The sequence below is a fragment of the Thiothrix fructosivorans genome (assembly GCF_017349355.1).
Classification (GTDB): Bacteria; Pseudomonadota; Gammaproteobacteria; order Thiotrichales; family Thiotrichaceae; genus Thiothrix; species Thiothrix fructosivorans.
In genome coordinates, this window is the sequence record NZ_JAFMPM010000006.1 from 1 (window position 1) to 57,671 (window position 57,671).

The 57,671-nt window shown below is 50.2% G+C and carries 53 protein-coding genes (1 of these 53 running past the window's edge); 23 read left to right on the top strand and 30 right to left on the bottom strand.

The features are described 5' to 3' along the window. From J1836_RS21410 to J1836_RS03235, 6 genes are all read left to right on the top strand, one after another. Nucleotides 1-607 (top strand): hypothetical protein (locus J1836_RS21410; protein ID WP_242632708.1); only part of this gene is annotated, 607 nt, incomplete at its 5' end. A gap of 12 nt (nt 608-619) precedes the next feature. Next, the gene (locus tag J1836_RS21415; RefSeq protein ID WP_242632709.1) at nt 620-937 is read left to right on the top strand and encodes a hypothetical protein; all 318 of its coding nucleotides are present in this window, start codon (nt 620-622) and stop codon (nt 935-937) included. 44 nt (nt 938-981) lie between these two features. Beyond that, a complete protein-coding gene (locus J1836_RS21420; protein ID WP_242632710.1) occupies nt 982-1,449 on the top strand; it encodes a hypothetical protein in 468 nt (155 codons plus the stop codon). Between the two features lie 175 nt (nt 1,450-1,624). Next, the gene (locus J1836_RS03225; RefSeq protein ID WP_207249658.1) at nt 1,625-2,725 is read left to right on the top strand and encodes a tetratricopeptide repeat-containing glycosyltransferase; all 1,101 of its coding nucleotides are present in this window, start codon (nt 1,625-1,627) and stop codon (nt 2,723-2,725) included. Between the two features lie 28 nt (nt 2,726-2,753). After that, nucleotides 2,754-3,950 (top strand): glycosyltransferase, encoded by a 1,197-nt coding sequence (locus tag J1836_RS03230; protein ID WP_207249659.1) that lies wholly within the window; start codon nt 2,754-2,756, stop codon nt 3,948-3,950. 67 nt (nt 3,951-4,017) lie between these two features. Then, nucleotides 4,018-4,317 (top strand): DUF2288 domain-containing protein, encoded by a 300-nt coding sequence (locus tag J1836_RS03235; RefSeq protein WP_207249660.1) that lies wholly within the window; start codon nt 4,018-4,020, stop codon nt 4,315-4,317. Between the two features lie 5 nt (nt 4,318-4,322). Here J1836_RS03235 and J1836_RS03240 read toward each other — a convergent pair whose 3' ends face one another. The 7 genes from J1836_RS03240 to pip all read right to left on the bottom strand — a co-directional run bounded on the left by J1836_RS03240 (nt 4,323) and on the right by pip (nt 10,555). Further along, the gene (locus tag J1836_RS03240) at nt 4,323-5,069 is read right to left on the bottom strand and encodes a rhodanese-like domain-containing protein (protein ID WP_207249661.1); all 747 of its coding nucleotides are present in this window, start codon (nt 5,067-5,069) and stop codon (nt 4,323-4,325) included. Between the two features lie 32 nt (nt 5,070-5,101). Continuing rightward, a complete protein-coding gene (locus tag J1836_RS03245; protein ID WP_207249662.1) occupies nt 5,102-5,785 on the bottom strand; it encodes an acyltransferase in 684 nt (227 codons plus the stop codon). Between the two features lie 20 nt (nt 5,786-5,805). Next, nucleotides 5,806-6,987, bottom strand: coding sequence for an SDR family oxidoreductase (locus tag J1836_RS03250; RefSeq protein WP_207249663.1), 1,182 nt, complete (start codon nt 6,985-6,987; stop codon nt 5,806-5,808). Nucleotides 6,988-7,024: 37 nt separating this feature from the next. Continuing rightward, nucleotides 7,025-7,318, bottom strand: coding sequence for an acyl carrier protein (locus tag J1836_RS03255; RefSeq protein ID WP_207249664.1), 294 nt, complete (start codon nt 7,316-7,318; stop codon nt 7,025-7,027). A gap of 6 nt (nt 7,319-7,324) precedes the next feature. Then, nucleotides 7,325-9,004, bottom strand: a complete 1,680-nt coding sequence (locus J1836_RS03260; protein ID WP_207249665.1) for an HAD-IIIC family phosphatase — start codon at nt 9,002-9,004, stop codon at nt 7,325-7,327. A 160-nt stretch (nt 9,005-9,164) separates the two neighbouring features. Further along, nucleotides 9,165-9,602, bottom strand: a complete 438-nt coding sequence (gene dtd, locus J1836_RS03265) for a D-aminoacyl-tRNA deacylase (protein ID WP_207249666.1) — start codon at nt 9,600-9,602, stop codon at nt 9,165-9,167. Next, on the bottom strand, nt 9,599-10,555 hold the full coding sequence (gene pip / locus J1836_RS03270) for a prolyl aminopeptidase (protein WP_207249667.1): 957 nt from the start codon (nt 10,553-10,555) through the stop codon (nt 9,599-9,601). Before pip ends, dtd begins: the two co-directional genes overlap by 4 nt. Before the next feature lie 72 nt (nt 10,556-10,627). On the opposite strand from pip, the gene J1836_RS03275 reads away from it, so the two are divergent. Further along, nucleotides 10,628-11,242, top strand: coding sequence for a DsbA family protein (locus J1836_RS03275; protein WP_207249668.1), 615 nt, complete (start codon nt 10,628-10,630; stop codon nt 11,240-11,242). Nucleotides 11,243-11,408: 166 nt separating this feature from the next. After that, complete coding sequence (locus J1836_RS03280; protein WP_207249669.1) at nt 11,409-12,140, top strand: restriction endonuclease; 732 nt, start codon at nt 11,409-11,411, stop codon at nt 12,138-12,140. Between the two features lie 224 nt (nt 12,141-12,364). Here J1836_RS03280 and J1836_RS03285 read toward each other — a convergent pair whose 3' ends face one another. Then, nucleotides 12,365-13,921: a PD-(D/E)XK nuclease domain-containing ATP-binding protein gene (locus J1836_RS03285; RefSeq protein ID WP_207249670.1), complete on the bottom strand. Its 1,557-nt coding sequence runs from the start codon at nt 13,919-13,921 to the stop codon at nt 12,365-12,367. Nucleotides 13,922-13,988: 67 nt separating this feature from the next. Between J1836_RS03285 and J1836_RS03290 the strand changes: the two genes are divergently transcribed. From J1836_RS03290 to acs, 7 genes are all read left to right on the top strand, one after another. Next, nucleotides 13,989-14,447, top strand: coding sequence for a GNAT family N-acetyltransferase (locus J1836_RS03290; RefSeq protein ID WP_207249671.1), 459 nt, complete (start codon nt 13,989-13,991; stop codon nt 14,445-14,447). A gap of 95 nt (nt 14,448-14,542) precedes the next feature. Next, the gene (locus tag J1836_RS03295) at nt 14,543-15,667 is read left to right on the top strand and encodes a thiolase family protein (protein WP_207249672.1); all 1,125 of its coding nucleotides are present in this window, start codon (nt 14,543-14,545) and stop codon (nt 15,665-15,667) included. Continuing rightward, nucleotides 15,667-17,958, top strand: a complete 2,292-nt coding sequence (locus J1836_RS03300) for a 3-hydroxyacyl-CoA dehydrogenase/enoyl-CoA hydratase family protein (protein WP_207249673.1) — start codon at nt 15,667-15,669, stop codon at nt 17,956-17,958. Before J1836_RS03295 ends, J1836_RS03300 begins: the two co-directional genes overlap by 1 nt. Before the next feature lie 3 nt (nt 17,959-17,961). Then, nucleotides 17,962-18,786 carry an SDR family oxidoreductase gene (locus J1836_RS03305; RefSeq protein ID WP_207249674.1) on the top strand — a complete coding sequence of 275 codons (825 nt, stop codon included), beginning with the start codon at nt 17,962-17,964 and terminating at the stop codon, nt 18,784-18,786. Beyond that, nucleotides 18,787-20,451, top strand: coding sequence for an AMP-binding protein (locus J1836_RS03310; RefSeq protein WP_207249675.1), 1,665 nt, complete (start codon nt 18,787-18,789; stop codon nt 20,449-20,451). A 79-nt stretch (nt 20,452-20,530) separates the two neighbouring features. Beyond that, nucleotides 20,531-21,271, top strand: coding sequence for a PP-loop family protein (locus J1836_RS03315; RefSeq protein ID WP_207249676.1), 741 nt, complete (start codon nt 20,531-20,533; stop codon nt 21,269-21,271). A gap of 152 nt (nt 21,272-21,423) precedes the next feature. Continuing rightward, complete coding sequence (gene acs, locus J1836_RS03320; RefSeq protein WP_207249677.1) at nt 21,424-23,370, top strand: acetate--CoA ligase; 1,947 nt, start codon at nt 21,424-21,426, stop codon at nt 23,368-23,370. Nucleotides 23,371-23,478: 108 nt separating this feature from the next. Here the strand turns inward: acs and J1836_RS03325 are convergent, their stop codons facing one another. The 8 genes from J1836_RS03325 to J1836_RS03355 all read right to left on the bottom strand — a co-directional run bounded on the left by J1836_RS03325 (nt 23,479) and on the right by J1836_RS03355 (nt 33,476). Then, nucleotides 23,479-24,150, bottom strand: a complete 672-nt coding sequence (locus J1836_RS03325) for a glycoside hydrolase family 16 protein (RefSeq protein WP_207249678.1) — start codon at nt 24,148-24,150, stop codon at nt 23,479-23,481. Then, the gene (locus tag J1836_RS03330; RefSeq protein WP_207249679.1) at nt 24,147-25,391 is read right to left on the bottom strand and encodes an ISL3 family transposase; all 1,245 of its coding nucleotides are present in this window, start codon (nt 25,389-25,391) and stop codon (nt 24,147-24,149) included. The genes J1836_RS03325 and J1836_RS03330 overlap by 4 nt, the downstream gene beginning before the upstream one ends. 40 nt (nt 25,392-25,431) lie before the next feature. Beyond that, nucleotides 25,432-26,061 (bottom strand): hypothetical protein, encoded by a 630-nt coding sequence (locus tag J1836_RS03335; protein ID WP_207249680.1) that lies wholly within the window; start codon nt 26,059-26,061, stop codon nt 25,432-25,434. Next, on the bottom strand, nt 26,016-27,707 hold the full coding sequence (locus J1836_RS21425) for a carbohydrate-binding domain-containing protein (protein WP_278189482.1): 1,692 nt from the start codon (nt 27,705-27,707) through the stop codon (nt 26,016-26,018). The genes J1836_RS03335 and J1836_RS21425 overlap by 46 nt, the downstream gene beginning before the upstream one ends. After that, nucleotides 27,613-29,190, bottom strand: a complete 1,578-nt coding sequence (gene tnpC / locus J1836_RS03340; RefSeq protein WP_242632653.1) for an IS66 family transposase — start codon at nt 29,188-29,190, stop codon at nt 27,613-27,615. The genes J1836_RS21425 and tnpC overlap by 95 nt, the downstream gene beginning before the upstream one ends. A gap of 186 nt (nt 29,191-29,376) precedes the next feature. Next, nucleotides 29,377-31,128 (bottom strand): cellulase family glycosylhydrolase, encoded by a 1,752-nt coding sequence (locus tag J1836_RS03345; protein WP_207249681.1) that lies wholly within the window; start codon nt 31,126-31,128, stop codon nt 29,377-29,379. A gap of 105 nt (nt 31,129-31,233) precedes the next feature. Next, entirely contained in the window at nt 31,234-31,770 is a 537-nt protein-coding gene (locus J1836_RS03350; protein WP_207249682.1) for an Lcl C-terminal domain-containing protein, read from the bottom strand. A 38-nt stretch (nt 31,771-31,808) separates the two neighbouring features. Continuing rightward, the gene (locus J1836_RS03355; RefSeq protein WP_207249683.1) at nt 31,809-33,476 is read right to left on the bottom strand and encodes an Lcl C-terminal domain-containing protein; all 1,668 of its coding nucleotides are present in this window, start codon (nt 33,474-33,476) and stop codon (nt 31,809-31,811) included. Between the two features lie 375 nt (nt 33,477-33,851). Between J1836_RS03355 and J1836_RS03360 the strand changes: the two genes are divergently transcribed. Together J1836_RS03360 and murU are read left to right on the top strand one after the other, a co-directional pair. Beyond that, nucleotides 33,852-34,862 carry an aminoglycoside phosphotransferase family protein gene (locus J1836_RS03360; protein WP_207249684.1) on the top strand — a complete coding sequence of 337 codons (1,011 nt, stop codon included), beginning with the start codon at nt 33,852-33,854 and terminating at the stop codon, nt 34,860-34,862. An 8-nt stretch (nt 34,863-34,870) separates the two neighbouring features. Further along, on the top strand, nt 34,871-35,542 hold the full coding sequence (murU, locus tag J1836_RS03365) for an N-acetylmuramate alpha-1-phosphate uridylyltransferase MurU (protein ID WP_207249685.1): 672 nt from the start codon (nt 34,871-34,873) through the stop codon (nt 35,540-35,542). Here murU and idi read toward each other — a convergent pair. From idi to J1836_RS03390, 5 genes are all read right to left on the bottom strand, one after another. After that, nucleotides 35,525-36,064 (bottom strand): isopentenyl-diphosphate Delta-isomerase, encoded by a 540-nt coding sequence (gene idi, locus J1836_RS03370; protein ID WP_207249686.1) that lies wholly within the window; start codon nt 36,062-36,064, stop codon nt 35,525-35,527. The two genes, murU and idi, sit on opposite strands and share 18 nt — an antisense overlap. 7 nt (nt 36,065-36,071) lie before the next feature. Continuing rightward, the gene (folE2, locus tag J1836_RS03375; protein ID WP_207249687.1) at nt 36,072-37,058 is read right to left on the bottom strand and encodes a GTP cyclohydrolase FolE2; all 987 of its coding nucleotides are present in this window, start codon (nt 37,056-37,058) and stop codon (nt 36,072-36,074) included. Between the two features lie 91 nt (nt 37,059-37,149). Continuing rightward, nucleotides 37,150-37,641, bottom strand: a complete 492-nt coding sequence (gene mreD / locus J1836_RS03380) for a rod shape-determining protein MreD (protein ID WP_207249688.1) — start codon at nt 37,639-37,641, stop codon at nt 37,150-37,152. Then, nucleotides 37,631-38,503, bottom strand: coding sequence for a rod shape-determining protein MreC (mreC, locus tag J1836_RS03385; protein ID WP_278189483.1), 873 nt, complete (start codon nt 38,501-38,503; stop codon nt 37,631-37,633). Before mreC ends, mreD begins: the two co-directional genes overlap by 11 nt. Before the next feature lie 33 nt (nt 38,504-38,536). Continuing rightward, nucleotides 38,537-39,583 (bottom strand): rod shape-determining protein, encoded by a 1,047-nt coding sequence (locus J1836_RS03390; protein ID WP_028489619.1) that lies wholly within the window; start codon nt 39,581-39,583, stop codon nt 38,537-38,539. A gap of 250 nt (nt 39,584-39,833) precedes the next feature. On the opposite strand from J1836_RS03390, the gene hslO reads away from it, so the two are divergent. From hslO to J1836_RS03405, 3 genes are read left to right on the top strand one after another with little or no spacing between them, the layout of a single operon-like run. Beyond that, a complete protein-coding gene (gene hslO / locus J1836_RS03395; protein ID WP_207249690.1) occupies nt 39,834-40,700 on the top strand; it encodes an Hsp33 family molecular chaperone HslO in 867 nt (288 codons plus the stop codon). A 30-nt stretch (nt 40,701-40,730) separates the two neighbouring features. Continuing rightward, nucleotides 40,731-41,315 (top strand): NAD(P)H-dependent oxidoreductase, encoded by a 585-nt coding sequence (locus J1836_RS03400; protein WP_207249691.1) that lies wholly within the window; start codon nt 40,731-40,733, stop codon nt 41,313-41,315. Continuing rightward, a complete protein-coding gene (locus tag J1836_RS03405) occupies nt 41,309-42,079 on the top strand; it encodes an alpha/beta fold hydrolase (protein WP_207249692.1) in 771 nt (256 codons plus the stop codon). Before J1836_RS03400 ends, J1836_RS03405 begins: the two co-directional genes overlap by 7 nt. Here J1836_RS03405 and J1836_RS03410 read toward each other — a convergent pair. The 6 genes from J1836_RS03410 to J1836_RS03435 all read right to left on the bottom strand — a co-directional run bounded on the left by J1836_RS03410 (nt 42,076) and on the right by J1836_RS03435 (nt 51,484). After that, nucleotides 42,076-43,026: a hypothetical protein gene (locus J1836_RS03410; RefSeq protein WP_207249693.1), complete on the bottom strand. Its 951-nt coding sequence runs from the start codon at nt 43,024-43,026 to the stop codon at nt 42,076-42,078. The genes J1836_RS03405 and J1836_RS03410 overlap by 4 nt on opposite strands. Nucleotides 43,027-43,116: 90 nt before the next feature. Further along, entirely contained in the window at nt 43,117-44,115 is a 999-nt protein-coding gene (locus J1836_RS03415) for a hypothetical protein (RefSeq protein WP_207249694.1), read from the bottom strand. A 167-nt stretch (nt 44,116-44,282) separates the two neighbouring features. Continuing rightward, nucleotides 44,283-44,570, bottom strand: a complete 288-nt coding sequence (gene gatC / locus J1836_RS03420; RefSeq protein WP_207249695.1) for an Asp-tRNA(Asn)/Glu-tRNA(Gln) amidotransferase subunit GatC — start codon at nt 44,568-44,570, stop codon at nt 44,283-44,285. A 2-nt stretch (nt 44,571-44,572) separates the two neighbouring features. Then, nucleotides 44,573-46,003 (bottom strand): Asp-tRNA(Asn)/Glu-tRNA(Gln) amidotransferase subunit GatB, encoded by a 1,431-nt coding sequence (gene gatB, locus J1836_RS03425; RefSeq protein ID WP_207249696.1) that lies wholly within the window; start codon nt 46,001-46,003, stop codon nt 44,573-44,575. 12 nt (nt 46,004-46,015) lie between these two features. Then, nucleotides 46,016-47,494, bottom strand: a complete 1,479-nt coding sequence (gene gatA / locus J1836_RS03430) for an Asp-tRNA(Asn)/Glu-tRNA(Gln) amidotransferase subunit GatA (RefSeq protein WP_207249697.1) — start codon at nt 47,492-47,494, stop codon at nt 46,016-46,018. Between the two features lie 126 nt (nt 47,495-47,620). Further along, nucleotides 47,621-51,484, bottom strand: a complete 3,864-nt coding sequence (locus tag J1836_RS03435; protein WP_207249698.1) for a choice-of-anchor L domain-containing protein — start codon at nt 51,482-51,484, stop codon at nt 47,621-47,623. 224 nt (nt 51,485-51,708) lie between these two features. Between J1836_RS03435 and J1836_RS03440 the strand changes: the two genes are divergently transcribed. From J1836_RS03440 to J1836_RS03450, 3 genes are all read left to right on the top strand, one after another. Continuing rightward, nucleotides 51,709-52,839: an MltA domain-containing protein gene (locus J1836_RS03440; RefSeq protein WP_207249699.1), complete on the top strand. Its 1,131-nt coding sequence runs from the start codon at nt 51,709-51,711 to the stop codon at nt 52,837-52,839. Nucleotides 52,840-52,928: 89 nt separating this feature from the next. Continuing rightward, nucleotides 52,929-53,978 (top strand): MltA domain-containing protein, encoded by a 1,050-nt coding sequence (locus J1836_RS03445; protein WP_207249700.1) that lies wholly within the window; start codon nt 52,929-52,931, stop codon nt 53,976-53,978. Nucleotides 53,979-54,072: 94 nt separating this feature from the next. Continuing rightward, a complete protein-coding gene (locus J1836_RS03450; protein WP_207249701.1) occupies nt 54,073-55,308 on the top strand; it encodes a coiled-coil domain-containing protein in 1,236 nt (411 codons plus the stop codon). Between the two features lie 6 nt (nt 55,309-55,314). Here J1836_RS03450 and J1836_RS03455 read toward each other — a convergent pair whose 3' ends face one another. The 3 genes from J1836_RS03455 to J1836_RS03465 all read right to left on the bottom strand — a co-directional run. Continuing rightward, nucleotides 55,315-55,743 carry a type II toxin-antitoxin system VapC family toxin gene (locus J1836_RS03455; RefSeq protein ID WP_207249702.1) on the bottom strand — a complete coding sequence of 143 codons (429 nt, stop codon included), beginning with the start codon at nt 55,741-55,743 and terminating at the stop codon, nt 55,315-55,317. Further along, complete coding sequence (locus J1836_RS03460; RefSeq protein ID WP_207249703.1) at nt 55,734-56,006, bottom strand: type II toxin-antitoxin system Phd/YefM family antitoxin; 273 nt, start codon at nt 56,004-56,006, stop codon at nt 55,734-55,736. The genes J1836_RS03455 and J1836_RS03460 overlap by 10 nt, the downstream gene beginning before the upstream one ends. A gap of 80 nt (nt 56,007-56,086) precedes the next feature. Further along, nucleotides 56,087-57,671: the 3' portion of an ABCB family ABC transporter ATP-binding protein/permease gene (locus J1836_RS03465; RefSeq protein WP_307792570.1), read on the bottom strand. Its footprint extends 200 nt past the window's final position; the window shows 1,585 of its 1,785 coding nt (coding positions 201-1,785); the start codon falls outside the window, past its right edge — the gene reads right to left on this strand; it ends in the stop codon at nt 56,087-56,089.

Sequence of the window (57,671 nt, forward strand, 5' to 3'; positions counted from 1 at the left end):
CCGGGTGCAACTGGTGCTAACGGCGCGAAAGGCGATACCGGTGCAACTGGTGCAACTGGTGCAACTGGTGCAACTGGTGCAACTGGTGCAACTGGTGCAACTGGTGCAACTGGTGCAACTGGTGCTAACGGCGCGAAAGGCGATACCGGTGCAACTGGTGCAACTGGTGCTAACGGCGCGAAAGGCGATACCGGTGCAACTGGTGCAACTGGTGCAACTGGTGCAACTGGTGCTAACGGCGCGAAAGGCGATACCGGTGCAACTGGTGCAACTGGTGCAACTGGTGCAACTGGTGCAACTGGTGCTAACGGCGCGAAAGGCGATACCGGTGCAACTGGTGCAACTGGTGCTAACGGCGCGAAAGGCGATACCGGTGCAACTGGTGCAACTGGTGCAACTGGTGCAACTGGTGCAACTGGTGCAACTGGTGCAACTGGTGCTAACGGCGCGAAAGGCGATACCGGTGCAACTGGTGCAACTGGTGCAACTGGTGCAACTGGTGCTAACGGTTCAAATGGTCAAGGCTTCTTTGACTGGTTCAGCCAAACCATTGGTGACTTTGACCGAAGCGGTACTACTGACCAAAACGACGTTCGTGCATGGTTGAAAGGTGACACTGGTGCAACTGGTGCTACTGGTGCAACTGGTGCAACTGGTGCAACTGGTGCTACTGGTGCTGCTGGTGCTACTGGTGCTACTGGTGCTGCTGGTGCTGCTGGTGCAACTGGTGCAACTGGTGCTACTGGTGCAACTGGTGCTACTGGTGCTACTGGTGCTACTGGTGCTACTGGTGCTGCTGGTGCAACTGGTGCAACTGGTGCAACTGGTGCAACTGGTGCAACTGGTGCAACTGGTGCAACTGGTGGAACAGGTCCACGCGGCCCTGTTACTACTGTCAATTGTGGCTCCGTTATCGGTGACCCTGTATTCACCGTAAATAGCACAACCAACGGTACTAATAATGGTACGACTAGTTACCAATTGGTAGGTCAAGCTAACGCGACTTATAACGTTGTTAGTGATCGTGGTTTCCAGCTCAATGCGCAAATGCATCCAACTAATGGCAATTACATGGGTGCTATTGGTGCTAATGTTGGTACTCACCAAATCAAGTTCGATAGAAGTGGACAGATGACGCTTGATGGTGTTGTCAAAGCCAATGGTACATACGACTTGGGCAATGGTTCTTCTGTTGTGAAAAATGGCAGCGAAGTTCGTATTGTAACGTCTGAATATCAGGTCAGATTGCAATCTAATACTGCTGTTGTCAATATCACGAACATCACTAGCCCTAACACTAATGCTGATGGCGTTTTGCCAAACGGCTTGTTAGGTGGTGCGATGGACGGGACTCAAGGTGACCATGCAACACAAGCACAGGTTGAACAGTACCGTGTAGCTGGGTTGTTTGATACCGCTTTCGCAAACAACAACCAATTCAATGACTAATTGATGAAGTGACCGAGTATCAGCTCGGTCATCAATCAACGTTAGAAAGCCCACCTTTGGTGGGCTTTCTTCTGTAAGAAAATATTGTATTAAATGTAAACTTAATAGTATAGAAAAAAATATCGTTAATTCATTATCCATACCCTAAGTTTTATTTTTCCAAGGAAATCCAATAATGGTCACTAAGAAACCAAACATCTGTTTAAACATGATCGTCAAAAACGAAAGTGCCGTCATCACCCGCTGTCTAGACAGTGTTAAAGATTTAATCGACTACTGGGTCATCAGCGACACCGGCTCGACCGACGGTACACAAGACATTATCCGCAACTATTTCCAACAGCACCACATTGACGGCGAACTGCTGGAACACGAATGGTGTGATTTCGCCCACAACCGCAATCTTGCACTCAAAGCAGCACGCGGCAAAACTGACTACATCCTCATCATGGATGCAGATGACTACCTCATCAAAGCAGACACCTTTCGCCTGCAACCGCTCAAGGCAGATTGCTATGCGCTAAAAACACAGCGCAATGGCATCACCTATTACTGCGACAAACTGATTAAAAGTAGCTTACCTTGGCGTTGGGAAGGCATTTTACATGAACACCTGTATTGCCCAATAAACTACAGTATCGGCAAAATCGTCGACGACTGCGAACTGCAATCCACCGCAGAAGGCGCTAGAAGCCAAAACCCAACTAAATACTGGGATGATGCAATGGTATTGGAAAAAGGCGTACTCGCAGAACCCAACAACACCCGCTACCGTTTTTACCTTGCACAAAGCTATCGCGATGCCGGTTTTCCCGAAAAAGCCCTCGAAAATTACCAAAAACGTGCCGACATGGGTGGCTGGGAAGAAGAGGTTTATTACGCACTCCTAGAAGTTGCTCACCAAAAACAGTGGCTCAACCACCCTACATTCGAGGTGATCGATGCTTACCTAAAAGCCTACCACTACCGCCCACAGCGCTTGGAAGCACTCCATTGTGCGCTCAGACTCTGCCGTATCCATGCACACTTTCACTTAGGCTATCACCTCGGTTGGTCGGCTAGCGGTATCTTGCTTCCCACCGACGATATATTGTTCGTCGACAACAGCGTTTACGCATGGCGATTTCTTGATGAATTATCCATCTGCACGATTTACGCCAATAAACCGCAAGAAGGAGCACTCATGATCGAGTCACTCCTACGCGAAAACCGCGTGCCTGCCGATCAAAAACCTCGGATAGAAGCCAATCTCCATTTTGCCAAAAGCCAGATCTAAGTAAACACAAGCTCATGGGTGGTTATTCATGCAAACTCAAATCAATAGCGTTTGTTGGAACGCAATCGTCAAAAATGAATCTCACATTATCGAACGCTGCATGGCATCGATGGTCAAGGAATTGGATTACTGGGTAGTCGTCGATACCGGCTCTACCGACGGTACTCAGGACATCATCCGTAACTTCATGGCACAACACGGTATCCCCGGTGAATTAATTGAGCGTCCTTGGGTGAATTTTTCCCACAACCGCAGTGAAGCCTTGCAACTCGCCGAGCACAAAGCGGACTACATCCTATTTTGCGATGCGGATATGGCGCTCGAAGTTCAAGACCCTGACTGGAAGCAACACTTAAGCGCCGACGCCTACCTCGTTGATCAACACGCGCATGGTGGGCTATTGGTTTACCCCAATATTCGCTTGGTAAACGGACGGCTGGAAGGCGACCGCCGCTTCCGCTACTGGGGTGCAACCCACGAATACTGCGACTCCATTGAACCCCTTCTGGCGCATCGATCTCGGCTCAATGGCATTTCGATGCTGGATTTTGCCGATGGTGGGGCTAAAAGTGACAAATACGCCCGCGATGCACACCTATTACAAAACCAAATTACGCAATTGGAAGCCTTGGAAACCGCCAGCCCTGCGGTAAGACAAACCGCTTATGACAGCGGCATTCTGCGTCATGCACCCAATCTGATTACACGCAGCACGTTTTATCTCGCCAAAACGTACCGCGACAACGACCAAAGCGAACTTGCCATCGCCACTTACCAAAAACGCGTCACGCAAGGCGGCTGGAAGGAAGAAGTTTGGTACGCACTGTTTGAAATTGCCCGCCTCAAAGAAAACCTGCATTACCCGGAAGAAGACATTATCCGCGCGTATCTGGATGCGCATGAAAACCGTCCCTCTCGCGCCGAAGCCTTACATCACTTGGCTCGCTATTTACGACGCCGCGAACGCTATGCACTCGCTTACACTTACGCCCTCACCGCGAATGCAACACCACTGACCGATGATATATTGTTTGTGATGCGTCCTGTCTACGACTGGCAAGCGCAAGATGAATTAGCAATTGCCGCTTACTGGATCGGGCGTTACCAACAATGCGCCGAACTTTGCGAACAATTGCTCACAGGCGATGTACCATTACCCGATAGCGCCCGTGAACGTATTCAAGCAAACTGGCAATACGCCAATGCAAAGCAGCAACCATCGTAATGGGTATATTCTCTTAACCAGCTCACGTAAAATGTGGGCTTTATCTTGACGTAAAGGCACAAGCCACATGGAAGAAGAACTACTCCCCCTAAAGGATCGCCTGAACCTTGAAACAGCTCGCATTACGTGGTCTGAACTGGAACGGTATTTCGCAAGCGGCAAAGTGATACACGTTGCTGCAACCTTGGATTTAATTGAAGTCGCTACCAGCATTGCCGAAGACAATGCCGCTGCTGTTAAACAATGGATGGAGGCGCAACAAGTGGATGTATTAAACGACGCGACTACGCTCCAGTGGGTAGAGCAGCAGCCGGATAATTTATGGGCCGTCGTGCTTGCACCGTGGGTGTTGGTGCAAGCACGCTAAAACACTTACTTCTTTTCAGCGGGTTTGGCAGCGGCATTCGGTTTAACCGTCGTTAAACCCAGAATCGACCAATCTTGCATCCCACCGCGATACCACTTGAGCTTTGCGGCGGGGTAGCCAAAACGTAGTAAGGTTTTGATATTCGTGGGGGATTGCCCGCACCACATGCCATTACAAAACATTACTAAAGTTTTTGCCGCAGAATAATCGAATACTTTACCAACCGCATCACCACCCACCGCAACGGCTTCATCAACGGACATGGCATCCGCACCGTCCGCCAACTTAACCCCAAAGTGCTTAGTCAGAATATTGATAATGTCGTCGGTCGTTGCACCTTTATCAGGGGCTAGACTTTCCCATGGGATATTCACCGCACTGGGAATCGTCCCTTTTTCGACCCAATCAGCCGTGCGGGAATCGACGATGACAATGCTGGCATCACCACCACTCATTTTTTCCAGATAATCCAACATCCCCAGCTCAGCGATGGTATCCACACCGTCCGCCACCTGATCAGGTTGGACACAAAATGGCGGACAAGGGCGCGACGTTTGCGCAAAATCACCCGTGATCACGGCTTTCGTGTCCTGATTACGCTTAATCTCAATGTCAGCACCGTTGTGTTTAACCGTAACACTCATTTTATCGGCAGTAATCCCAACGGGTTTAGCATCATCCGCCAATACCAATCCCGATACACTCAAACTCGCTGCCAGTGCAGCCATGCCGACGCATTTGATTACGTTCATCCTCATCCTCCTCTACTTCCAACAAAATCGACTTATTCTGTCGCCGTGGTTTCCGCAATAGGAAAACGCTCCTTCACCTTACGCGCCGGATTACCAGAAACAAAACTGTTTTCTTTAATAGGACTCATGACAATCGAATACGGCGCAACAAAGCACTCTTTTTCAATCGTGACGGCAGGCAAAATCACCGCACCCAAACCAATTCCCACGTTATTGCCAATGACGATAGGGGCAGACAATTGCGCCAATTCCCCACCCCAGCTATAGCAAACGCGGCGATTTGGATTATTCGAGTCGGTCGGCAAGTTGGTCAACGAGTAAATTTTTGCACCCGCACCCGTGCCGCAATCATTGCCGATTTGCACGCCACCGTGCGCCTGAATCAAGGAATACGGGGTAATGTGAACATTATTCCCAATGTGCAACTCGCCCACTTCGTGCTGATAATTCGGGTTGGTCAACACTTTCGCGCCTTCTTCCAACGGCACCTTACCCGCCATCAAAATGCAATAACGGTCAATCCACACATTATCGCCGAGGTGAATATCACGCGAACCTTGGATAATAACGCCCTCGTCAATCACCAGATTTTTACCGCAACTGCCCAAACGACGGCTGTAATACATATAACGTAATTTGCGCCCGACATCCCCACCGAGATTACGGATCATGCTTCTCAGCAGGTTATCAAAAAATAGCGCGATAGACTTAAGCATGAGAAATCCTTTACTAAAAATCAGGCCATGACCTGTCCGCCGTTAACGCGGATGGTTTCGCCCGTGAGGTAATCTGATTGGCGGGAAGCAAGGAAAGTAACGACACCAGCAATGTCTTCCGGCTTCGCCAAACGGCGCAACGGCACACGCGCTGCCGCCATTAAGCGGATACGTTCCGGCACTTCGGACATTTGTTGGGTATCGGTCATCCCCGGCGCAACCATATTGACGCGGATACCACTGGCAGCCAGCTCAATCGCCAAAGCGTGGCTGAAACCTTCTAACGCCGCTTTTGTAGTAATAAATGGCAACTGATTCCCCATCGGCGTATCAATCATTTGCGCACTGATGTGGATAATTTTGCCATAACCCACCGCTTCCATTTGCGGCGCAACGTGACGCACCAAATAGAACGCGCCTTGCAACGCCGTCTGGAAATGTGCGTCGAAATCCTTCCACAACACATCCGTCCAGCGGATCGGTGCCATCGGTGCAGTCGTGCAATTCACCAGTACCGTAATATTGCCCAAGTGACGTTTGACGTGATGCACCATATTGGCAACAGCAGCTTCATCACGAATATCAGCATTCACGATCACCGTTTTTTGCCCCGATGCTTCTACGTCACGCGCCACCGCAGCGGCTTTATCCATTTGGGTAAAACCATGTACCGCCACGTCAAAGCCCGCCGCCGCGAGGCTACGGCAGATCGCACTGCCCATGCCGCCCGACCCACCAACCACTAAGGCAACGGAGCGCGGCTGCTCAGGTTCAACCGCTGCCTCTTCTTCAAAATCGACCACTTTGACTTTGGCGATACCTGTAGTCACTTTCTGGCGGTTTTGATTGAAAATATCGGTTTGTAGTTCAATGACTTGGGTTCGTTCCGACTTACTCAACACTTCTGCCCGCACCAACAAGGTATCACCGACCCGCACAGGCAGCAAAAACTCAAGACTTTGCGAAAACCATAACGCGCCATCCCCCGGCAGACGTGTCCCGATAATGGTCGAGATGAAGGACACCCCCAACATGCCATGCGCCACCGGCTTTTTGAAGCTGGTGCGGGCTGCGTATTCGGCATCCACATGCAGGCGGTTATCATCGCCGCTCAACGCAACGAAACGTTCCAAATCTTTTTCGGTGACGACGTGTTCCAGTTCGGCGACTTGCCCAACCAGGATTTCATCAAAACGAGCCATGCTTGCCCCTCAGGTAATGCTGACAGTGTACTGAGTTTTAATAATAACTGAATAAACCGTCGTCGGCACTTGGTGCAGCGGGGTCTTCATTACATTTGCACACGGTTAATGCCACGATGTCCGCCGCCGTATCCAATTGCGCGAACTCTTCTTCGGTATAACGGATACCAAATTCCTCTTCCAACATCAGCAGAATTTCAACCTGCTTGAGGGAATCCCAGTCGCGGCGACCATTCATCGTCAACCACACACCGTCGCCAGTGGGTAAAGGCTTACCCAACACCGCCACGATCGCTTGCTGGAGGGTTGCCTTAACTTTATCTGAATCCATGTCTTGTTATTCCTCAGTTAATTGAACGCTTTGTACAGGCGTAAACTGTTCAAGTTTGTGTTTAGGGATACCGTTCAGCCCTTCTTGAACGGCATCGGGGGAAACTTCCAAATGCCCTGCCAACCAGCCAACCGCTGGTTGGTTACGCGGGCCATGCTGGACACGAAACGCTACTTGCTCACAGGTTTTAAACTGCGGCATATTGCGGATCGTCCACAGTACAATCGTGTCTTCCAATTGACGGCCTAAGGCACGGCAACTGATGCATAGCTCTTCAATCACCAGCAAATCACCGTGCCGCTCTGCCACGATCACCGCGATGATACCACTATCTGACAAGCGGTCTTTCAACTGCACGCAAGCCACACAGGCATTGTCATTCTGGTAGCGTTCGGTAATTTCCGACAAGCTGAAACGACGCATTGCCAAGTTAAACTGGTTGGTTTTTTTACACAAATCAGCCAAACGAGACAAATGTTCTTGCGGGGAGTGATTGAATACTAGTGCAACCTGTAGATTACGCAAATATTCTTCGGGGTCAGTCACTTCGGTGAGTAAAGATTCGCGCAACGCATTGGCTTTCATGTCTTGATTACGCTTCACATCATCCGCTGTAACTTTCCAACGCCATAAGCCGGGGTAATATTCCATCGCTCGTTGGGTTAATTCGGCATTTTCATGGGCATGAATCGCGTGGACTGTTGGCAAATGGCTGGTCACTGCCGCCAATTCGCCGATATTGTCATCCACAAACAGTACCGCATCCGGCGCAATCCGCAAGGCTTGTGCAACCCGTGCAATCGCGCTGGCTTTGTCACCCCATGACACTTCCGTTGCCGCGAAATCATCCCATTTCAGCGGGAAATCGTCGCGTTGGGCAAACAGGTCTTCCACGTCCACACGCTCATTACGCGACACCAGCGCCAAAAAGATGCCTTTCTGTTGCAAGGCTTTGATGGAGGCTTGCAGGGCAATGTGTTGCGGCGTCAGTTCCACGCCTTGGATGCCATCTTCGCCCAAAATACCTTTGTGCAGGGTATTGTCTAAATCCAGTGCCAAGGCTTTGATCGGTGGCGCAAGTGCCGCCGGAAACCAATGGCAAGCCAATTTACGCGCTAAAATCGCTTGTGCCGCATTGCTCACGGGCGAACCTGTCGCCACTGCAATACGCATATCCAGCAATTCCACACCCGCCTCACGGCACACACTGCCAATGTCCGCAAAGTAAATATCCGGCAAGGTATCAACAATTGCCTGCATCCGCTGACGCTGCTCATCGCTTAGCAACCATGTGGCTACGATAATCGGTGCTTTCGACATGGAACGCAGTACGCCTAAACGAGTCAACAGCCACTCGCTCCACGACACAAAATCGGTATTTTCCAAATAACGGCTGCTATCCAGCCACAATAATTCAATATCCGCCTCGGTGTACCCAGCAAACATTAGGGAATCGTCGTAATCCCCAAAGTTGAAAGCCACTTGCCAGCGCCCAAACGCAAAATACGGGTTCGCTAAACTCACGATGGATTCTAACGCATGATTGCGCCACACATTCGCTGTTACCACCCGATTTTGGTCTTCACCAAAATTCAATTGTTGTAATGATAAACGCGTGGGCCGTGCTGTAAACAGGACGGGTTGCCCTTCCATACGCTTGATAGTAGAAGACATTTCAGAAGACATTACATGCCGCTCCAGACAATTTCCATAAAGCATTGACACTTTTTAACATACACCCCGCTACCTTACCTGATTGTCAGGATGTAGGCACAGAATGACCCGATCAACTGTAATAAGGGGCTTTATTGACAAGTGATGATTATTTATTATAGATGTCGACACTTCACACCTGCAACCAGAATGTGACCGGACCGTCATTGATCAACGACACCTGCATATCCGCCGAAAATACGCCCGTTTGCACGCTTTCAAGCTGTAGTCGCGCCCGTTCCACAAAGTCATCAAACAACGTTTTACCCAGCTCTGGCGGTGCGGCGGGCGTGAAACTGGGGCGCGTTCCCTTGCGCGTATCGGCGGGCAAGGTAAATTGCGGCACAATCAACAACTCTCCCGCCACTTCGCGTAACGATAAATTCATCTTGCCCTGTGCATCCGCAAAAATGCGGTAGCCCAACACCCGCTCTAACAACCGCTCGGCAGTTGCTGGGGTATCGGCTTTTTCCACGCCCAATAACAGCATAATGCCGCACCCGATCTGCCCGACAGTGACACCATCCACGTCCACTTGTGCGCGGGAAACCCGCTGGATCAAGCCAATCATGCCAAATGTTCCACCAACGCATCGGTCGCTTGCACCAAGGCTTGCTGAATACCGGCTTCACTCGCCGCATGACCGCTATCGGGAATAATGTGGAAATCCGCATTCGACCACGCCTTATGCAGCGCCAGCGCTTGTTCCAACGGGCAAATCATGTCGTAACGACCATGAATAATACTGCCCGGCAAATGCGCAATCTTGTGGGCATTTTTTAAAAGCTGGTCAGGCTCAAAAAAACCTTTGTTAATGAAATAATGCGCCTCAATCCGCGCCACACTCATCGCCGTATACGGGTCGGTGAAATGCGACAACACGGTTTCTTTTTGTTGCAAGTTCGCGCAACGCGCTTCCCACGTAGACCATGCTTTCGCCGCCTGCATCCGCGCAATTTCGTTATCACCAATGAGCCGCTTATAGTACGCCGCTACCATATCGCCGCGCTCCGCTTCAGGAATCGGCGCGAGGTAATCTTGCCAGTAATCGGGGTAAATACGTTCAATGCCCTGCCCCAACTGGTAAAACCAATCAATATCCGCCTGACGGCACAGGAAAATACCGCGCAAAATCATCCCACTAACCCGCGCCGGATACGCTTCAGCATACGCCAACGCCAGCGTCGAACCCCACGAACCGCCAAACAGCACCCACTGATCAATGCCCAGTTTTTCGCGGATCAGCTCCATATCCGCCACCAGATCCCACGTCGTATTGCGCTCTAACGACGCATGAGGGCGCGAACGCCCACAACCGCGCTGGTCAAACAAGATAATGCGGTAACGGTTAGGATCAAAAAATTGCCGATGCCACGGCTCACAGCCCGAACCGGGGCCGCCGTGTAGGAAGACCACGGGCAAACCATCCGGCACGCCGCATTCTTCCACATAAAGTTCATGTACATCATCCACTGGCAAGTAGAAATGTCCATTGTCACGAATTGGTGGGTAAAGCGCACTCACGCATGGTTCTCCTTAAAGGCATCTTTCTGATAAAAATAGTATAAAGGAAAATTGTTTTTCAGGTGCTTTTGTATGGTTGTCACAGCTACTCTTTATTACATCCATGACCCAATGTGTAGTTGGTGTTATGCCTTCCGCCCTGTCTGGGAGCAAATCCAGCAACAACTACCCGTCGATATTCGGGTGCAATACGTACTCGGCGGGCTTGCGCCCGATTCTGATCAACCGATGCCGCTGGAAACTCGCGCCTATGTACAAGATCAGTGGCATAAGATCATTCAGACTGTACCGGGGACGGTGTTCAACTTTGATTTTTGGGAGCAGTGTCAGCCGCGCCGTTCCACCTATCCGGCTTGCCGTGCTGTGCTATTGGCACGTGAACAGGGGCGTGATTGCGAAATCGCTATGATCCACGCGATTCAGAATGCCTATTACCAACACGCACAAAATCCATCCGATACCGATACTTTGTGCGCACTGGCACAGCAAGTTGGGCTAGATACGGATGCTTTCGCGCTTGCTTTGAATGCGGAAGCGACTCAGCAGGCATTGTTAGCGGATATGATGCTGGCACGGAAGGTTGGAGGAAACAGCTTCCCGTCGCTATTTTTGCAGCGAGATGGAAAGATTCGGCAAATTGCGCAGGATTACGAAAATGCAAAGGTAGTATTGGCAAAAATTGAGTAATTTACTAATTTCAGATTTTTTAAATAGTATTACGATACTTCTCAGGTATAGACATAGCCTCAAGCCATGTGAAAAATTCCTATTGAATAGGATAGAGAGAATTTGCATATCCTGTTAGACTTAGAATATACATATAACTCATTAACCACGAAAATCAATGATCCCCATGACATTTCCAAACGACATAAAACTTTCAATGAGAGACTGTATTCTAAAGGTTTTATGGCCTAAAGATGATATAGTGACATTTTTTCGGAACAACAGTTGTACAAAGTCAGATATTGATGCTCTTGGAGATCACAAGACATTACATCGTTATCAAATCGTAGACAACATGTTCACCTATTTAAGTACAAAGCCTGATGAAGGCTTAGGCCAATATCGGGCAATGCTTCAGTCACTAGTTAACTGGCAACAGTTTGACCCGTACTACTTTGAAAAACTTGGAAAACTTGACAAAACAGAAGCTGAGAGATCTATCACTCATCTTAAACAACTACAAGAAATACGAGATCACAAAATTCAAGAGCGACGTAAAGCACAAGCACGAAAAGAAGCAGCGACTAAAGTACCGTCAACAACACTTCCCGAACTGAAAACAAAATTCATTTCTTTACTACAAAGCGAGGTTATCGGTGCTAAACGCGGATATGTTCTCGAAGAAATTCTTCAATCACTTTGCAAGATCTCCTCGTTAGAGGTAACAGAACCTTATCGTGTGAATGGAGAACAGATTGACGGCTCACTAAAATACGATGGTGAGCATTATATCATTGAAGCCAAGTGGCAAGAAAAAGCTATTGCAAATGAGGCAGTATATCAATTTGCCGGAAAAATTGAAGGAAAAATGTATGGGCGCGGTTTTTTATTTCAATCCACGGATTTAGCAAAAATGTAATTAACTCTCTAGTAGCAGGAAAAGCAATAAAAACAGTATTTATAGATGGTGGTGACTTAATAATAACCTTAGAAGGACTCATAAGCTTTCCTGAAATGATTGATAGAAAAATCAAAGCAGCTCAAACAAAAGGTCTGATATACATAGATGCGATTACTGGCAAACAAAAAACATAATAAAACTCGAAATATCAACCAAATAAACCAATTACAAGCCACTGATTATTAAATAATAAAATCAGTATCCCAATCCTTAACTGCCTTATCGGTGCTGCTGAAATTAACCCCCAGCAGCACCTTCTGCCGAGCATCCATCAGATACTTCTCAGCATAACCTTTGTCCCTAATCTGCTGCAAAGCCGCTTCTGCACTCTTATTCAGCTTAAACTCAATCACATAAATATGAGTATCGGTTTTCACCACACAATCCAACCGTCCATTATTGGTATTAACTTCACTTTCGGCATATTGCCCCAGATAGAAAAACACCAGATAAATCAGGCTATGGTAATAGCTTTCTGCTTCTGCGATAAAAATCTGAGACGGGATGTTTCTGAAAATGCTATTGATAATCCGAATCAAACTATCCATGTCATTCTGGTAAAACGCTTGACGCAGTTGCAACACCATTGGCGTACCAATAGACGCTTCGGTATGCTGAATTTCGGCAATCAAATAACGCAGCATCGACTCCTTAACTTCCCGATTCGGGTAGCCAAGTCGATACACATTGAATTCATTCTGTTGTTTAATAGTCAAATACCCCGTCTGAAACAGCACCGGATACACTTGCAAATCCGTCAGGTCATAAGCCGCAAAAGCCAGCTCATCCACCTCTACTTCATCCACCTCATAAAGCCACTTCTGCCGCATCAGTTTGAGCAAAAATGTTGGCGTTCCCGTTGAAAACCAGTAATTATTAAACTGCCCCGTATCCAAATAAGACATCAACGAAAACGGGTTATAGAGCTTAACATCCTGCCCCCAACTGTAGCCGTTATACCATTCACGGATCAGCGCAAGTTGTGCCTCAACACTGCGTTTACTCTGCTGCGCCAATTCCGCAATGCGCTCACCAAAATACAGCTCAACTTCCTGTTGCGTATACCCCGTCAACGCCACATAACGCGGATGCTGCGTAATGTCTTTCAAATGATTCAGGTCAGAGAAAATGGATACCTGACTAAATTTCGATACCCCCGTCATCATCAGAAACTCGATATGTACGCTGCTGTCTTTCAGGATGGAATAAAACGCTTTCAATAATTGCTGATTAGCTTGAGCCTGCGCAATATCATCCAAATAATCGGTCAATGGCTTGTCGTACTCGTCAATCAGCACCACCACGCTGCCTTGTTGATGTGCCAACTTGCGCAACAACTCACGGAACTGACGCGCAATACCTTCCTCCTGCAATTGAATGCCCCACTGACTGCTCTGTAATTGCAATTCTGAGAGTAAAGCCGCTTCCAACCCTAGGGTTTTGAACCCAATGTCATTGAGCGAAAGATGCAGTACGGGGCGCGTTTTTGCCCAATCCCAACGCGATTCAATCCATAACCCCTTGAACAGCTCTCGATCCCCACGGTACAGGTGCTTAATCACCGACAGCATCAGCGACTTGCCAAAGCGACGCGGACGTGCCAAAAAGTGATAACGCCCCGTCGTCACCAAATCATGGATGATTTGCGTTTTATCCACATACAAATAGTCATCCTGACGGATGCCGTCAAAATTCTGAAGACCAATCGGCAATTTGAGCGGAAGGCTACTGTGGGTCATGGCATAGGCTACGGTTTACGGGTGTAAGGCAAGTATACACAACCTAATCTCAATTGGACGCACCACAATGAACAACCTCGAATTCCACTGGAACAGACTAGAAACGCTCTCCACCCACGCCTACCACGCCATCATGGTCGCCCGCCAAACCGTATTCGTCGAAGAACAGCAAATTTGCTGCGTCGATGCCGACCACCACGACACCCATTGCTGGCATCTCACAGCCCTGCACGACGGCAACCTGGCCGCCTACTTGCGCGTCGTCGACCCCGGCGAAAAATACCCCGAACCCGCCATCGGCAGAGTGCTCACCACCCAAGCCTACCGCCGCCTTGGTCTAGGCAAACACATCATGCAAATCGCCATCGCCCACATCGCCACGCAATACCCCGCTCAAGCCATCCGCATCAGCGCCCAATCCTACCTCCAACCCTTTTACGAAAATCTCGGTTTTGCAACCGTGGGCGACGCCTACCTCGAAGAAGGCATTCTGCACATCGAAATGCTGCGTCCGTCCAACACTTAACACCACAAACAGCACATTGATTTGACGCAACTAATTCCGAGTCCTACCATCAGATATAACAAGCAAAATAAAACCGTACCAATGGAGGAGCAAGCATGAAGAGCGTTGTGATAGCCGGGTACGCCCGCACTCCCTTTACTACCGCCCACAAGGGCGCGTTTGCCAAAGTCCGCCCCGACGACCTTGCCGCCGCCGCTGTGGTCGGTTTGCTCGCTAGGACGGGCGTTGACGGCAACGCCATCGAAGACCTAATCCTCGGCTGCGCCTTCCCCGAAGGTGAGCAAGGCTTCAACATGGCGCGGCTGGTTGTGCTAATGGCAGGCTTGCCGCAAGCCGTCGGCGGTGTCACCGTCAACCGTTTCTGCGGCTCATCCATGCAAGCCATCCACCAAGCGGCAGGCGCAATCCAGATGAATGCCGGAAACGCCTTCATCTGCGCCGGAGTCGAATCCATGACCCGTATCCCCATGACTGGCTTCAATCCCTCCCCGAACCCCAAGCTCTACGCCGAACTTCCCGCCGCTTACATTAGCATGGGGCAGACCGCCGAAAACATCGCCAAACGCTACCGCATTTCCCGCGAGGAACAAGAAGCCTTCAGCGTCACCAGCCAGCAAAAAGCCGCCGCCGCGCAAGCCGCTGGCAAACTTGCCGCTGAAATCATCCCCGTCGGCAACGTCACCCAAGACGGCTGCATCCGCCCCGACACCACGCAGGAAGCCTTGGCTGGCCTGAAACTCGCCTTCGACACCCACGGCACTGTCACCGCCGGAACAGCCTCGCCGCTCACCGACGGCGCATCCGCCACCCTAATATGCAGCGAAGACTTCGCCCAAGCGCACGGCTTACCTATCCTCGCCCGCATCCGCAGCATTGCCATTTCCGGCTGCGCCCCCGAAGTCATGGGGCTGGGGCCGATCCTGTCCACCCAGAAAGCCCTGCAACGCGCCGGACTCAGCGTCGCCGACCTCGACATTATCGAACTCAACGAAGCCTTTGCCTCACAATCCATCGCCTGCATCCGCGACCTCGGCTTGGATACGGCTAAAATCAACCTCGACGGCGGCGCAATCGCGCTAGGGCATCCACTCGGTGCAACCGGCGCACGTATCACTGGCAAGGCCGCAGCTCTACTCAAGCGTGAAGGCAAGCAATTCGCCCTCGCCACCCAATGCATCGGCGGAGGGCAAGGCATCGCCACTATTCTGGAGGCGCTCTAATGGACATCCACAAAGTTGCCGTCATCGGCGCAGGCGTGATGGGTGCAGGCATTGCCGCCCATATCGCCAACGCCGGAATCCCCGTGCTGCTGCTCGACATCACCACCCCCACCCTCGACAAACTGCTGAAAGCTGACCCCGCACCGCTGATGCACCCTAAAAACGCCCGCTTGATCACCCCCGGCAATATCGACGACCACTTGGCAGCCTTACGTGATTGCGACTGGATCATCGAAGCCATCGTCGAAAATCTAGCCATCAAACAGGAGTTGTACCGCAAACTCGCCACAGTACGCCGCGCCGATGCGGTAGTTTCCTCCAACACCTCCTCCATTCCCCTGCACGAACTGATTGCAGGGCTGCCCGATGATTTCGCCGCGCATTGCATGATCACCCACTTTTTCAATCCACCGCGTTACATGCGTTTATTGGAGATCGTCAGCCGTGCCCAAACTGATCAAGATGCACTGGCAAAAATCAGCTATTTCTGCGACCACAAACTCGGCAAAGGTGTCGTCACCGCCAATGACACACCCGGATTCATCGCCAACCGCATCGGCATTTTCTGGATACAAACCGCCATCCACGAAGCTATCGCACTAGGTTTAACCGTGGAAGAAGCCGATGCCGTGATCGGTAAACCGATGGGTATTCCCAAAACGGGCGTGTTCGGCTTATCCGATTTGGTGGGTATCGACCTGATGCCGCATTTGATGCACAGCATGAAACACAGCTTGCCAGCGGGTGATGCGTTGCTGGAAAAAGCCAACATTCCGCCCGTCATCCAAACCATGATCGACACGGGTTACACCGGGCGCAAAGGCAAAGGGGGATTCTATCGCCTTAACCGCGACGGTGGCGAAAAGGTCAAGGAATCCATTAACTTGCAAACGGGTGAATACAGTGTATCGCAAGCTGCCAAACTGGACAGTGTGAAAGCCAGCCGTGACGGGGGCTTGCAAGCACTGGTCTCCCACCCCGACAAGGGCGGGCAGTATGCGTGGCGAGTGCTGTCGCAAACCCTGCGTTATGCCGCCGCGCTTGTGCCGGACATTGCTGATGATATTTGTGCCGTCGATACTGCGATGAAACTGGGCTACAACTGGAGGTTGGGGCCGTTTGAGCTGATTGACCAGTTGGGGGTAGCGGCGTTTGCACAGCGGTTGGCGGCGGAGGGGATGGAGATTCCGCCGTTGTTGGAAAAGGCGCGTGAACAGGGGTTTTATCGGCATGAAGCAGGCGAAACCTTCTATCTTCAACCCGATGGCACATATACTCCGCTGCAACGCCCCGCCGGAGTCCTCCTCCTCGCCGATCTCAAACGCCACACCACACCACTCTTGGAAAACGATGCTGCCAGCCTCTGGGACATCGGCGATGGCGTTGCCTGCCTTGAATTCCACAGCAAAATGAATTCGCTCGACCCGCAAATTCTGGAGCTGATTGAAGAAAGCATCGCCTTCATCCCCAACAATCACCAAGCGCTGGTGATTTACAACGAAGGCAGCAATTTCTCCGCAGGCGCAAACCTCGGTTTGCTGGTCTTTGCCGCGCAACTCGGTGGTTGGGATGAAGTGGATAATATCGTGCGTGCGGGTCAGCGTATTTACCAAACGCTCAAATACGCTCCCTTCCCCGTGGTCGGCGCCCCCTCCGGCATGGCGCTCGGTGGTGGCTGCGAAATCTTGCTGCATTGCGATGCCGTGCAAGCCCATGCTGAAACCTATATCGGGCTGATAGAAACGGGCGTTGGGCTGATCCCCAGTTGGGGCGGCTGTAAGGAAATGCTGCACCGTTGGAGCAGCTTCCGCAAACGCCCCGGCGGTTTCCTGCCACCGGTGCTGAAATGCTTTGAAATCATCAGCGTCGCCACCGTTGCCAAATCCGCGCAAGAAGCCAAAGATTACCTATTCCTGCGCCCAACCGACGGTATCACCATGAACCGCGACCGCTTGCTGGCAGACGCGAAAGCCCACGCCCTTACCATGGTGGCAAACTATCAGCCACCTGAACCGCCAGTATTCCACCTCCCCGGTGCAACCGCCCGCGTCGCGATGGAAATGGCAGTCAACGATTTTGTCGCACAAGGCAAAGCCACGCCTTACGATGCCGTGATTGCCAACACACTCGCGGCAGTCCTCAGCGGCGGTGACACTGACATAACCGATACCTTGAGTGAAACCGATTTGCTGGCATTGGAACACCAGCATTTCATGCAAATCGTCCGCAACCCCGCCACGCTGGCGAGGGTCAGCCACATGCTCGAAACCGGCAAACCGCTAAGGAACTGACGTATGGATACCCTACACGGCAAAACCTTATTCATCACCGGCGGCAGTCGCGGTATTGGCTTGGCGATTGCGCTCAAAGCTGCTAGCGAAGGCGCAAACATCGTCATCGCCGCGAAAACCACCGAACCAAATCCTAAACTACCCGGCACAATCTACAGCGCGGCTGCCGAGATCGAAGCTGCTGGCGGCAACGCTTTACCGCTCGCTGTCGACATCCGGGACGACGCGCAAATCCAAGCCGCTGTGCAACAAACGGTCGCCACCTTCGGCGGCATCGACATACTGGTGAATAACGCTAGCGCCATCAGCCTCAGTGGTACGTTGGACACGCCACTGAAACGTTTTGACCTGATGCAACAAGTGAACGCTCGCGGCACATTCGCTGTGTCACAAGCCTGCTTGCCGTACTTGCTACAAGCGGCGAATCCGCACATCCTCATGCTTTCCCCGCCGCTAGCGATGCATCCGAAATGGTTTAAAGATCACCTTGCGTACACAATGGCGAAATACGGCATGAGTATGTGCGTATTGGGTATGGCAGAAGAGTTTCGGGGACGGGTGGCAGTCAATGCGCTCTGGCCACGCACGGTGATTTTGACCGCTGCCATGCAAATGCTGGGCGACACAGTACAACCCGCCATGTGCCGCAAGCCAGATATTGTGGCGGATGCTGCCATTGCTATTTTTAAACGAGCGGCATATACCCATACTGGCAATTTTTACCTCGATGAAGACGTGCTAACGCAGGCTGGGGTGACGGATTTCACGCACTATGCGGTTAACCCCGATCACGCCCTGATGACAGATCTGTTTCTGGAGGAGACATAAATGGACAAACGCTGGCTACAAAGCTACCCAAAACACGTTCCGGCAGAAATAGACACGCATCAATACCGTTCGCTGGTTGACCTGTTCCAGCAAAGCGTCGCGCAATACCACGACCGCCCTGCCTTCAGCAATTTGGGCAAGGTGTTGAGTTATGCGGACGTTGACCGCCTAACCCAACAATTTGCCGCTTACCTGATCCACGGCGCGGGGTTGAAAGCGGGCGACAGGATTGCGCTGATGATGCCGAATTTGCTGCAATACCCAATTGCACTGTTCGGTGCATTGCGGGCGGGCTTAGTCGTGGTCAACACCAACCCGCTGTACACCGACCGCGAACTCGAACACCAATTGAAGGATTCTGGTGCAACCGCCATCGTGATCCTCGCCAATTTTGCGCACACGCTGGAAGACGTGATGGATGAGGTCGGCATCAAAACCATTATTACCACCGAAATCGGCGACTTGCTGGGCTTCCCCAAAGCGCTGCTGGTGAATGCGGTGGTTAAGTATGTGAAAAAGCTAGTGCCTGCTTTCCAACTGCCGGAAGCAACCCCTTTCAATCAAGCGCTGGCTATCGGCAAACAGCACGTCGCCCATTTCAAAGATGCCAATCCGCACCATGAAGACGCGGCATTCCTGCAATACACTGGCGGCACAACCGGTGTTGCCAAAGGCGCAGTACTCACCCACCGCAATATGATTGCCAATATGCTGCAAGCCGAAGCGTGGACAACGGCAGATTTGGTGGCTGGCAAGGAAATTTTCATCACTGCCCTGCCGCTTTACCATGTGTTTGCGCTGACCGCGAATGCGATGTTTGCGCTGAAAATGGGTGCTAAAAACGTATTGATCACCAACCCGCGTGATTTTCCTGCCTTCATCAAAGACTTGGCGCATGAACCGTTTACGTTCATCACCGGAGTTAACACACTCTACAATGCGCTGCTCAATCAGCCCAATATCAGCAAAGTGGATTTTTCACGCCTGAAAATTGCGTTGGGCGGGGGTATGGCAGTGCAAAAATCGGTGGCAGAACGCTGGAAAGCCTTGACGGGTATGACCTTGCTGGAAGCCTACGGTTTGACCGAAACCTCGCCTGCGGTGTGCATCAATCCAGTGGATTTGACCGATTACAACGGCATGATTGGGCTGCCGATTCCCTCCACCGACGTATCGATTCGCGACTTGGACGGTAATGAGTTGGAGGTGGGCGAAGCAGGTGAATTGTGGGTACGCGGCCCCCAAGTGATGCAGGGTTACTGGCAGCGCCCCGATGAAACCGCCAACGTCATGTCGGGTGATTGGCTGCGCACGGGCGATGTAGCCGTCATGAACGAGCGCGGTTTCATCAAGCTGGTGGATCGGCTCAAGGATATGGTGCTGGTATCCGGTTTCAATGTGTATCCGAATGAGGTCGAAGACGTGCTGGCGAGCCACCCTAAGGTGCTGGAAGCGGGTGTCATTGGTATCAAAGACGAGCATTCCGGCGAAGTGGTCAAAGCCTTCGTGGTGAAAAAAGATGACCGTTTGACACTGGAAGAACTCACCGCATATTGCCGCCACGAGCTTTCCGCCTACAAATGCCCGAAACAAATCGTGTTTGTGACGGCGTTGCCGAAAAGCAATGTGGGCAAGATTTTGCGGAAGGAACTGCGCAATTTATAATGCACTTGATTTAGCGTTAGCTAAAGTAGGCGCAATATGATGGGTAGCATATTCGCAGCTAATCGTTTATGTTCATGCTATGAATGAATTTGTCAAACCACCTAAATCCCTGCTGAGTAAAGTCGGCAAAGCCATCGGCGCATACCAACTGATTCGCGAGGGTGATCGCATCCTGTTAGGCGTATCCGGCGGCAAGGATTCGCTGGCATTGCTGCATTTGCTTAACCACTTCCAGCGGCACGCGCCGATTCGCTTTGAGTTTGCTGCGGTCACGATTGACCCGCAATCCGGGAGTTTCGACCCCTCGCCGTTGATTCCGTACATGGCGGCGTTGGGTATTCCCTACCATTTCGTGCGCGAACCCATCATGAAACTCGCCGAAACGCACATGGACAACGATTCCTACTGTGCTTTCTGCTCACGCATGAAACGCGGCTTGATGTACCGCACTGCACGCGAACACGGTTACAACGTGTTAGCGCTGGGGCAACATCTGGATGATTTGGCGGAAAGTTTTCTAATGTCAGCGTTTCACGGTGGCAAACTGAAAACAATGAAGGCACACTACCGCATAGATGCTGGGGATTTGCGGGTGATTCGCCCCTTGGTGATGGTACGGGAACGTCAAACGGCTGATTTCGCTAAAGCGGCTGAATTGCCGGTTATTGTCGAGAACTGTCCGATGTGTTTTGACATGCCGACACAACGCCAACACATGAAAGAGTTACTCGCGAAAGAGGAGCAACAAAACCCCACAATGTTCAAGAGTTTGCTGACTGCGATGCAGCCATTGATCCGCGATGGATTGGAAAAAATCTAAAGTGTCGACAATCTTATTTTTTTCGAGCCGCATTGCTGGACAGTCAGCGCAGATTGTATAAAGATAGAGCCTAATAATAAGGGGGTTATCCCCATGACAGCACCATAGAAGTCATCACTACACCGACTAGCTAGAACGAGGAGTCAACAATAATGTCTGATATGAAAGCCTACCCAGTGCCTGCCGAATTTGCCGCGCAAGCCAATATCAATGCCGAGCAATACGCATCCATGTATGCGCGTTCCATGAATGACTCGGATGCTTTTTGGGGCGAGCAAGCCGAGCAGTACCTGACCTGGTTTCAAAAGTGGGACAAGGTGCAAGATTGGAGCTTCGAGCAAGAAGACCTGCACATCAACTGGTTTATCGGCGGCAAGCTCAACGTTTCTTACAACTGCCTCGACCGTCACCTTGAAACCCGTGGCGACCAAGTAGCCATCATCTGGGAAGGTGACAACCCGAACGAAGATCGTAAAATCACTTACCGCGAACTGCACGAAGAAGTCTGCAAATTCGCTAACGTGATGAAAAGCCGAGGCGTCAAAAAAGGCGACCGCGTTTCCATCTACCTGCCGATGATTCCTGAAGCAGCAGTAGCCATGCTGGCCTGTACCCGTATCGGCGCCATGCACTCCATCGTGTTTGGCGGCTTCTCCCCTGATGCACTGCGTGACCGTATCCAAGATTCCGAATGCGGTTTGGTGATTACTTCTGACCAATCCATGCGCGGCGGCAAAAAAGTCCCGTTGAAAGGCAATGCTGACAAAGCGATGGATCAATGCCCAACCGTACACACCTGTATCGTGGTCAAACGTGGCGGCGATCCAGTGAAGTGGAACGAAGGGCGCGACATCTGGTATCACGACGCATTAGCAGACGCATCTGCGGATTGCCCTGCTGAAGCGATGGAAGCGGATGACCCACTCTTCATCCTCTACACCTCCGGCTCAACTGGCAAGCCTAAAGGCGTATTGCACACCACGGGCGGCTACTTGCTGCAAGCGGCGATGACCCACAAAACCGTATTCGACTACAAAGACGGCGAAGTGTACTGGTGTACGGCGGACGTGGGCTGGGTCACAGGTCACTCTTACATCGTGTACGGCCCATTGGCAAATGGCGCAACCTCGTTGATGTTTGAAGGCATCCCCACTTACCCAGACGCTGGGCGTTTCTGGCAAGTGTGCGACAAGCACAATGTTTCCACGTTCTACACTGCGCCAACCGCTATCCGTATGCTGATGGGCGCAGGCGACAAGTTCGTAGAAGCGGCTAAATTAGACAAACTGCGCCTCCTCGGCACTGTTGGCGAACCCATCAACCCAGAAGCGTGGGAATGGTATCACCGCGTCGTTGGTAAAGGTCGTTGCCCAATCGTTGACACATGGTGGCAGACTGAAACTGGCGCACACATGCTGACCCCACTGCCGGGTGCAACCCCATTGAAACCGGGTTCTGCCACTAACCCGTTCTTCGGCGTAGAGCCTTGCTTGCTGGACGACCAAGGCAACGAAATCGAAGGCAACCCAGCGGTCGGCAACCTTGCGATCAAGCGTCCGTGGCCTTCCATGATGCGCAGCTTGTACGGCGACCACAAGCGTTTCTATGAAGCCTATTTCGCCATGTTCAAGGGTTACTACTTCACGGGCGACGGCGCACGTCGTGACGAAGACGGTTACTACTGGATCACTGGGCGCGTCGATGACGTACTCAACATTTCTGGGCATCGTCTGGGTACTGCGGAGATCGAATCCGCGCTGGTACTGCACCCGAAAGTCGCTGAAGCGGCAGTCGTTGGCTACCCGCACGAACTGACTGGTCAAGGCATCTACGCTTACGTCACCCTGATGGCAGGTGAAGAAGGCACGGATGAGCTGAAGGTCGAGCTGAACAATTTGGTGCGCAAGGAAATCGGCCCGATTGCGAAGGTCAATATCATTCAGTGGTCACCGGGCTTGCCGAAAACCCGTTCTGGCAAAATCATGCGCCGTATTCTGCGTAAGATTGCTGCGAATGAAATTGACGGTCTGGGCGATACGTCCACACTGGCAGACCCAAGCGTGGTTGACAACTTGATCGACTTCCGCGAAAACAAATAAACTTTGCGTCTAATAAAAGGGTGTGGAGACCACACCCTTTTATTATTTCAATTGCAACAATTGTTATAATTTTCTAATTAGTTGAAAACTATCTTTTCCAATTATTAATCAGTTATCATTCCAAACTCGGACATAATCAAAGATCAAATCACCTTCCTGAGCAGCACGAGATTTATCATTAGCCCATTCTCCCCCACTAGAAAGGTCAAGCCGCAAGTGCATTGGTTCGTTGAAGATAACATCATAGTTCCCACCGATAGCTGCTAAGTCTTGGCGTGTAATTCGTGACCATAATTTTCCATCAATAGAAACATTTATTTCATTCGTATTACGGGTGAAGCTCCAGATATGAAAGTCTTTAGTATAATTGGCTATTTTAGCAGGTGACGCATAAGATTTCATGCAGTGTCCCCAACTGCAATTAACTCCATACCAGTGTGTTGTAAAAAAAGGAGTTCCATTATCCTTACCATTATTCACGAATTCAAAAATATCAATTTCACCACCTTTGGGCCAACCTTGATTACCCGTTCCATTTCCTAATAGCCAAAAAGCAGGGAAACCATCGGCATTACCCGGAATTTTGACTCTAGCTTCAATTTTTCCATGCTTAAACGTTTTAAAGGAATTCCATGTGGTTAATTCAGCTCCACACATTGGAGCATTCTGTAAATTTTTACATTTGCGATTTTTTAGGTAAAGTTGCCCACCCGATAAACTAGCCAAGTTAGGCTCTTTGGGAATTCCCGTGGAAGCCACCAGATGTAGTGTTAGCCTCATGCTGGTTGCTTCCTTGAAAATGCCAGATCCACCTGAATGTGTTGGAAGAAACGCTTCACATCCAACAACCCATAGCAGCGGCGCTTGATGACTTTCAGCTTGTTGTTCATGCCTTCGACAAAACCGGAGGTGTTGCGATCTTCAAAGTAGTTGGTGATGCCATCCTGCCATGTTTCCAGCAAGTTGAGGAATTTGTCAAAACAGGCCAGCCCTGATGCTTTAACCTTGGCCTTCCAGTCTTGTAGTTGTTGTTGGGCTTGTGCCTTGGTTTGTTCCTGTTCAAATAGCAGGTTCAGTTCATGACGCAGTAGCCAAGCATCTTTCAACTCAGGGGCGAGTAGCAGAAATTCTTCCAGTTGCCCACGCTGTTCTGCGGTCAATGACCAGTAGTGGTGACGGAACAGCCAGAGTGTCCCCTTACAGGTAGCGTAGGTATCTGCCGAAAGTGTTTGTTTGAGTTCCTGCAAGGTCTGCTTACGGAAATTGTCCACCTCCCGGTTGTAGTATTGTGCGACATGGAAACGGTCTACCACGATAGCGACCTTGGGCAAGGTTTCCCGGACGGCATTGGCAAAACCCTCGTTCATGTCACAACATGCCCCGCACACGGTGGTTTGCAGGTGTTCAGGAATGCTGCGCAGGAAGGCAGCTACCGTTTCTTTGAGACGGTCAGGCAACACAGCCAACACCTGCGGACGGTCATGATCATCCAGTGAGCTGATAATCGCGGCATAGTGCTTATGGCCTTTTTTCAGGGCGATTTCATCAATGCCCAAGGTGCGTAATTGCTTAAAACCAGACCAATCCACTTGGGTGCTGACACGACGTTTCAGCACCCCTTCCACCTCACCATAGCTGACACCACAGCGGCGGCTGACATCCATGACGGTGGAATTGCCCAACATCTTCAACAGCCAGTCCTCAAAAGCACGGGTATGCGGGCTGCGTGGGTCATACCATTCCAGCGTCTGGGTAGTGGTCGGGTCACCTTCGCAATGGCGGCAGCGGTAACGTTTGGGGCGGATTTCAATCCAGACATCACGCCCCAGAATCGGCAAATGGCGCAAACGGATCGGTCGGTCGTAGCCATGGAATTCGGTAATCTTGTGCCCACAGCAACGACACTTCGTGAATGAAAGGCTACTTTCCACTTCCAGAATGAAATTGCCCTGTGCGTCATGGGAACTCGACTGTAAACGGACGTTGGGGAGATCAAGCGGGATTTGCAGGCTACTGTTCATGGGGGATCCTCGCTAGGGGTGCTCGGTTTTCCTCATGATACTACATGTTGTGGCTTCCACGGGAATTCCCAAAGAGCCCCAAGTTACCCGCTGGAATTGGAAACCACACTGCACCGTTATTATGGAGACGCCCACCCGGAACCGTCTCCCAAAAATCATGATCAACCCACGCATTCAGGTTTGAGGTAAACTCATCCTTCCAAATAAGAACAGGTTTTGGTGTAACAGCATTTATTGAAAATACTTTGGCTTTCACAGTAACAGTACGAATTGACTCACCCACCTTCGACCATGGATTATTAAAGTATGCAGCACCACTCAAATCATATGTACCATCAGGTAAACTCTTAGGTAACAAATAGCTCACTTGCTGCGTACTTAACTTATCAGCCACAAACGACACTGCTACCGAAGATATTTGAAAATCCTGCTTATTATCACGTTTACGCAAATTAAATTGGAAACGGCCATTAAATGATTGATTAACTGCAACTTTAGTAGAAAATACAATTTTTTGACCTAAAGCAACCGTATTCTTATCCCCACTAATCTCATACACTGAAGCTGTAATTGCAGCATAGGCAGGACTTCCTAGCACTACAACAACTAAGCAGAGAACTGCCATTAGGATTTGCATAAAGGTGCTTTGTTTTTTGAAAACCATTTGCATATTATTTTCTCCGCAGGCTTACCATTAAAGTCATAGTCTCTAAGCCATGTAACACTATTTGTATCACTTCGTTCATGAAAGGGTTCTAAACCCCAAATATTAATACCCTCAATCCGTGGATCATCTCGCAAAGATTTTAAATAGCCATCCCAACCTTCCGCTTGACCATAAAAATCAATAACCGTATTGTCGCCATGGTTCCCCCAAAAACGATACACGGCTTCTGTACTTGGTGTACCAACTTCAGTTAAAATCACTTTAAGCTCAGATAAACCTTTGGCTTTACGCCATTGATTAATGCCATCGGTTACAAAGTCGATGTAGCTCTTGGGCGACCATTGTTTAATATTATAACTTTTCATGAAGTTTTCTAAATTAAAAGCATTGCTTATTACCGAAATACCATCCGTCATTTGAGGCTCGATTTTTAAACCATTATTAAACATTCTATTGTAAAAATCGTTTGATTTTGAACCGATTGGTAAGTTATTCATATTCGCATAAGCATTTAAACCAATGTAATCTAACGCATCCCAAAAACAAACTCGTGTTGCCTCGTTAGAACTTAAATAATCCCAGTGTGAAAATGTTGCACTGTAAGTTAACTTTAGTGTTGAATTTGCCTTACGCACATTTTGTATAATACTGTGCCAGCGCGAACAATTATTATGATTAATTCCTTGATACGCACCTGTAAGTTTTCCACCGAATTCAGTACCAACCATCATGAGCCAAGCGCCATTTTCTTTAGCAATTTTCGCGTGCATCAGCAGATTATGTTCAACTGCATCAAAAAACGCTTTGGGGTCATAAGGAACAAACCCGTAATCACCTCCACTATGAATAGAGGCAGGCACAATATCATAACCCAACCCAGGGGAAAAAATTTGCACATGAGGTTTTAACGTTACCTTCAGACCACGCTTAATTGCATATTTCATCGCAAGACTGACACTTTTATAGTTTTGCTTATTATCCAACACGGAAACAAAACTAGATTTGCCGTTTTTTAACGTTAAAGCTGTCACTACTGAAACAGTATTAATTGTTATATTGTTGCCGCCGACATTAACAATCTCATCAATTACACGGCAACCAGTACCTTGACATGTTGCGCCCGCCCCAAAGAAATTAAGCCCGCCCCATCCAAAAATAGTCACGCTTTGATAAGGAAATATCCCACTTGGAGTCAAAATTTTTAGATTATTCACATACAAATTGCGGTCTTCTGGAGGGTTCATATAATCATTTGTAAATGCAATGGTCACGTTATGCACACCTGAAGATACGCCGGTGCGAATAGTATAATTACCAACAGATTTAGAATTAACGATGAAGTTTTTTATTAATTTATCATCAATCCTTAGCTCCATCATAGGCCAAATATTATTTGCTACGCTTCCATAAGCTTGCACTTGAAATTCATAAATTGCTGTTGTTTGAAAGTTTACAGATGATCTTACATATCCATTTGACCAAATTCCCCACCCCACGCCAATGGCTTGACCATTGCTTTTAGTTTGGAAATTACTGCCATTAATCGGTAATTGATCACATCCCCACCCCTTGCGGTAAAGCGGGCAGGGCAAAGCCAGCGCGGGCAGCGGTAATAACACTGGCAAGATAAGCCAAGGCAGACTGTCCACGTTTGCGGCAAGTACCGATGATGCTGGCCAGCATGGCAAACGCACGGCTCCCCGTAGCACTCTTTGTGCCATGGTTGGTTTTGCGCAGGATCACCCAATGGCGCAACGCCCGCTCAGCCTCATTATTGGTCAAGGGAAGCCACGGGTGGTCAAGGATTCGGAAAATGGCATCCCAATCATTGATGAACTCTTTCGCCAGTGCCGCCGTCTTGTCATGGGCAGATACGGCATGGATCAAGCATAATGCCCTGAATTCCAGGAGTTTTGCCTGATGGCGTTGACGGATCACGTCGGTTTGCGTCCCCACCGTGCCGCCTGCTGCCCGCCAAGCGTAAATGTCGTCCTGTAATACCCTCAGCCAAGCGAGGGTGAAGTTGCCAAACGTCCGCCCGTCTTTGTCCAGTGATTCTGCCAGCCCACGGGCTTTGCGGATCAGGTGCGCCCAGCAACGCAAGCGTTTGGGGTGGTGGCGGTAAGCGGCATAGCCATCACTCATCAGCCAGCCCCCAAAGTGGGGGCTAATCACGTTGTCGAGCATTTCAATGGTGCGCTGCCCTACGTAGAAACAAACGCTGAGGGTGGTGACGAATGTCCATAGCCACAGGGCTTCGCCACGCTCTTTCCAAGAGGTTTCATCAATATACAGCACCCCGCCGTCAGCGGTGGCTTCTGCCAACAGCCCTTCCACCAAGGCATCTTCCAATGGAGAAGCACTCGCGGCTGCTTCCTCAAAACATTGCTGCAACACCCCGACACTTAGGGGAATGCCCAACACCTCCCGCAACAGTTCTTGTGTGCCACGCAGTGACAAGCGTGAGCGCAGCCGTAGGTGGACAATAAGTGCCGCCAGATTGCCCCCAATCAGCCGCCACTCGCCCACATCAACCTCCGGGTATAACGGGTCGGGAGCTTGGCGATGCGGGATATGGCGGCTCACATGACCGCAGGTGCATACGCTATCGTGAAGGTGGTGGCGGGTGGTGATGACGGTCAGTCCGGGGTTCCCATCCGTGCCAAACTGGATGTCCACACTGTCATAGGCGGTATAAATACGGGAGACAGCCGCATCCAGGGACCTGCCACAGGCTTCACATCGGCTGGGGTAATGGTGTTCGTCTGCATTGATGGGCGGATGCCATACCCGACCATAACCCGGTGCGCCGGGTTGTTTACCCGCTTTGCGTTTGGCTGGTTGGGCTGGCTTTGTGCCCGCCACAGCTTCTGGTTCCGGGGTTGGCTTTCCTCTGGCTGCACCCACCCCTTCTGTTTCGGGCAAAGCCACCGTTTTGGGTGACGTTTCCCACGGGAAACCGCTGCTGGGTGGTTTGGAGGAGTTGTTGGAGTTTTGGTTGATCTGTTCCCGCGCTTCTTTCAGGTCATGCAACAACTTGGTCGACAGGTGCAGCAGTTCCTCCGGCGTGAGCTTGGCAAGGTACTGGCTGTTAAGCTGTTTGAGGCTGTGGTCTTTCAGTTGTTGGGTCATCGGGGGAGTGTCGCAAATTTAGTGCGTTTGGGTAAGGGGGGACTGTTCAGTTACATTAATCGAAGCAGTAGTAGTCCACGGCTCTACCGCCATAGATGATAAAGAAAACACACACAAAGTCAGTAACAAGAGTAGCTGTATGTGCCATCGCTTTACTGTAATAAGTAGCATTGTAAACTCCTAGTATTACTTAACACTAAAATACATACCCTGACTCACTGCTCGCTCACCTGTCTTGGTAATTGCTGTTACCCACCATTCAGCGCCACCACTTGCCAACTTTACAGTGGGTTTGTATTGGCATAGGGCAGTTGTACAACTTGCTGCTTTACTGGTCAATTCTATCTTTACTACACCTGCGAGATCATCCGTTGCTGTGCTCCCACCATACTGATTTACCCATAAATAGTAACGTTCTGCACCTAGAGCAGGCTTCCATTGATAAACCGGTTGTTTCACATTATTACTACCCGTTGGTTTAAGTAATTGGGGAGATAAAACGCTAACAGTTACGGTAAATGCCCCCGTATCACTCAGGAATGAACCACTACTGAGCTTTGCCGTTACCCACCATTCAGCATTAGCTTTACTAAAGACGACGTTAGGCGTAACTGTGCATAATCCATTACTTGTACAATTAGCTGTTTTTGGAGTATACGTTTTATTAATTTTTCCGGGAACATTAGGGGTTGCATATTCATTAACCCAAAGTGTGTATTGACTGGCTCCCAATACAGATTGCCAAGAAAAAAATGGAATATTCGTCGCAGTGTTTCCAATAGGTGATAGCAAGACTGGTTTGTTATTAGTTCCACTCATTAATTCTTTAAATTTTTTTCCAGCAGGTTTGATATTTAGTTTACTATCAAATAAACCAAATTGATATTCACGTTCATTGACAGTGGAATTTCTATCCACTAATTCGTACCAGCAAGCAACTGGAACGAAAGTCCATTTTTTGATTAGGGCAATAGCGCGATCTAGATGTGTTGCTTGACCTACTGCTCCTGATCCATTCCAGTCGGTATTACTATCAAAACCAAATTCTGTAAACCAAATTTGTTTATCATCCCCTGCGGCTAACATAGCCTTACGGATGCTTTCAACACCTACTTGGAAACACCAAAACTTGGGTTCACGCACCCCAACCGGACATTCATCTGGACCAAAACTATCTTTGCCATTTGGGTAAACATCTGTATAAGGATGAATCGCAAGGGCATCAAAATACCCCTTAATACCTGCTTTATACATTGCTTGTACATAGGCTACATCCCCACCTGCAATCGAACCTGCCAATACCTTGGCTGAAGGGTCTGCTGCTTTTAGGCGGCTGTAAGTAGCTTTAACCAAATTGGTATAGTGTGCGGCGGCGGCTAAATCAATAAAAGAGCCATAATTATCATTACTCGCTAATGGACGCGCACGATACGGAAGCCAGTTACCTGTAAAATTTGGCTCATTCCAAATCTCATAAGCCAATACACGACCTTTGTAACGTTGTGCTAAACGGGCAAATGCCTTGCCATAATTATTAACGTCGGTGGGAGGGTATTTCAGATAACCATCATAATTCGCATCCTGACAACGTTTCATTGGGTCAGATGAAGCCCAACAAGGTGTTTGTGACATTTGTAGGATGGGTTTTGCACCCGCTTTTTCAATCGCAGCAATATCGGCATCCAATTCATTCCAAAACCATTGAGCCGTTTGCCCTGCTCCAGCTTCTTCCATCAAATGCCAAGTAATGGGCAAGCGCACCACTTTTGCCCCAATCTCTTTTATTTTACTGGCATATTTAGCTGTTTCTATCCCACGGGAATGAACACCGAATAACTGCACATTAGTACTTGCCGCTGCATTCGGTGTTATCACTGAATCAGCAGAAACCAGTGCTGGCAGAGTTGCCACCAACAAAATACATAATATTTTTAACATAACACCTAAATCTCTACAATTACTCAATATAAGTACCGATCAACTATGTTGTCATCAGTAGCTCTCACTTTATCAATATTCCTTAAAGTGAAAAACATTGTATATTTACTTGCCACCACGAACCAATCGAACGTTATAACTGTAAGGCTTTTGTTGAAAATCAACATACCCCTTTCCGCCAAACCAAGCCATCCATATTGCCCCCCAAGTATTAGGCGATGATGACCAAAACCCACCAGATAACTCAATAGATTCAGAAGGAAATACTTCTAAATTAATGGCTGGACTTTGACACTGCTTCTCAATAATAGAATGTAGTTCTTTAATATTCGGCAAACGCCAGTCTTTATATCCAGCAAATCCTTCATTAGAATTAATTCTATAAATCTCTTCTAGTGCTTCCTTCCAATTGTAAGTAACAGCACTATTTTCACTACAATCGTTTCCACTTTGTCCTTCACTACATTTTTTCCACATCAAACTAGATTTTTTATCTGTAACTGTTCCATTACCGTTATCAATAAATTGATTGGTTGGAGTAGTAGCTAGAGTATTGTCAGATTTACATATTTGACTTGAATTCACCATGAGTGGAAACCATGACATGGCAAGAAAAATTATTAACTTTTTAAAAAAAAACATAAGCCTTACTCCAAAGCATAAAAGCAATAACTAAAAAATCAGAAAACACCACGAACTAATCTTACTTTTAAACTCAAGCGTTTGTTATCAGAACTGCTGTTGCCACTATCAAAATCTACATACCAAGCATTGTCAATATCGCCAGTATTAGGCCAAACCCCACCAAATGAAGGAGATGAAGACCAATACCAAGTAAATAATATGTGATCATAAAGACCATATGATACTTCACCAGCTCTAATGTCAGGAAAATACCTAGAATCAATCTGATATTCTTTATTTTTACCTAAATCAACAATGCTATAAAGTTCATTCTCAGTTGGCATACGCCAATCAGACGCACCACACCAACTACTTAAATTAACTCGATTTACATATGCGTTCGTATTACAATAATCAATTGGGTATTCAATTGAAGATCTAAAACAAATATTACTTGGCGTATCACCTCTAGGCTGTTGATACAGATAACCATTAGAACCACCATTAGTAGTTTTATTTGGATTGTACCAAGTATATCTGTCATCAGGATCATGCAAACCAGTATCACCTATTGTATCATTAGGAATACCTTGCTTAACTTCCCAAATTAAGCCAGTAACATTATCTTTAACACAAGTCCATTGAGTTGCATTAGCAGGAAGCGCGTAACCATTACGGTCTATTTTAGTATAACTAAAACCAGCATAACCGTCATAGTCGTTATTAGTCGCTTGTATCGCATCACGTCCGTACTCTGCATCTTGTCCTAAATAACCAATATGTGGACAAGTAATGTTAATTGAGTCACCAAAACAATTGGTCATGCCAGTATCATTGAGTCTACCTGTAGGTGTTGGTTTTACTAAAATACCTTCTGCTTTGACGAGAATACTGACGGTATCCTTCGCAATAGCACCCTTATTGTCGGTCACAGTCAGTTCAAAGGTGAGGGTCGTATCAGCGGCTACATCCGGGGCAGTAAACGTAGGTTTGGCTGTCGTTGCACCCGTCAACGCCACCGTAGTACCCGCCGTCTGTTTCCACGCATAAGTAGCAAGCGTACCGTCACTGTCTTTGCTGCCACTGCCATCCAGCGTGACCAACGTTTTTTCGTTAAGCGTCTGGTCGACTCCTGCATTCGCGGTTGGTAAGAGATTCTGCGGTTTTGCCGCCACAGTGATGCTAACTGTCGCCGCTTTGGATACGCCTTTGTTGCTATCCTTGGCAGTGAAAGTAAAACTGTCCGCTCCCAGATAACCCTTTTTGGGCGTATACGTGACCGTATTACCACTTTTCACGACTACTGTACCGCCCTTCTTACTCTTGCTAGGAACGTAAGTTAGGGGATCACCCTCCACATCAGCCCCTATCAGCGCAATATCCACCGCCGTATCCTGCACCGTTGATGCACTAGCATTCTGTGCGGTTGGTACATCATTCACACTGATTACCACAACCTTAACCGTTGCTGGCACAGAATCCTGTGTACCGTCGTTCACCTTAAAAGTGAAACTGTCTGGAGTCGTGGCAGTATTGAAATAATTAGCAGCGGGGACATACGTCGCTTTACTACCCGCTAAAACAACCGTACCGTGGCTCGGTTGGCTAACTAACGTATACGTAAGCTTTTTCTTTTCTGGATCAACGCCTTTTAGCGTGATTGCCGCTTTACTGTCTTCTTTCGTCGTGACAGTGACAGATGTAGCGGTAGGTGGTTGATTCACTGTCGCTGCGGCGGATACGCCACATGAAAGCAATAGCAATGTGCTAGAAAAGGCAGTCCCTAATACAGGGGGATTCGACAACACTCTAAGCAATCGAGGGAATGAGGGCATGGGGCAAGCTCCTTATACAAAAACCTGATGTACTTTTAGCTTAACACCTTGTCGATAATTTTATTATATATAACTTATTAAAATAATTACAAAAAAACAATATATTGAGCAACTATTAATCTAATAAATAGATTATATCATTAATAATTGATATTAATTTTTAGTCTCGTAATACGCCATTTTATTGTTCAATTTGCAGAAAGCCTCACATGTTAGGATACACTCTTTACTACCCTATCAACGAGACAGGAACAGCCGAGGTCTATGACACAAGATACACGTCTTGAGCAATTAACCCAGTGGGTCAACAGTCTGCCGGGTTGGGAATACGCCGTGCTTGAACCCGCTTCTGCGGATGCCAGCTTCCGCCGCTATTTCCGCGCTCGCAATACCGAAGGTGGCACAGCCATCTGCATGGATGCACCGCCCGACAAGGAAGACATCCACCCATTTGTGGAAGTCACGCACCTGCTCGCCACCACCAAGGTACACGTCCCGCAATTGCTGGCACAAAATTTGTTCGACGGTTTCTTGCTCTTAGAAGACCTTGGCAATACCAGCTACCTCAGCCAACTAACACCGGCTACCGCCAAAGATTTATACGCCGATGCACTGCAAGCCTTATTGCACCTGCAACAAGCCGATTGCGATAACCTGCCCGCGTACAACGAACGGGTTTTACGCCGTGAAATGGAGCTAATGCCGGAATGGTTCTTAAAAACCCATCTCGGTTTCAGTGATGCAGACATTCCGCACGAATTGATTGCACAAACCTTTGAAGACCTGATCGAATCAGCGATTGGGCAGCCCGTGGCGTTTGTCCACCGCGATTACCACAGCCGTAATCTGATGGTCACACCCGACAATAACCCCGGTATTATCGACTACCAAGATGCGGTGCTCGGCCCTGCGACTTACGATTTGGTGTCATTATTGCGGGATTGCTACATCGTGTGGCCGCAATCACAGGTCGAATGGTGGGTCGACTCTTACCGCAAAGAAGCGATTACCTTAGGTATTTTGCCGCCGGTTGACCAACAAACCTACCAACAATGGTTTGATTTGATGGGCTTGCAACGCCACCTCAAAGTACTAGGAATTTTTGCGCGTCTGAATCACCGCGACGGCAAAGCAAGCTACCTCAATGATCTGCCGCTGGTGTTGAGTTACGTGCTAGAAATTGGTTCACGCTACCCTGAAACCAGCGAGCTGATTGAGTGGATGCGCCGCGCAGGCATTCCCGAACGCATCGGCACCGTGCACATCCCCGACTGAGGCGCAGCATGAAAGCCATGATTCTCGCCGCAGGGCACGGCACACGGATGCGCCCCCTCACCGATCATACCCCCAAGCCCTTGCTCATGGCAGGCGGCAAGCCCTTGATTGTTTGGCATATTGAAAAGCTGGCGCGTGCTGGGTTTCGCGACATCGTTATCAATATTGCGTGGTTAGGTTGGAAACTCCCAGAAACACTGGGCGATGGTTCGCACTGGAACGTGACCCTACACTATTCCGATGAACAGCAAGAAGGCGCACTAGAAACCGCTGGGGGTATTATCAAAGCCCTGCCGTTGCTGGGGGATACGCCGTTTCTGGTAGTGAACGGGGATGTGTGGTGTGATTATGCGTGCCTGCCGTATACCTTGGCAGAACAGGATCTGGCGCATTTGATTCTGGTCAACAATCCAACGCATAACCCGCAAGGCGACTTTGCCTTGAACAATGGACGCGTTGCCAGCACGGGCGAACCACGCTACACCTTCAGCGGTATTGGCTATTACCACCCAGCACTGTTTGCTGGATTAGCAGCAGGTAAACACCCACTCGCACCCCTGCTACGTACCGCCATGACGGCGGGGCAAGTGAGCGGGGAACATTTTACAGGCGATTGGCGCGATATTGGTACACCGGCACGGCTCACCGAATTGGATCAGGATTTAACCGCGTGCGGATAAAAAGTCGGCCACTTTAACCTCAAGCAAAGCAGTTTCCAGCTTACACCACGGCGAATAACGCCCAGCAGCATCCGCGTCCAACACCTGTTTAAAGTCTTGCCACGGAATCCAGCGCGTAGCGGCGACTTCTAATGGGTTAGGAACAGGCTCGACGTGGGTACGTGCCAGCCATACAGGGCAAATCTCGTTTTCAACCACGCCACCGTATTCGCAGCGGTACTGGAAATCGGGCAACGCTTCATACAAATCATCGACTTGCATTCCCAATTCAAATCGCACGCGGCGTTGGATAGCAGCGACTACCGATTCGCCTAACGCAGGATGCCCGCAACACGAGTTCGACCAGAAACCTGCCCAAGTGACTTTGGCAAAACTACGCTGTTGCAGCAACAATTCACCCAGTTGATTGAAGATAAACACAGAAAAACCCCGATGTAACGGGGTTTCCAAGGTGTGTACCTGTGCTTTGAGCTGCGTACCCAGCACAGTATTGTGCTGGTCAACCAGAACGACGTGCTCCATTGACACCTTAGGTCGGGTGGACGTATTCGCGTGGGTCATCGCGATAGCCGCCGTCGATACCTTTCACCACCACGGATACCGCATCGTGGGCGTGCAGACTTTCCATGTGGTTCACGCGCAACCAGAAATCACGCACCGAAATATCGTCATTCAGGGCAGCTTTCAAACGGCGAGCCGCGTCTTCGCAGAACATCAAGTTTGCCGCATTTAACCGCGCAAATTCCTGCTCATCTTCGCGCTTAACGGTTGCTTGAACAGGCGTTTTCAGCGCATCTTCCACCCGATCAATCAGGCTGGTAATCGGCAAGGTACGCACTTTTTCCGCTAATTTGATACGCACTTGCGCAATGCTACGTTGGCTGTGTGGCGTGGCGCGAATCCCCTGCGTTGTCCCCAACCAGTCATAAACCGTATTGGCATCCACCACTGTCGCGTCTTGCCCAAAGGTTTCGCGGAAACCTTCTTGGATTAACTGCCGCGCTAACGCTGCTGAACACGGGCACGTCGACGAATACGGCACTTCCACACTCACTTCGGTGTCGATTTGTCCATTGCGTAAGGTCGCAGCAACTTTGACGGGGTAATTTTTCCAGCCGCTGTTATCACTTAATAGGGAGTTACGACGCTCAAAGTAATCAAAGCGGCATTCCAGATACGCCGCATCACTCAAGCAGCCGTGCGTATCCACGAACTGGGTAATGGTTTGGCGCAATACGTCTGGGGTCAAATCATTCATGCCAAGGATATTATCCAGCGCCACATACAGGCGCGACATGTGGATACCTTTGCTATTAGGGTCAATCAGGTTAACGTAAGCCTGTACCCGTGCCAATGTTTGCACGCGCTCACCGTTAGGGCTGCGCAAAAAGATAGGCAGTTCAATTTGGCTCATTCCTACCCAGTTGAGCGTACCTTTTGCGCCTGCCAACGGTTGCTTGGCAACGTCGGGCATTACGGCGCAAGGCAGTTCCGAGCAGGCATTTGTAGACATCATGTGAATTCCTCTTGATCAGGACGTAGGGTGCAAAGGGTCACAGTAACAAAACACTCAACGCTGTGACAATTTACCTCGACCAGAACCGTGATTAAAGCGCTTTGCGCTGTACATGGAAATACCCAAGCAGGGAGTGGTACACCGGCCAAATGACAATGCTGCTCAATAAAGACGCCCAATACAGCCAACCAACCGTTACACTGCCGCCGGTAACGCGCTGTATCCAGAGCGTTATCAGCATGTACACCCCCATAATCACAAACAACAATGCCAATTGCTGCATAAAGGCTTCGGGGGTCATGCGCAAACTCAAGCGTACTGCCAGATATGTCACCAATACATACCCCAAAGCGTGTTGACCTAAGAGCGAACCGTATAAAGCATCGACCACCAAGCCGATCACGAACACGATCAACAGGCTGGTACGATCACGAATCACCAGTGCCCAATGCACTAACGTTAGCGCAATCCATTCAGGACGCCATGCAGACAAGGTATCACCCAGCGGAATAATCGCGAGGATCATCGCAAGAATCAGAGTCAACAGCATCGCGCCCGGAAAGCGCAGGTCATTAACGGGCATCCGTTACCTCGGCTGGTGGCGGGGTGATTTCACTGTTCTTCCAAACCAGCAGTACTTCGCGCACTGCTTCGTAGTCTACCGTTGGCATGGCTGAAACACTCGTATTGCCTTTCTTGAATTCAATCGCACCGGGGTAAACTTTCGCTACTTGGAAGCCTGCTGGAAACAAGCCGCCCAAGCCGGAGGAGACAAACACATCCCCTTCTTTCACGGTACTATTAGCGGGTAAATTTTCGACTTGCAGCGGATAGCCACGCCCTTTCTCATGACCATTGATCAAACCACGCTCACCATTGCGCTGGTTCTGCACGGGAATGGAATGTTCACGGTCAACCAGTTGCATCACGGTAGCATCCAACGGCGTTACATTGACCACTTGACCGTAAATATTACCGCCATCCAACACCATCTGCCCTTCTTTCACGCCATCCCTCGACCCCTTGTTAATGGTCACTAAACCGCGTACTGGGTCTTGTGCCACTTTGAACACTTCCGCCATCGAAAAGGTATAACCTTCACGCGGCGCAGCATTCAACATGACACGCAAGCGTTGGTTTTCAGCTTGCACCAAATTCAAATCTTGTTGCTGAGCGCTCAACACTTGCAGTTGTTGCTTTAACAGAAAGTTTTCTTCTGACAACTGGCTTTGTGATGAGAAAAAGCCACTGGAACGTTTGTAGACACGTTGCGGAAAATCCACGCTGGATAACAACGGATAAACCATCATCGTCGCAATCGTGCGCACAGGCGCAAGCGCCGCAGAGTTCCGGTTATCCACGGCCATAAGCACCAGTGCGACAAGAATTAATACCATGAACCGGAATGAGAATCCCGGCGTGGCATGATAATTTACATCGTTAATGACGGCCTCCGCTGCTGTCGTGCCGCTTTATGATCAGTCGGTAGCGAGGAAGTTAACGCCTTCTTCTTCCATGATCTCCAAAATCTTGCCGCCGCCACGCGCCACGCAAGTCAGTGGATCATCGGCAATCACCACCGGAATACCGGTCTCTTCCATCAGCAAACGGTCGAGGTCACGTAATAACGCCCCACCACCGGTCAATACAATGCCACGGTCGGCAACGTCAGCCGCCAATTCAGGGGGTGTCTGTTCCAACGCCGTTTTGACCGCACTCACAATACCAAACAGTGGCTCTTGCAAGGCTTCGAGAATTTCGTTGCTGGTCAGGGTAAAGCTACGCGGCACACCTTCGGAAAGGTTACGCCCTTTGACTTCGATTTCCAGCAATTCTTTGCCGGGGTAAGCCGAACCGATTTCGCATTTGATGCGTTCTGCCGTGGCTTCACCAATCAACATGCCGTAGTTACGACGTACATAACTAATGATGGCATCATCCAAACGGTCGCCGCCAATACGTACAGACGCGGAATACACAATGCCCCGCAAGGACATGATTGCCACTTCAGACGTACCACCACCGATGTCCAAAACCATTGAACCAATCGCTTCATCCACTGGAATGCCCGCACCAATTGCTGCTGCCATCGGCTCTTCGATCAGGTACACTTTACGCGCACCCGCACCGAGGGCAGAATCTTTAATGGCACGACGTTCGACTTGCGTCGCACCGCACGGTACACAAATGACCACGCGAGGACTTGGGCGTAAAATACGACCAGCATCCACTTTGCGGATGAAATGTTGCAACATTTTTTCGGTGTAAGTGAAATCGGCAATCACGCCGTCTTTCATTGGGCGAATCGCGGTAATATTTTCTGGGGTGCGACCGAGCATTTTTTTAGCTTCAGTACCCACGGCTTCGATGGACTTCGGGCCACCTGGACCACGGTCTTGACGAATAGCGACCACAGAAGGCTCATCCAGTACGATGCCTTTGCCACGCATATAAATCAGGGTATTGGCGGTGCCGAGGTCAATGGAAATATCATTGGAAAATAAACCTGATAAGGCTCTGAACATAATCTAATCAATCCGGCTTAAAGCTAAAAAATGGAGTGTCCGAACACATCCTGCGTGGCTGTCGTTTTATTGCGAACAGGCTAACCTTCTGGAAGCCCCAAAAAATAATTCGCTAAATGTAACAACCGCCACTACTTTGGGCAAGCCGACTTGTGTGATAACTTCACATTCCGGCTAAAATGGATGCCTTTTTAGCAGATTAATCAGCGTTTAGAAAGCAATTATCAACCCATAGGGTTAATGTACAATTATGTCAGCAGATACACTCAGACGTTTTATGCTTGAACAAGCGCATGTGCGCGGTGAATGGCTACATCTTGACCAAACATGGCAAGCGATGCTCGCCCGGGCCGCCTACCCCGCGTTTGTCAAAACCATCTTGGGCGAAGCCCTCACCGCTGCCGTGTTACTGGCGGCAACCATCAAGCACGATGGCTCGCTCACCTTACAGATCAGCGGCGATGGCCCGATTCACTTATTGGTCATTCAAGCCACCGCACAAGGCACGGTACGCGGGCTAGCGCAGTGGACGCGGGAAGCCGAGGCGACCACCTTGCCAGCCCTGTTTGGCGATGCGGCACAGCTTGCGATTACCTTGGAATCCAATAATAGCAAGGAACGCTACCAAAGCCTGATCCCGCTAGAAGGTGATTCGTTAAGCGCTGCCCTCGAAGCGTATTTTGAGCGTTCCGAACAATTGCCGACTCGCTTGTGGTTGATGTCAGATGATAAGTCAGTCGCTGGTATTCTGTTACAACGCTTGCCGCAAGCCGAGGTGAATGCGGACGATTGGCAACGCGCCTCAGTCTTACTCGATACCCTGACCCGTGAAGAATTGGTACAGCTTGCTCCAGAAGACTTGCTGTTCCGTTTATTCCACGAAGAAGACGTGCGCTTATTCGATGCCAAGGACATCCGCTTCCAATGCAGTTGCAGCCAAGAACGCGTGGAAACCATGATCCGTTCGTTAGGGCAAGCCGAAGCAGAAACGATTGTCGCCGAACAAGGGAAAATTGAGATCATTTGCGAATTCTGCAACGCCAGCTATACACTGGACGCGGTCGACACCGCCTTGTTATTCACGCCTGCGATGCCGCCGAATGATACCTTACACTAACCGAATCATTACTTTATTACTGGAAATCTCATGCGTGTCTTGATCGTTTACGCCCACCCCAACCCTAGCAGCTTCAACCATGCGATGCTGGATTATTGCCGTAACGGCTTGCTGGCAGGCGGTCACGAAGTCCGCGTCAAAGACTTGTATGCCGAAGATTTTGACCCCGTACTGCGTGCTTCCGATCTCGCCGTACTGCAAACCGGCACGATTCCCGAAAAAATCGCCCGTGAACAGCAAGATTTGCTGTGGGCAGATGGCTTGGTCTTCATTTACCCACTGTGGTGGTTTGACCGCCCCGCGATTCTGAAAGGCTGGTTCGACCACGTACTCACCAACGGCACCGCGTTTGAATATTCGCAGGAAGGCGTAAAAGGCTTGCTGAAACACCAACGCGCCTTGGTATTGATCACCGCAGGCGGCACAGAAGACTACTTCCGCCAAACCGATGCGGAACATTTGATCTACCGCCCCGTCACGGATGGCACACTCGCGTTCTGTGGGATCAAAGATGTGCGCCACAGCATTTATTACAATGTCCCCGCCCTTAGTGCCGAGGCACGTACCGACATTTTGGAAGACATTGCCAAAATGGGGCGTGAGTTCGCGTGTTAAATTACCGCCTCTTTGGTGACTTGAGCAGCAGCGCAGCACCCTTGGTGGTGCTGCACGGCTTATTAGGGTCGTTGGATAACTGGCATACCTTTGCGCGTGGACAAGCGGGTAAACGCACGGTGTTAGCCATTGATTTACGCAATCATGGCGACTCCCCGCACGTTGCAGGCATGTCATACCGGCAAATGGTCGACGATGTGGTGGCTGTTTTGGATACGCTCGCCATTCCCGAATGCTATTTGATGGGGCATTCGATGGGCGGCAAAGTCGCGATGATGCTTGCCTTGCAACACCCTAGCCGCGTGCGACGCTTGCTGGTGGTGGATATTGCACCCAAAGCCTACCCACCACGCCATCAAGCTTTATTGCACGCCATGGTCGGAATGCCCCTAGGCGAATTGAGCAGCCGCAAACAAGCCGACGAATGGCTCAGCGCCACCGTCAAACACCCGTTTGAGCGCGGTTTTTTGCTAAAAAATCTGGGCAGAAAAACAGAGGGGCAGTTTTACTGGCAATGTAATTTGCCCGAAATTGCACGGCATTACCTGAAGATTTCCGGTTTCCCCACCACGGACGCGGTTTACCCTGCCCCAACTTTATTCATTCGCGGTGGGCAATCGGATTACGTAGCCGATACCGATTTGCCCATGATTCGGCAAGCATTTCCCGCTGCTGAACTGGTCACAGTTGCAGCAGCAGGGCATTTGCCGCATGTGCAAACGCCCGCCGAATTCACCGTGCTAGTAGAGGCTTTTTTGGGTTAAGCCAAGAGACGACGGTAAGTATTCACCCGATTGGACCACCCCGCTAACCAACGGCGTTCGTTGTTGGCGGGCGGTGAATTTCTGACGCGACGTTCCAACACACGCATCGCCGCATCCGCAAATTCGTGCAAAGCTTGCTCACCAGGGCGGCTCGGGCGCATCTCTTCCAGCACTTGTAACAAGCCCCAGTTTTGCCCGTTGTAACCACCGCTGCGGCTCAAACCTTCACCTTTGAAGTTGGTGTAATCAATCAGTGCGTACCAACCGCCCGGCGTATTCGCGACCGCATTGAGGTTGCTGACAATCTGTGGGCGCAATGGCTCAGGGCTACTATTCACCAATTTCGGTACGGCACGACGCGTGCGATCCACGATGAACTGTGTCTGTAAGTGACGAGTTTGATAGAGAAAACGTTGCAGTTCCTGAATTTTCCCCATTTGCTTCGCCTGCATCAGCTCGCCCTTGCTGCGCCACGGCGCACCCGGCGATTGCGTCAACAGTGGAGGGGGCTGTACGCCGCGTGCCTGCATGTAAGCCAGCAATTCGGGGAAGGTGCTGCCGAAACGTTGCTGCCGACCGTCTGCCGGATACCACGTAAAATGCCCGATTCCCATTGATGCAAAATTCTCGCCATCATTCCAATGCACTAGGTTATCCATATTGCCACCGCCTTCGTTCTTGAAGATCTGGTCGCCAATCACTTGCAATTCGACGGTCGATAATTCCGGCATACCATTGCTGGCGGACTGACTGGGACGATTGAGCGTTTGTGAACCATAGTGGGAGGCATTCTGTGCTGCCGGATTGTGCATGGAAAAAGAGGAATTCGCGCTTGTCGATGGCGTGGATGTCGCCCCTGCGCCCCGCACCGCTTGCGAACTAGGGCTACAGGCGGATAGACCAAAACTTGCCAACGCGGCAAGCGCCATCACGGTTGATGTTTTCATAAACAATTCCCTCTTATTATTATTTTTAGGGAACTATAATGTAAATCGACTCGCCGGAAAGTATTATCCGACGAGCGCTACAATGGACACTTATACGCCGGGGTAACGGTAAGTATTAATGCGGTTTGACCACCCCGCCAACCAACGCGCTTCATTGCGAGCAGGCGGCGAATTACGCACCCGCCGTTCCAACACGCGACTGGCGGAATCCGCGAAGGCATTCAGGGCTTGCTGCCCCGGCTGACTCGGCTGCATGTTTTCTAACACTTGCAACAGCCCCCAGTTTTGCCCGTTATAGCCACCGGACGTATTCAGCCCTTCGCCTTTGAAATTGACGTAATCCACCAGCGCGTACCAACCACCGGGGGTATTCGCAATCGCATTCAGGTTTTGTCCAACGGTAGCGCGGGATTGTCTAGGGGCAGCATCAACCAATTTCGGCATGGCACGGCGGGCGCGTTCGACGATGTACGCAGCTTGCAAGAGGCGCGTTTGGTAAAGCAAATTTTGTAATTCTTGCACTTGCCCGCTTTGCTTGGCGTGCATCAACTCGGCTTTGCTGTTCCACGGTGCGCCTTGGTAACGGGCTTGTTGTACCCACACGGGCAACGGCACACCATTGGATTGCAGATGACCTAACAAATCTGGGAAGGTGTTGCCAAAGCGTGCCTGACGCCCTGCGGGATACCACGTAAAATGCCCTAAGCCCATTGAGGCGAAGTTTTCACCGTCATTCCAATGCACTAACTTGTCAGGATCACTGCCGCTTTCGTTTTTGAAAATGCGGTCGGCAATCATCATGAGTTCATGGCTGGACATCTGCGGCATACCGGATGCGCCACCGCCTAACGTACTGCCTGTAAAGCCTGCATACGCAGCAGTATTATTACGCCCATTTTGACGGCTGGTTTGTGCCACTTGGCGCGATTTATTGCCAGTATTTTTAGCAACTGAGGTTTTTTTAGTCGCACCAAACAGTAATTCATCCGTTTCATCTTGCTGAGACGATTTGATTGTCTGTGAACTGCACCCCGATACCCCGATGGTCACGGCAAGTGCAATAAATGTTCCCCACGCCTGAATGCGCATGTTGTTCGCCCCTCGTTATTTACCAGCAGATATTTTTGAATTAATTGCTGGGCATTAATAATCCAGAGCAACTTTACGTATGCTTAATAAGTTAAATTAATGATAATAAGAGCAAAAAACCCGCAAAAAGCGGGTTTTAACAGGGGAAAATATCAGCGCAAATCGAATTATTCGAGCACTTTGGGTACGAGGTACAAGCCATCTTCCACTTCTGGCGCGACGGACTGGTATTTCTCGCGATGGCTGGTTTCTGTCACCACGTCTTCACGCAAGCGTTGCATCATATCCAGCGGATGCGCCATCGGCTCAACCCCCGTGGTATCCACCGCACTCAACTGATCCACCAAATTCAGGATATTGGACAAGTTCTGGGTATACGCCTCCAGTCGATCATCTGGCACTGCCAGACGCGCCAAACGCGCCACTTTTTTCACTTCAGCTTCACTAATCGCCATAATCAGCCTTCCAACTTCTGTTTCAGAATATCGTTCAAGGTATTGGGGTTCGCCTTCCCTTTGGAAGCCCGCATCGCCTGCCCCACAAAGAAACCGAACAGCTTATCCTTACCACTGCGGTATTCCGCCACCTGCCCCGGATTATTCGCAATGATTTCATCAATCACCGCTTCAATCGCGCTGGTATCGGTAATTTGCTTCAAGCCTTTCTTGTCGATGATTGCATCGGCAGAGCCTTCGCCGTTCCACATTGCCGCGAACACATCCCGCGCAATCTTGTTGGAAACGGTATTGTCCTGAATGCGCTTGAGCAATTCGATCAACGCCGCACTGCTTACCGGCACGGCAGCAATCTCCATCTCATTGTCTGCCAACGTTTTGCTGACTTCGCCATTCACCCAGTTCGCCGCGAGTTTCGCATCCCCGCAACCTTGCGCGACTGCCTCGAAATAATCCGCCACTTCACGGCTGAGCGTCAGCAAGCTGGCATCGTAAGCCGTCAGCGCGTATTCCGCCATGAAACGCTGTTTCTTGGCATCCGGCAATTCCGGCATGGTAGCGCGTACCGCTTCAATATCCGCTGGAGTGATTTCCACAGGCAGCAAATCAGGGTCAGGGAAGTAACGGTAGTCGTTAGCGTCTTCCTTGCTGCGCATCGAACGGGTTTCGTCCTTGTCCGGGTCGTACAAGCGCGTTTCCTGCACGACCTTGCCGCCGGATTCGATAATGTCGATCTGGCGTTCCACTTCGTGATTGATGGCGCGTTCAATAAACTTAAACGAGTTCAAGTTCTTGATTTCGGCACGTGTGCCGAATTCTGCACCGGGGCGACGTACCGACACGTTCGCATCGCAACGGAACGAACCCTCTTGCATATTGCCATCGCCTACGCCGAGGTAGCGCACCAATGCGTGCAGCTTTTTCATGTAAGCCACGGCTTCTTTGGCATTGCGCATATCCGGCTCGGAAACGATTTCCAGCAACGGCGTACCTGCACGGTTCAAGTCGATCCCGGTTTGTCCTTGGAAATCTTCGTGCAGCGATTTGCCCGCATCTTCTTCCAGATGGGCGCGGGTAATGCCAATGCGCTTGGTGTCACCGTTTTCCAGTTGGATGTCCATGTGACCTAAGCCAACGATGGGCAGCTCGTACTGGCTAATCTGATAACCTTTGGGCGAGTCAGGGTAGAAGTAGTTTTTACGTGCAAAAATCGAACGCGGCGCAATCTCAGCATCAATTGCCAAGCCTAAGCGAATCGCCAATTCCACCGCTTTTTTGTTGAGCACGGGCAAAACACCCGGCATCCCCAAATCGACCAGATTGGCTTGCGTGTTCGGCTCTGCGCCGTATGCGGTCGATGAACCCGAAAATATCTTTGAATTGGTGGCAAGCTGGGCGTGAATTTCCAGACCAATAACGGTTTCCCATTCCATGCGCTGTCCTCCTTACGCGAACTGGGCTGGCACTTGCGTGTGCCAGTCCGTCCATTGTTGGTACTGATGCGCAATGTTCAACATCCGCGCTTCCTCAAAATAATTGCCGACTAATTGCATCCCGACAGGCAAACCGTCCGCCGCAAAGCCGATGGGGAACGTCATCCCCGGCAACCCTGCCAAACTGACTGGAATGGTGTACAAATCTTCGAGGTACATTGCAATCGGGTCATCTTTTTTCGCACCGATACCGAAGGCGGTGGTCGGGCAAGAAGGCCCCATGATCACATCCACATCCTTGAATGCGGCTTCAAAATCCTGTTTGATCAGCCGACGAACCTGCTGAGCTTTCAGATAATAGGCATCATAATACCCTGCGGAAAGTGCGTAAGTGCCGATCATAATGCGGCGTTTGACCTCATCACCGAAACCTTCCCAGCGGCTGCGCTCATACAAATCCATCAAATCTTTTGGATTCTCACAACGATGCCCGAAACGTACCCCGTCAAAGCGTGACAGGTTGGACGAACATTCCGCCGGAGCAACCACGTAATACACGGGTACGGCAAGGTGGCTGTTCGGCAAGGTTACTTCCTTGATAATCGCGCCCTTGGCTTGGAATTCTTTAATGGCACGGTCAATCACTGCACCGACCTGCGCATCCAGCCCTTCGGCGAAGAATTCTTTCGGCAATCCAATCCGCAAACCTTCCAGCGAACCATTGAGGTTGGCGGTGTAATCCGGCACAGGCAAATCAACGCTAGTAGAATCGCGGCTATCCAAGCCCGCAATAATATTCATGGTAATCGCGCAATCTTCCGCCGACGGCGCCATCGGACCACACTGGTCAAGGCTGGAGGCAAACGCAATCATGCCGTAGCGCGAAATCCGCCCGTAAGTCGGTTTAATCCCCGTGATATTGCAGAATGACGCGGGTTGGCGAATCGAGCCGCCGGTATCCGTCCCCAACGTCATCGGGGCAAGCCGTGCCGCAATCGTTGCCGCACCACCGCCTGAACTGCCGCCTGGTACTTTGGTGGTATCCCACGGATTACACACATTCCCAAACGCCGAGGTTTCGTTGGAAGACCCCATTGCAAACTCATCCATATTGTTCTTGCCGAGCAAGACACCGCCAGCCGCTTTGAGCTTTGCCGCGACATGCGCGTCATACGGCGAAATGAAATTCGACAGCATATTGGAGGCGCACGTAGTCCGCACGCCTTCCGAACAGAACAAATCTTTGAGGGAATACGGTACACCCGCCATTGCACCCGTCAGTTCGCCCTTGCGGATACGGTTGTCGATGTCCACGGCTTGCGCTTGAGCAGACTCGCGGGTGACGGTAATGTAGGCATTTAATTCAGGGTTGAAGCGTTCGATGCGGTCAAGGTACGCATCGGTGGCTTCCATGACAGAAAATTTGCCCGTATGCACCCCGTCGTGAATGCCCTTCAAGGACAGGGTATGGATGGAATCAGCCTGCGACATGGTTTCTCCGTTTATGCCTTATTCCCCTCGCCCCTTGAGGAAGAGGGGCAGGGGTGAGGGGTAATCTATGAACGGCTTACTATAGTGTAAGCCGCTTACCGCTGGCAACCGTACAACAATATCAGACTAGCGTGGCAGACTACCCGTAATGATAAAATTGTTGCTGTAACTTAGGTTATCAGGGTGCATTAACACATTACCCAACAGTACGTTGGTATCATTGCTCGGCCCAGTGAACATGGCTGCACCGTCCATATTGAGATCCGTCGCGTAATACCCTAACAAACGGAAAGCTGTATTCACCAGTTTATTATCCGGCGACACCAAGATTGCTCCCAAAATAACACTGCCATCACTACCGGGGCCGCCCAAAATAATGGTATTGCTATTATTCGTATCCCCTGCCCATAACAATGCCAATGAGTTATTGATTAAACGGGCATTAACGCCACCGTACACCTTCGTACCCGGATGCGTGAAGTCAATCAATTCTGGAGGCGTTTTTAGCGGAATAGGCGCATTGGTCATTACCCCCAAATGGTTGCGGTGACGTACCACCACATAATAATCACCATCCATCACGTTGAATAATTGCAAGGTTTTCGAGCCAGTTGCGGCATCAACTACATCACCATCGCCTTGCAATAGCGCAGCCATAGCAGCCACCCGCACGGTTGGATCAAATTTATCACGCACTTCAACCAATACCCAATCCACGGGCGTATCCTTACCCGTGGCACTCATAACACTGGTAGACGCCGTTTCCTTACCAGGATAGTTGAACGGCGACACGGTGCTACTAGAATCCATATAACCAAAGGCACTCTTTAACTCACCATACGGCTGTAGGGTAGGTAAAACACCTTTCCGCAATAAGTCATTCGCCATCAAACCTGTCCTAGTGCTATACGGCCCTTGCAGGAAAACCCGTAATTGCAGCGTCACAAGGAAATCCTCTTCAATATCCAAATAAGCAGCAATGCCGTTGCCGTTGTTATCCACCGCATCGGCGGGATTACCATCCCCATTCGGGTCAGGCTTCTCTGTAGCGGTCGATGAACCGTCGTTATCATCGTCAGTATCGAGATAATCGAACTTGCTATCCTTATCGGTATCACGGGCATCATTTGGGTTGCCATCTTTGTTCGCGTCCGGCACTTCGTAGCGGGTCAAGACCGTATCGTTATCATCATCCGTATCCAGATAATCGGCGATGCCATCCGCATCGGAATCCCTTGCGTCCAAGTGATTGCCATCACCGTTCGGGTCGGGCATTTCATAGCGAGTCGCAATGCTATCGTTGTCATCATCCTCATCCAGCGCGTCGATAATGCCATCTTTATCATAATCCAACGGCACGGTTGAATCATCGACTTCAGGTTTATCGCCAATGCCATCACCGTCGGTATCCGCTTTCCACGGGTCAGTACCGACCACTTTTTCTACGGAATCCATCAAGCCATCTTTGTCATTATCTTCATCCACATCCTGTACCGACACGATCAGCACGCGCTCCGCACAAGCGCCCTGCGAGTCACACACTTTAATACCCACGATGTAAGCACGATCCTTATTGGCATCTTGCGGCTTTTCGTAATCAGGCGGTTTTTTGAACAATAACTCACCCGTGGCGGGGTTCAGGGTGAAGAGTGCATCATCCACTTGACCCGCTAATGTGTACACTAGCCCATTACCTTCGGCATCTTTATTATCATCAGCAGTTAAATCCAACACGATGACCGTACTGTTTTCAGGAAACGTGATGGCACTAGGGTTAGTAATACTGGGTGGCAGATTTTCACCACTGACATCCGCCACGCTCACTTGCAATGCCTGTGAATCCGTTAAACTACCATCGCTAACCATCACGATGACGTTATAGACATTATTCTTATCGCTATCAGTAGGCACTTCGTAATCGGGCGCTTTCAAAAACGTGAGTGCGCCACTGGTCGAGTTAATACTGAACAATGCAGCATCTGTACCGCCCGTAATGCTATAGGTCAATACAGGGCTATTCGCATCCACTGCCAATACGGTAGTCACGATTGTCTGATTTTCTTTCGGCTGCACCACTGCCGTCGCATTACCGCCATCACTGACAATATCCGGCGGCGCGTTCTCATCCGGCAAATTCGTCAACCCAATATAGAGCATTTGCTTATCGGACAAATCGCCATCGCTGACCGTGACTTCCACTTCGTAAGTCCGATCATGATTCACATCCAAAGGCTTCTCATAATCCGGTGCAGCCAAAAACCGTAAGCGCCCCGTAGTCGCCGTAATCTTAAACAGACTAACATCAGCCCCCCCGCTAATTCTGTAGGTCAGAGGGTCTTTATTCACATCCGTAGCATCCACATTCGCCGCTTCGATTTGGTTTTCATCAGCAAGCAGATGAGCCACATCACCGCCGCCATCGCTGGTAATTTGCGGCGCAGCATTGGTATTTTCAGCAATATTGGTCACTTGCACCGTCAACGCCTGCGTCGCGCTCAACGTACCATCCGTCACCGCCACTTGCAGCACGTAGGTATTGTTTAAATCCGCATCTGTGGGTGCTTCATAATCGGGTGCAACCTTAAAACTCAATGCGCCCGTTGTCGCGTTGATCGTAAAGCGTGCCGCGTCTGTGCCGCTAATGCTATAGATCAACGCATTCGCGTCTGGGTCAGTCGCCGTCACACTCGGCAAGCTCACCTGCCCTTCTGGTAGCGATAACGTCGCCGCTGCAACACCATTATTGCTGGTAATGACCGGCGGCTGGTTAGCAGGTTTATTGACCGGATTGACAGTAACACTCGCCGTATCATCTTCATTCGGGAAAATACTGCGATTAAACGGCGTGGAATCGGTGTCTTCATTGAACGCAAAAGTAATTTCGCCATTGACCCGATAGCTGCTGGCTGTACCCACTCGCGCCCGTACTTTCAGCGTTTTCGAGCCATTCGCCGCAATCGCATCCGCATCCCAAACACCCGTGGTCGCGTCATAACGTCCGGCGGAATCATCCCCGACCCACGTCAAGCCTGCTGGCCATTCCAAGCCGACTTGCACCAAACTGGTCGCCGTGGCCGAGGTATTTTTCACGGTATAGCTCAGTTCTACCTCGCTATTCCACGCCGGAGAGGTTGTGCTCGCACTCGCTTGCAAAGCAAGATCAACTGGCGTGGATTGCGTACTGGTTAACCACTTAAAAAATGCCCCAGAATCGTAGGCAGGGTCGCCCGCATCCGCTAATGCCAGCTTGATATGGTAGGTTTGCCCCGCTGTTAAGCCCGCCAAGGAAGCCGTCATAGGGCGCGTATAACCATCCAACTGTCCCTGATTACTGCCCGTGCCATTACCGTTATCCACGAAATACGCGACATTGCCGAGATTGCAACTGGCATCATCCGCATTAACCCCTTTCGCACCTGCGTTAACGTTGTTCACGGCAACCGCATCACCCGTATCCGGCATGAAAGCGGCATTCTTAACCCCGTTCAAGCCGGGACCGGACACAAACAAGCCAAAGACATCGTTGAAACGGCTACACACGTATTCTGGGTATTCCTCCGAGCCAAACGCAAACACGAAATTCACCCGATCGCCTTGCGGGGTAATATCGAATTCAATAATAGCAGGGTCGTATTTAGCGTTGGCGCTAATCTTGCCTAAGTCAGGGTCAAGGTATTGGATTTTGGTATTACTAGAATAGGAAGCACTACTGTTAGGTGCTTGCACACTACTAAGATTACCCGTACTAAGAAATACGCCGGTATTCACCCCTAGCACTTCCGCACCGCTGGTAAAAATACCGTATTGCTGCGCAATACCGTGCGTCACCGCGAGATTTCTAACCGATAAACCGGGGCCATCCAGAATCGTGGACATTTGTGATGGGCTAACGTTGGGGTTGTAAGCAGGTGCAGCCTGCACCAACACACCATGCAGCAATAGCCACATTACACCGAGTGGTCGTAAACCACGGCTAATTATTGTTTTCATTACATCACGTGCCCCAACTTTATTTGTATTTTTTTTAATCAGGCCACACTTTAAACCGCAGCCTGTTCATCGGATAATATCTGATAAGCGTAATTTATTCTACCATTACGATTCCACTTATCCGAATCTACCGTTCATGGCTTTTCGCACTCTAGCCCCCGCCGCATAATGCTGACTATCACACAATCCTCTCACCTAACAATAACAATGATAAGGGTGTCAATATGCTTCAACGTCGTCTGGCGACTACGGTATTAGTCGGCGCAATGAGCGGCGCGGTCACGCCATCATTTGCCAATGCGCCCTTATGGGAATCGTGGGCGCAGCCGTACCCACAACGCGGGCAGTTTGCGCCTAGCCGCGCTGGTGAGCTGCAACCACAGGTACAATTAGCGGCGTATGCAAAACCAGCCTTATTCGGCAACCCGATTCAACAAGGTTTGTTGGATTTGGCTCGCTTACTGGAAAACAAAAAACCATGGGATCGCCCTGCCCCGTTAGGCATTGGTCTTGCCAACAAAACCTTAATGGAAACAGTGCATCACTTACTCAACTGGCAGGGCGATTTAGTGCCTGCGGTATTAGCACAACAGTTTGACCTGATTCCCGTCACCTCCACCAAAGGCGAGGGTACTGGCATTTTTTCAGGGTATTACACACCGATTCTACAAGGCAGTCGCTTCCCTTCAGCCCAATACAACGTGCCGATTTACCGCAAGCCTGCCAATGCCAGTCAGTTGAGCCACGCCGCCATTGCCAATGGGGCATTAGACAGCAATCTTGCCATTGCGTGGGTAGACGACCCGTACCTGTTGTACATTGCGCAAGTGCAAGGCTCTGCCAAGATTCACTTTGCGGACGGCAGCAACAGCACACTTGATTACGCAGGTGATAATGGCGCAATCTTTCGCCCTGTCTCCACTTACTTAAAAGCCAAGGGTTATAATATCGGCAGTTTTACGCACGCGAATGTCGGACGCTGGCTAAATGAACGCCCCAACATTATGCAGGAGGCGCTGTTAAGCAATCCTCGCTATATTTTCTTCCACGAAACCCAAGACTTACCGCAAACGGCTTCGGGCAACTCGGTCATCCCCGGGCATACCATTGCGGTGGATAGCCGTTACATCCCGCATGGCGCGGTACTCTTAGCCGAATTGCCGCGCGTGAATGCTTTGGGCAAACTCAGCGGTGGCACAGAATGGCGGTTGTTATTCGCGCAAGATCACGGGCGAGCCATCAAAGGTAATGGGCGTATCGACCTCTACACCGGCGTGGGTAATAACGCAGAATCAGCCGCTTACAGTTTTTCTGGCATACATCAAGCCTTCATGCTGGTTCGCAAAGCCAGTTAAGAGCGCCGCTCAAAACGGTTAAAATAGCACTTGGATTCCCGTGTTAATCAGTCGATAATGATCAAAAATCATTCGCTTGAGGGAGTCCAATGTTTTTAAAGCCATTACTGGTGGTGGGCGTGTGCCTGCTCGCCAATCCAACTTATGCGGCAACCTGCCAAATACCCCCCACAGCCGCGCAACCGTTTGTATTAACGGAGGCGTGTATCGACAAAACGCCCGAATTACAACAAGCCTTGCTGGATTTATTAACCTACTGGCAAACGGCAAAACCGCTTATCCGCCAAGAAACCAGCGCGCAACGCCGCACCCTGGAACAACTGTTACATTGGGTCGAAGCACCACAGACAAGCGACGCATTCTTACCCGAAACCTTGCAACTCGAAGCCTTAGGCGCTCCTGACGATGACGCTTATCCGGTCGAGTTGAGCGGCTATTTCACACCCGTTATTGACGTCAGCGCCACCCCAACCGCAGCCTTTCGTTACCCCATTTACGATAAACCCAAATACGGAGCATTGCCTTCCCGCGCTGAGATTATGCAGGGCGCATTGCACGGCAAGGGTTTGGAAATTGCGTGGACGAATAATCCCGTCGATTATTATTTCATGCAGGTGCAAGGCTCTGGTCTGATCCGCTATGCCGATGGGCGTACCCAATTATTGGGTTTTAGCGGTAAAAATACCCATCCCTATGCCAGTATTGGGCGTTATATGCAGCAAAAAGGCTATTTACGCACCGAAAATCTCTCCAATGAGGCCGTGCGTGAATGGCTCAACAGCAACCCGCACAAGTTAGATGAAGTGCTCAACGCCAACCAATCCTTCGTGTTTTTCCGCGCCGTCAAAGACGTCATCCGCAGTGCGTTTGGTTTGCCTGTCGTGGCAGGGTATACCGCATCGGTGGATAACAGCGTGATTCCGTTTGGGTCTATCCTACTGGTTGAACTGCCTTTGCGTGACAATAAGGGCAAAATCGTGCAACATGAGTGGCGTTTATTGCTTGCAACAGACCGTAGATCGGATGAGCAAGGCATTACCAAGATCGGCATCTATACTGGAGAAGGGGAAGAAGCACGCGCAGCAGCACAACGCTTTTTTCCGGCTGGGCGTGCATTTATTTTACGAAGTGGGTCATAATTTCCCACGCCTTGTTGAACTGTGCAGGCAATTCACGCATCCAAGGCTATACTAGACAGAATAAATTATTGATTTAGACACAGGGTTTTCATTTATGTTGGGTTATATAGACTGGATTATCATTCTGGTTGCATTGCTAGCGGCAGTAGGTGCTGTACTGTTGTTATTACCACAAACCAATAGCAAGGAAACCCAAGAACTTCGGGTTGTCCGCCTGCAAGCCGAAGCCGACCGCAAACGTGTCGCCGAAGTGCTGGAAGTCACCCAACACGGTGCTAGCGATGCAGAAAACATCCTCATCAAACTCAAAGCGCAAGTCGAACAAACCACCCGCAGCTACGAAGCCAGCCAAGCCCGCGCCGAACAAGCTGAACGCATTATGGAACGCGTCACCACGGCTGAACAAGAAATACGCGGCATTTCCAGCCAACTTGGTGATCGCTTGCAACACCTGCAAGGCTACTGGGATGAACAACTCGGTGATTCCGTCGAAAGCGTCAAACGCATCCGCAGCAAGTTGCACGAAGGTCTGACCCAAGTCGATGACAGCCTGATTCGTTTACGCGAACAAGAAAAAATGGCGCAAGGCTTCACGCGGCGCTTGATCGAACACCACAGCGAGCAAGCCCAACACCAGCAAGAAAATGCACGCTTGTCGGCAGAAGTCCACAACCGTTTGGAAATCATGCTCAAAGAATCCAGCCATTTACTGGAGCAAATGCAGCGTTACCAGCAAGATGCCGATACGGTCTTCTTGAAATTCAACAACGAAATGGAAGGATTGGAATCTCAAGCCAGCGAACACTTCAACACGTTGTTCCAGAATACCGACTTGGCACGCCACGAGCTGACTTCTGGTCTGGAAGAAAGCCGCAAGCACGTCGAAACCATGCGCCGCCGCGAAGAGCAAAGCAACGACCTGAGCCGCCGCATTCACCAGCAATTCGAGCAAATCGACCACATCCGGGTGGAGCGCATTGCCAAAACGCTGGATCTGACCGAGCAAATGTCTACCGACTTGCACAAAGGCATGGAAAATGCGCGTGACCTGCTGTTCTCACTGGAAGTTGCCGTGCAACACGTTACTTCTAGCCTCGACACCAAACAACCTGCGCTAGCCTCTGCGGATACCACAGAAACGCCTGCTCTCCACTTGGTAAAAGAACCATTGGAAGCCTCCAATGCAGACGATGCAGTGGCGGTTGAAGACGCGCCGGATGCTGATGCGGAAGTTACCAAACTTGCCGACATTGGCAGCATTACGCCGATTAAAGCAGGGGAAGAAGAGCCGACTCCACATAACTTGATGGCGTTGCGGGCGTATCGTTAAGCAGCGCTAGACACTGGGTTCAAACCAATTTTCGACGGTTAGGTGGCTGTACATCGTAAAATCAGTCACGTTGCGTGTCACCAACGTTAACTGATGGGTGAAAGCCACCGCTGCTATTTCACCATCGGCAAAGGGTATCGTAATACCTTGCTTGGAAAGCCTGCCCCGTTCTTGCGCCAACCATTGTCCTGCGGGCTTCTCGTAGGGCAACACGGGCAAACCACTTTGATCAAGAAATGCTAAATAAGCCAACAGATTCAATTTACGCGGAGAATCCGGCAAACGCTCAAGCCCATAATGCATTTCATGCCAAACAGTAACAGCGGTGCAATATTCTCCGGCGTGCAGCTCTAATTGGCGTAACACCTGCTGGTTTGGCTGTTTTTTGGTAGGTTCGGACAGAATATTCGCATCCAATAAATATTTCAGTCCCATGAAAACTCCCTTGCAGGTGTACGGTCGCGCCAGCTATCGACTTCCTCATCCGTGAGGTCAACATAACCGTATTGCTCACGCCATTGCATCATCGCCTGAAACACTGCCTTACCTGTATTGAACAATTGTTGATAACGTTGTTCTGAAATCAACACAGCAACGGGTCTACCGTGTCGTGTGATGTGGATGTCACCGCCAGCTTCCGCTGCATGTATTAACCGAGGTAGGTTATTTTTTGCCTCAGCAATCGTACTTAGTTCCATAACAAGACTCCGTTAACTTTTATAGCCATAAAATAGCTATAATTTAACGTATTGTAAATGCGAAAAACTCAGCACCAGCCTTAACGCGTATCGTCGCGGAGTTGAAGTTCCCACATCCTCTGGTACTGCCCACGCAGTGCCAGCAACTCGGCATGAGTCCCCTGTTCCACCACCCTGCCCTGATCCAGCACCAGAATCCGATCTGCATCCACAATCGTCGAGAGCCGATGCGCGATCATCAGCGTGGTATGATGTCCTGCTACTTCGTGCAAGGTTTGCTGAATCGCCTGTTCGGTAGCGCTATCCAGTGAAGAAGTTGCCTCGTCGAAAATCAGAATCGGCGGTTTTTTCAAAATAGCGCGTGCAATCGCCACGCGCTGTTTTTCACCACCCGACAGTTTCAAACCGCGCTCGCCCACCATCGTTTCCCAACCATCCGGCAAGCTGTCGATAAAGGTGCGAATATGCGCCATATCTGCCGCCCGCTCCAGCTCCACTTGCGTCGCCTGCGGATTGCCATACTGCAAGTTGTAGCGGATCGTGTCGTTAAACAACACCGTATCTTGCGGCACAATCCCAATCGCCTTACGCAAACTGGCTTGCGTCACCTGCGCAATGTCTTGCCCATCCAGCAAAATGCGCCCGCCCGTCACATCGTAAAAACGGTAAATCAAGCGCGACAAGGTAGATTTACCCGCACCACTATGCCCCACCACCGCCAGCTTCGCCCCCGCAGGCACACTAAAACTGACTCCGCGCAAAATTTGGCGTTCCGGCTGATACGCAAAATCCACCGCTTCAAAACGAATTTCCCCCTGCGTCACCTGTAATGCTGTCGCATTCGGCACATCCCGCACCTCTTGCGGCGTTTCCAGCAAACGAAATACCATATCCATATCCGCCAATGTGTATTTCACCTGCCGATACACAATCCCCAGCGACCCTAGCGGCAAAAATAATTGCAGTAAAAACGCATTCACCATCACCAAATCACCGATGTTCATCGCACCCGTCACGACCCCGTTAGCCGCGAAAAACATAATGAACGTCACCCCAATGCCAATAATGGAAGCCTGCCCAAAATTCAGCAACGACATGGAGGTTTGGCTTTTTACCGCCACATCTTCCCACTGACCCAGCGTTGCGTCGTAACGTTCCAATTCCAGCTTTTCATTATTGAAGTATTTGACCGTTTCATAATTGATCAGGCTATCCACCGCCTGATTGCTGGATTGCGAATCCAAGCGGTTCATTTCATGGCGGTGATCCATACGCCATTCGGTGATTTTAATGGTGAAAAACACATACACTGCCACGGTAGCAAACGTGATTAACGCAAATACGGGCGCGTAATTCCCTAACAAAATCACTGCCACCAAGCTAAATTCCACTGCAATAGGAATAATGCTAAACACCATGAAATTCATCAGCGTGCTCACCGATGCCGTGCCGCGCTCCAGATCACGGCTAATCGCCCCCGTTTTACGTTCCAGATGAAAGCGCAGTGACAGGTTGTGCAAATGCTCCAATACCCGCACCGACATTTTGCGCATCGCATGGTAACGCACCCGCGCAAACACTGTGTCCCGCAACTCGTTGAACAGCGCACTCGCCAGCCGCAATGCCCCATACCCCAGCAACAAAATCACGGGCAAGACCAACACC

Bases quoted from the DNA above. Each gene is read 5' to 3' on its own strand.
- J1836_RS03440 (WP_207249699.1), top strand. From the start codon at position 51,709: ATGCTTCAACGTCGTCTGGCGACTACGGTATTAGTCGGCGCAATGAGC.
- J1836_RS03330 (WP_207249679.1), bottom strand. From the start codon at position 25,391: ATGAACAGTAGCCTGCAAATCCCGCTTGATCTCCCCAACGTCCGTTTA.
- J1836_RS03300 (WP_207249673.1), top strand. From the start codon at position 15,667: ATGGACATCCACAAAGTTGCCGTCATCGGCGCAGGCGTGATGGGTGCA.
- J1836_RS03360 (WP_207249684.1), top strand. From the start codon at position 33,852: ATGACACAAGATACACGTCTTGAGCAATTAACCCAGTGGGTCAACAGT.
- gatB (WP_207249696.1), bottom strand. From the start codon at position 46,003: ATGGAATGGGAAACCGTTATTGGTCTGGAAATTCACGCCCAGCTTGCC.
- J1836_RS03285 (WP_207249670.1), bottom strand. From the start codon at position 13,921: ATGACCCACAGTAGCCTTCCGCTCAAATTGCCGATTGGTCTTCAGAAT.
- acs (WP_207249677.1), top strand. From the start codon at position 21,424: ATGTCTGATATGAAAGCCTACCCAGTGCCTGCCGAATTTGCCGCGCAA.
- J1836_RS03275 (WP_207249668.1), top strand. From the start codon at position 10,628: ATGGTTGTCACAGCTACTCTTTATTACATCCATGACCCAATGTGTAGT.
- J1836_RS03335 (WP_207249680.1), bottom strand. From the start codon at position 26,061: ATGCAAATGGTTTTCAAAAAACAAAGCACCTTTATGCAAATCCTAATG.
- murU (WP_207249685.1), top strand. From the start codon at position 34,871: ATGAAAGCCATGATTCTCGCCGCAGGGCACGGCACACGGATGCGCCCC.
- folE2 (WP_207249687.1), bottom strand. From the start codon at position 37,058: ATGATGTCTACAAATGCCTGCTCGGAACTGCCTTGCGCCGTAATGCCC.
- J1836_RS03290 (WP_207249671.1), top strand. From the start codon at position 13,989: ATGAACAACCTCGAATTCCACTGGAACAGACTAGAAACGCTCTCCACC.
- J1836_RS03390 (WP_028489619.1), bottom strand. From the start codon at position 39,583: ATGTTCAGAGCCTTATCAGGTTTATTTTCCAATGATATTTCCATTGAC.
- J1836_RS03235 (WP_207249660.1), top strand. From the start codon at position 4,018: ATGGAAGAAGAACTACTCCCCCTAAAGGATCGCCTGAACCTTGAAACA.
- J1836_RS03240 (WP_207249661.1), bottom strand. From the start codon at position 5,069: ATGAACGTAATCAAATGCGTCGGCATGGCTGCACTGGCAGCGAGTTTG.
- J1836_RS03305 (WP_207249674.1), top strand. From the start codon at position 17,962: ATGGATACCCTACACGGCAAAACCTTATTCATCACCGGCGGCAGTCGC.
- J1836_RS03410 (WP_207249693.1), bottom strand. From the start codon at position 43,026: ATGAAAACATCAACCGTGATGGCGCTTGCCGCGTTGGCAAGTTTTGGT.
- J1836_RS03250 (WP_207249663.1), bottom strand. From the start codon at position 6,987: ATGGCTCGTTTTGATGAAATCCTGGTTGGGCAAGTCGCCGAACTGGAA.
- J1836_RS03345 (WP_207249681.1), bottom strand. From the start codon at position 31,128: ATGTTAAAAATATTATGTATTTTGTTGGTGGCAACTCTGCCAGCACTG.
- idi (WP_207249686.1), bottom strand. From the start codon at position 36,064: ATGGAGCACGTCGTTCTGGTTGACCAGCACAATACTGTGCTGGGTACG.
- J1836_RS03225 (WP_207249658.1), top strand. From the start codon at position 1,625: ATGGTCACTAAGAAACCAAACATCTGTTTAAACATGATCGTCAAAAAC.
- J1836_RS03260 (WP_207249665.1), bottom strand. From the start codon at position 9,004: ATGTCTTCTGAAATGTCTTCTACTATCAAGCGTATGGAAGGGCAACCC.
- J1836_RS03350 (WP_207249682.1), bottom strand. From the start codon at position 31,770: ATGTTTTTTTTTAAAAAGTTAATAATTTTTCTTGCCATGTCATGGTTT.
- J1836_RS03450 (WP_207249701.1), top strand. From the start codon at position 54,073: ATGTTGGGTTATATAGACTGGATTATCATTCTGGTTGCATTGCTAGCG.
- gatC (WP_207249695.1), bottom strand. From the start codon at position 44,570: ATGGCGATTAGTGAAGCTGAAGTGAAAAAAGTGGCGCGTTTGGCGCGT.
- J1836_RS03460 (WP_207249703.1), bottom strand. From the start codon at position 56,006: ATGGAACTAAGTACGATTGCTGAGGCAAAAAATAACCTACCTCGGTTA.
- J1836_RS03415 (WP_207249694.1), bottom strand. From the start codon at position 44,115: ATGCGCATTCAGGCGTGGGGAACATTTATTGCACTTGCCGTGACCATC.
- J1836_RS03310 (WP_207249675.1), top strand. From the start codon at position 18,787: ATGGACAAACGCTGGCTACAAAGCTACCCAAAACACGTTCCGGCAGAA.
- J1836_RS03400 (WP_207249691.1), top strand. From the start codon at position 40,731: ATGCGTGTCTTGATCGTTTACGCCCACCCCAACCCTAGCAGCTTCAAC.
- J1836_RS03295 (WP_207249672.1), top strand. From the start codon at position 14,543: ATGAAGAGCGTTGTGATAGCCGGGTACGCCCGCACTCCCTTTACTACC.
- J1836_RS03435 (WP_207249698.1), bottom strand. From the start codon at position 51,484: ATGAAAACAATAATTAGCCGTGGTTTACGACCACTCGGTGTAATGTGG.
- dtd (WP_207249666.1), bottom strand. From the start codon at position 9,602: ATGATTGGCTTGATCCAGCGGGTTTCCCGCGCACAAGTGGACGTGGAT.
- mreD (WP_207249688.1), bottom strand. From the start codon at position 37,641: ATGCCCGTTAATGACCTGCGCTTTCCGGGCGCGATGCTGTTGACTCTG.
- J1836_RS03445 (WP_207249700.1), top strand. From the start codon at position 52,929: ATGTTTTTAAAGCCATTACTGGTGGTGGGCGTGTGCCTGCTCGCCAAT.
- hslO (WP_207249690.1), top strand. From the start codon at position 39,834: ATGTCAGCAGATACACTCAGACGTTTTATGCTTGAACAAGCGCATGTG.
- gatA (WP_207249697.1), bottom strand. From the start codon at position 47,494: ATGTCGCAGGCTGATTCCATCCATACCCTGTCCTTGAAGGGCATTCAC.
- J1836_RS03455 (WP_207249702.1), bottom strand. From the start codon at position 55,743: ATGGGACTGAAATATTTATTGGATGCGAATATTCTGTCCGAACCTACC.
- tnpC (WP_242632653.1), bottom strand. From the start codon at position 29,190: ATGACCCAACAACTGAAAGACCACAGCCTCAAACAGCTTAACAGCCAG.
- J1836_RS03230 (WP_207249659.1), top strand. From the start codon at position 2,754: ATGCAAACTCAAATCAATAGCGTTTGTTGGAACGCAATCGTCAAAAAT.
- J1836_RS03255 (WP_207249664.1), bottom strand. From the start codon at position 7,318: ATGGATTCAGATAAAGTTAAGGCAACCCTCCAGCAAGCGATCGTGGCG.
- J1836_RS03325 (WP_207249678.1), bottom strand. From the start codon at position 24,150: ATGAGGCTAACACTACATCTGGTGGCTTCCACGGGAATTCCCAAAGAG.
- J1836_RS03315 (WP_207249676.1), top strand. From the start codon at position 20,531: ATGAATGAATTTGTCAAACCACCTAAATCCCTGCTGAGTAAAGTCGGC.
- J1836_RS03245 (WP_207249662.1), bottom strand. From the start codon at position 5,785: ATGCTTAAGTCTATCGCGCTATTTTTTGATAACCTGCTGAGAAGCATG.
- J1836_RS03280 (WP_207249669.1), top strand. From the start codon at position 11,409: ATGACATTTCCAAACGACATAAAACTTTCAATGAGAGACTGTATTCTA.